The sequence below is a fragment of the Actinophytocola sp. genome, assembly GCF_035762905.1.
Lineage (GTDB): Bacteria > Actinomycetota > Actinomycetes > Mycobacteriales > Pseudonocardiaceae > DASYTH01.
This window is the reverse complement of the sequence record NZ_DASUCC010000051.1, coordinates 1-57,671: the sequence shown is the minus strand read 5'-3', so window position 1 is coordinate 57,671 and position 57,671 is coordinate 1. Positions and strand designations below refer to the sequence as shown.

General features: G+C 70.6%; 46 protein-coding genes and 2 pseudogenes (1 of these 48 running past the window's edge). 32 read left to right on the top strand and 16 right to left on the bottom strand.

Annotation, left to right across the window (positions count from 1 at the left end; genetic code table 11):
- On the top strand, positions 1 to 1,686 hold the 3' portion of the coding sequence (locus VFV67_RS09905) for a xanthine dehydrogenase family protein molybdopterin-binding subunit (protein ID WP_326468969.1). The gene continues 501 nt to the left of window position 1, outside the view; only the last 1,686 of its 2,187 coding nucleotides appear in the window; its start codon lies beyond the left edge, outside the window; it ends in the stop codon at positions 1,684 to 1,686.
- Positions 1,683 to 2,846 carry a hypothetical protein gene (locus VFV67_RS09900; protein WP_326468968.1) on the top strand — a complete coding sequence of 388 codons (1,164 nt, stop codon included), beginning with the start codon at positions 1,683 to 1,685 and terminating at the stop codon, positions 2,844 to 2,846. The genes VFV67_RS09905 and VFV67_RS09900 overlap by 4 nt, the downstream gene beginning before the upstream one ends.
- Before the next feature lie 12 nt (positions 2,847 to 2,858).
- Here the strand turns inward: VFV67_RS09900 and VFV67_RS09895 are convergent, their stop codons facing one another.
- Positions 2,859 to 6,356: a hypothetical protein gene (locus VFV67_RS09895; protein ID WP_326468966.1), complete on the bottom strand. Its 3,498-nt coding sequence runs from the start codon at positions 6,354 to 6,356 to the stop codon at positions 2,859 to 2,861.
- Positions 6,357 to 6,580: 224 nt separating this feature from the next.
- Between VFV67_RS09895 and VFV67_RS09890 the strand changes: the two genes are divergently transcribed.
- The 5 genes from VFV67_RS09890 to VFV67_RS09870 are packed head-to-tail and all read left to right on the top strand — an operon-like array spanning position 6,581 to position 11,509.
- Entirely contained in the window at positions 6,581 to 7,846 is a 1,266-nt protein-coding gene (locus VFV67_RS09890) for a branched-chain amino acid ABC transporter substrate-binding protein (protein ID WP_326468965.1), read from the top strand.
- A 6-nt stretch (positions 7,847 to 7,852) separates the two neighbouring features.
- On the top strand, positions 7,853 to 8,920 hold the full coding sequence (locus VFV67_RS09885; RefSeq protein WP_326468963.1) for a branched-chain amino acid ABC transporter permease: 1,068 nt from the start codon (positions 7,853 to 7,855) through the stop codon (positions 8,918 to 8,920).
- Positions 8,921 to 8,923: 3 nt separating this feature from the next.
- Complete coding sequence (locus VFV67_RS09880; protein ID WP_326468961.1) at positions 8,924 to 10,033, top strand: branched-chain amino acid ABC transporter permease; 1,110 nt, start codon at positions 8,924 to 8,926, stop codon at positions 10,031 to 10,033.
- The gene (locus tag VFV67_RS09875; protein ID WP_326468959.1) at positions 10,026 to 10,799 is read left to right on the top strand and encodes an ABC transporter ATP-binding protein; all 774 of its coding nucleotides are present in this window, start codon (positions 10,026 to 10,028) and stop codon (positions 10,797 to 10,799) included. The genes VFV67_RS09880 and VFV67_RS09875 overlap by 8 nt, the downstream gene beginning before the upstream one ends.
- A complete protein-coding gene (locus tag VFV67_RS09870; RefSeq protein ID WP_326468958.1) occupies positions 10,796 to 11,509 on the top strand; it encodes an ABC transporter ATP-binding protein in 714 nt (237 codons plus the stop codon). Before VFV67_RS09875 ends, VFV67_RS09870 begins: the two co-directional genes overlap by 4 nt.
- 2 nt (positions 11,510 to 11,511) lie before the next feature.
- On the opposite strand, the gene VFV67_RS09865 is transcribed toward VFV67_RS09870, so the two are convergent.
- From VFV67_RS09865 to VFV67_RS09855, 3 genes are all read right to left on the bottom strand, one after another.
- Positions 11,512 to 12,192: an AMIN-like domain-containing (lipo)protein gene (locus VFV67_RS09865; RefSeq protein WP_326468956.1), complete on the bottom strand. Its 681-nt coding sequence runs from the start codon at positions 12,190 to 12,192 to the stop codon at positions 11,512 to 11,514.
- A 64-nt stretch (positions 12,193 to 12,256) separates the two neighbouring features.
- Positions 12,257 to 12,784 carry a MauE/DoxX family redox-associated membrane protein gene (locus VFV67_RS09860; RefSeq protein ID WP_326468954.1) on the bottom strand — a complete coding sequence of 176 codons (528 nt, stop codon included), beginning with the start codon at positions 12,782 to 12,784 and terminating at the stop codon, positions 12,257 to 12,259.
- 14 nt (positions 12,785 to 12,798) lie between these two features.
- A complete protein-coding gene (locus VFV67_RS09855; protein ID WP_326468952.1) occupies positions 12,799 to 13,239 on the bottom strand; it encodes a S26 family signal peptidase in 441 nt (146 codons plus the stop codon).
- A gap of 123 nt (positions 13,240 to 13,362) precedes the next feature.
- On the opposite strand from VFV67_RS09855, the gene VFV67_RS09850 reads away from it, so the two are divergent.
- From VFV67_RS09850 to VFV67_RS09840, 3 genes are all read left to right on the top strand, one after another.
- On the top strand, positions 13,363 to 13,557 hold the full coding sequence (locus tag VFV67_RS09850; protein ID WP_326468950.1) for a hypothetical protein: 195 nt from the start codon (positions 13,363 to 13,365) through the stop codon (positions 13,555 to 13,557).
- Between the two features lie 108 nt (positions 13,558 to 13,665).
- The gene (locus VFV67_RS09845; RefSeq protein WP_326468949.1) at positions 13,666 to 14,169 is read left to right on the top strand and encodes a hypothetical protein; all 504 of its coding nucleotides are present in this window, start codon (positions 13,666 to 13,668) and stop codon (positions 14,167 to 14,169) included.
- A 3-nt stretch (positions 14,170 to 14,172) separates the two neighbouring features.
- Complete coding sequence (locus VFV67_RS09840) at positions 14,173 to 16,005, top strand: ABC transporter ATP-binding protein (RefSeq protein WP_326468948.1); 1,833 nt, start codon at positions 14,173 to 14,175, stop codon at positions 16,003 to 16,005.
- Here VFV67_RS09840 and VFV67_RS09835 read toward each other — a convergent pair whose 3' ends face one another.
- The 3 genes from VFV67_RS09835 to VFV67_RS09825 all read right to left on the bottom strand — a co-directional run bounded on the left by VFV67_RS09835 (position 16,006) and on the right by VFV67_RS09825 (position 18,322).
- A complete protein-coding gene (locus VFV67_RS09835) occupies positions 16,006 to 16,197 on the bottom strand; it encodes a hypothetical protein (RefSeq protein WP_326468946.1) in 192 nt (63 codons plus the stop codon). It lies immediately after the preceding gene.
- 77 nt (positions 16,198 to 16,274) lie between these two features.
- Positions 16,275 to 17,477 carry a hypothetical protein gene (locus tag VFV67_RS09830; RefSeq protein ID WP_326468944.1) on the bottom strand — a complete coding sequence of 401 codons (1,203 nt, stop codon included), beginning with the start codon at positions 17,475 to 17,477 and terminating at the stop codon, positions 16,275 to 16,277.
- The gene (locus tag VFV67_RS09825; RefSeq protein WP_326468943.1) at positions 17,474 to 18,322 is read right to left on the bottom strand and encodes a hypothetical protein; all 849 of its coding nucleotides are present in this window, start codon (positions 18,320 to 18,322) and stop codon (positions 17,474 to 17,476) included. The genes VFV67_RS09830 and VFV67_RS09825 overlap by 4 nt, the downstream gene beginning before the upstream one ends.
- 143 nt (positions 18,323 to 18,465) lie before the next feature.
- Here VFV67_RS09825 and VFV67_RS09820 point away from each other — a divergent pair, with 143 nt between their 5' ends.
- The gene (locus tag VFV67_RS09820; RefSeq protein ID WP_326468941.1) at positions 18,466 to 19,530 is read left to right on the top strand and encodes an SEFIR domain-containing protein; all 1,065 of its coding nucleotides are present in this window, start codon (positions 18,466 to 18,468) and stop codon (positions 19,528 to 19,530) included.
- A gap of 23 nt (positions 19,531 to 19,553) precedes the next feature.
- Here VFV67_RS09820 and VFV67_RS09815 read toward each other — a convergent pair whose 3' ends face one another.
- Both VFV67_RS09815 and VFV67_RS09810 read right to left on the bottom strand, forming a co-directional pair.
- On the bottom strand, positions 19,554 to 20,111 hold the full coding sequence (locus VFV67_RS09815; protein ID WP_326469000.1) for a peptidoglycan-binding domain-containing protein: 558 nt from the start codon (positions 20,109 to 20,111) through the stop codon (positions 19,554 to 19,556).
- Positions 20,112 to 20,369: 258 nt separating this feature from the next.
- Positions 20,370 to 20,567: pseudogene (locus VFV67_RS09810) on the bottom strand (helix-turn-helix domain-containing protein); the annotation flags it as partial.
- A 226-nt stretch (positions 20,568 to 20,793) separates the two neighbouring features.
- Here VFV67_RS09810 and VFV67_RS09805 point away from each other — a divergent pair.
- The 7 genes from VFV67_RS09805 (at position 20,794) to VFV67_RS09775 (ending at position 27,880) form a co-directional block, all read left to right on the top strand.
- A complete protein-coding gene (locus VFV67_RS09805; protein WP_326468940.1) occupies positions 20,794 to 21,201 on the top strand; it encodes an SH3 domain-containing protein in 408 nt (135 codons plus the stop codon).
- A gap of 78 nt (positions 21,202 to 21,279) precedes the next feature.
- The gene (locus tag VFV67_RS09800; protein ID WP_326468939.1) at positions 21,280 to 21,447 is read left to right on the top strand and encodes a hypothetical protein; all 168 of its coding nucleotides are present in this window, start codon (positions 21,280 to 21,282) and stop codon (positions 21,445 to 21,447) included.
- A 177-nt stretch (positions 21,448 to 21,624) separates the two neighbouring features.
- Positions 21,625 to 22,626 carry a DUF418 domain-containing protein gene (locus VFV67_RS09795; protein WP_326468938.1) on the top strand — a complete coding sequence of 334 codons (1,002 nt, stop codon included), beginning with the start codon at positions 21,625 to 21,627 and terminating at the stop codon, positions 22,624 to 22,626.
- Positions 22,566 to 23,867, top strand: coding sequence for a sensor histidine kinase (locus VFV67_RS09790; protein ID WP_326468937.1), 1,302 nt, complete (start codon positions 22,566 to 22,568; stop codon positions 23,865 to 23,867). The genes VFV67_RS09795 and VFV67_RS09790 overlap by 61 nt, the downstream gene beginning before the upstream one ends.
- A complete protein-coding gene (locus tag VFV67_RS09785) occupies positions 23,864 to 24,535 on the top strand; it encodes a response regulator transcription factor (RefSeq protein WP_326468936.1) in 672 nt (223 codons plus the stop codon). Before VFV67_RS09790 ends, VFV67_RS09785 begins: the two co-directional genes overlap by 4 nt.
- A 274-nt stretch (positions 24,536 to 24,809) precedes the next feature.
- Positions 24,810 to 25,724: a PQQ-dependent sugar dehydrogenase gene (locus VFV67_RS09780; RefSeq protein WP_326468935.1), complete on the top strand. Its 915-nt coding sequence runs from the start codon at positions 24,810 to 24,812 to the stop codon at positions 25,722 to 25,724.
- Between the two features lie 59 nt (positions 25,725 to 25,783).
- The gene (locus VFV67_RS09775) at positions 25,784 to 27,880 is read left to right on the top strand and encodes an NPCBM/NEW2 domain-containing protein (RefSeq protein ID WP_326468933.1); all 2,097 of its coding nucleotides are present in this window, start codon (positions 25,784 to 25,786) and stop codon (positions 27,878 to 27,880) included.
- A gap of 172 nt (positions 27,881 to 28,052) precedes the next feature.
- On the opposite strand, the gene VFV67_RS09770 is transcribed toward VFV67_RS09775, so the two are convergent.
- A complete protein-coding gene (locus VFV67_RS09770) occupies positions 28,053 to 28,775 on the bottom strand; it encodes a hypothetical protein (RefSeq protein WP_326468931.1) in 723 nt (240 codons plus the stop codon).
- Between the two features lie 152 nt (positions 28,776 to 28,927).
- Between VFV67_RS09770 and VFV67_RS09765 the strand changes: the two genes are divergently transcribed.
- Both VFV67_RS09765 and VFV67_RS09760 read left to right on the top strand, forming a co-directional pair.
- Entirely contained in the window at positions 28,928 to 30,358 is a 1,431-nt protein-coding gene (locus tag VFV67_RS09765; protein WP_326468929.1) for a family 43 glycosylhydrolase, read from the top strand.
- A 33-nt stretch (positions 30,359 to 30,391) separates the two neighbouring features.
- Entirely contained in the window at positions 30,392 to 31,996 is a 1,605-nt protein-coding gene (locus tag VFV67_RS09760) for an amidohydrolase (RefSeq protein ID WP_326468927.1), read from the top strand.
- Between the two features lie 2 nt (positions 31,997 to 31,998).
- Here the strand turns inward: VFV67_RS09760 and VFV67_RS09755 are convergent, their stop codons facing one another.
- A complete protein-coding gene (locus VFV67_RS09755) occupies positions 31,999 to 32,982 on the bottom strand; it encodes a hypothetical protein (RefSeq protein ID WP_326468925.1) in 984 nt (327 codons plus the stop codon).
- A gap of 293 nt (positions 32,983 to 33,275) precedes the next feature.
- Here VFV67_RS09755 and VFV67_RS09750 point away from each other — a divergent pair, with 293 nt between their 5' ends.
- On the top strand, positions 33,276 to 34,430 hold the full coding sequence (locus VFV67_RS09750; protein ID WP_326468923.1) for a sensor histidine kinase: 1,155 nt from the start codon (positions 33,276 to 33,278) through the stop codon (positions 34,428 to 34,430).
- 18 nt (positions 34,431 to 34,448) lie between these two features.
- Here the strand turns inward: VFV67_RS09750 and VFV67_RS09745 are convergent, their stop codons facing one another.
- The 3 genes from VFV67_RS09745 to VFV67_RS09735 all read right to left on the bottom strand — a co-directional run bounded on the left by VFV67_RS09745 (position 34,449) and on the right by VFV67_RS09735 (position 37,119).
- Positions 34,449 to 35,054 carry a response regulator transcription factor gene (locus tag VFV67_RS09745; protein ID WP_326468921.1) on the bottom strand — a complete coding sequence of 202 codons (606 nt, stop codon included), beginning with the start codon at positions 35,052 to 35,054 and terminating at the stop codon, positions 34,449 to 34,451.
- 150 nt (positions 35,055 to 35,204) lie between these two features.
- On the bottom strand, positions 35,205 to 36,659 hold the full coding sequence (locus VFV67_RS09740) for a SagB family peptide dehydrogenase (RefSeq protein WP_326468919.1): 1,455 nt from the start codon (positions 36,657 to 36,659) through the stop codon (positions 35,205 to 35,207).
- Positions 36,660 to 36,672: 13 nt separating this feature from the next.
- On the bottom strand, positions 36,673 to 37,119 hold the full coding sequence (locus VFV67_RS09735; RefSeq protein ID WP_326468917.1) for a hypothetical protein: 447 nt from the start codon (positions 37,117 to 37,119) through the stop codon (positions 36,673 to 36,675).
- A gap of 365 nt (positions 37,120 to 37,484) precedes the next feature.
- On the opposite strand from VFV67_RS09735, the gene VFV67_RS09730 reads away from it, so the two are divergent.
- The 4 genes from VFV67_RS09730 to scoE all read left to right on the top strand — a co-directional run bounded on the left by VFV67_RS09730 (position 37,485) and on the right by scoE (position 43,449).
- Positions 37,485 to 37,679 carry a hypothetical protein gene (locus VFV67_RS09730; protein ID WP_326468916.1) on the top strand — a complete coding sequence of 65 codons (195 nt, stop codon included), beginning with the start codon at positions 37,485 to 37,487 and terminating at the stop codon, positions 37,677 to 37,679.
- Positions 37,679 to 39,961, top strand: coding sequence for a TOMM precursor leader peptide-binding protein (locus tag VFV67_RS09725; RefSeq protein ID WP_326468915.1), 2,283 nt, complete (start codon positions 37,679 to 37,681; stop codon positions 39,959 to 39,961). Before VFV67_RS09730 ends, VFV67_RS09725 begins: the two co-directional genes overlap by 1 nt.
- 122 nt (positions 39,962 to 40,083) lie before the next feature.
- Positions 40,084 to 42,447, top strand: coding sequence for a sensor histidine kinase (locus VFV67_RS09720; protein WP_326468914.1), 2,364 nt, complete (start codon positions 40,084 to 40,086; stop codon positions 42,445 to 42,447).
- A gap of 141 nt (positions 42,448 to 42,588) precedes the next feature.
- Positions 42,589 to 43,449 carry a (3R)-3-[(carboxymethyl)amino]fatty acid oxygenase/decarboxylase gene (scoE, locus tag VFV67_RS09715; protein ID WP_422652948.1) on the top strand — a complete coding sequence of 287 codons (861 nt, stop codon included), beginning with the start codon at positions 42,589 to 42,591 and terminating at the stop codon, positions 43,447 to 43,449.
- Between the two features lie 67 nt (positions 43,450 to 43,516).
- On the opposite strand, the gene VFV67_RS09710 is transcribed toward scoE, so the two are convergent.
- Positions 43,517 to 44,503, bottom strand: coding sequence for a hypothetical protein (locus VFV67_RS09710; RefSeq protein WP_326468911.1), 987 nt, complete (start codon positions 44,501 to 44,503; stop codon positions 43,517 to 43,519).
- 297 nt (positions 44,504 to 44,800) lie between these two features.
- On the opposite strand from VFV67_RS09710, the gene VFV67_RS09705 reads away from it, so the two are divergent.
- The 3 genes from VFV67_RS09705 (at position 44,801) to VFV67_RS09695 (ending at position 47,859) form a co-directional block, all read left to right on the top strand.
- The gene (locus VFV67_RS09705) at positions 44,801 to 46,030 is read left to right on the top strand and encodes a cytochrome P450 (protein ID WP_326468910.1); all 1,230 of its coding nucleotides are present in this window, start codon (positions 44,801 to 44,803) and stop codon (positions 46,028 to 46,030) included.
- A 128-nt stretch (positions 46,031 to 46,158) separates the two neighbouring features.
- Positions 46,159 to 47,154 carry an AfsR/SARP family transcriptional regulator gene (locus tag VFV67_RS09700; protein WP_326468909.1) on the top strand — a complete coding sequence of 332 codons (996 nt, stop codon included), beginning with the start codon at positions 46,159 to 46,161 and terminating at the stop codon, positions 47,152 to 47,154.
- A 15-nt stretch (positions 47,155 to 47,169) separates the two neighbouring features.
- Positions 47,170 to 47,859, top strand: coding sequence for a hypothetical protein (locus VFV67_RS09695; RefSeq protein WP_326468908.1), 690 nt, complete (start codon positions 47,170 to 47,172; stop codon positions 47,857 to 47,859).
- Positions 47,860 to 47,958: 99 nt separating this feature from the next.
- Here VFV67_RS09695 and VFV67_RS09690 read toward each other — a convergent pair whose 3' ends face one another.
- Positions 47,959 to 48,636 carry a response regulator transcription factor gene (locus tag VFV67_RS09690; RefSeq protein ID WP_326468906.1) on the bottom strand — a complete coding sequence of 226 codons (678 nt, stop codon included), beginning with the start codon at positions 48,634 to 48,636 and terminating at the stop codon, positions 47,959 to 47,961.
- Between the two features lie 419 nt (positions 48,637 to 49,055).
- Here VFV67_RS09690 and VFV67_RS09685 point away from each other — a divergent pair, with 419 nt between their 5' ends.
- The 4 genes and pseudogenes from VFV67_RS09685 to VFV67_RS09670 all read left to right on the top strand — a co-directional run.
- A complete protein-coding gene (locus tag VFV67_RS09685; protein ID WP_326468905.1) occupies positions 49,056 to 49,637 on the top strand; it encodes an FcoT family thioesterase in 582 nt (193 codons plus the stop codon).
- A complete protein-coding gene (locus VFV67_RS09680) occupies positions 49,637 to 51,208 on the top strand; it encodes a fatty acid--CoA ligase (RefSeq protein ID WP_326468904.1) in 1,572 nt (523 codons plus the stop codon). Before VFV67_RS09685 ends, VFV67_RS09680 begins: the two co-directional genes overlap by 1 nt.
- A 46-nt stretch (positions 51,209 to 51,254) precedes the next feature.
- Complete coding sequence (locus VFV67_RS09675) at positions 51,255 to 52,658, top strand: acyl-CoA carboxylase subunit beta (protein ID WP_326468998.1); 1,404 nt, start codon at positions 51,255 to 51,257, stop codon at positions 52,656 to 52,658.
- Positions 52,659 to 52,919: 261 nt separating this feature from the next.
- Positions 52,920 to 57,671: pseudogene (locus VFV67_RS09670) on the top strand (beta-ketoacyl synthase N-terminal-like domain-containing protein); the annotation flags it as partial.

Below are 57,671 nucleotides of genomic sequence, written 5' to 3'. Positions count from 1 at the left end.
GTGGTGGTCCGGGGCGAGTACACGGTCGGCATGCAGGACCCGGCCTTCCTCGGCCCGGAGGCGGGCCTGGCGCTGCCCACCGAAGCCGGCGGGGTGGAGCTGCGGGTGGCCACCCAGTGGTTGCACCTCGACCAGGAGCAACTGGCCGCGTCGCTCGGGTTGCCCGCCGACCGGGTGGTGGTCAAACCCGCCGGGGTCGGTGGCGCGTTCGGCGGCCGCGAGGACCTTTCCGTGCATGTGCCGGCCTGCCTGCTCGCGCTGCGGCTGCGCCGGCCGGTGCTGATGTGGTACCCGCGCGCCGAGTCCTTCCTCGCGCACGTGCACCGTCATCCCGCCGTGCTGCGCTACGAGCACGGGTGCACGGCGAGCGGACGGCTGGTCTACGTCCGCGCCGAGATCGTGCTGGACGGCGGTGCCTACGCGTCCAGTTCGCCCGCGATCGCCGGCAACGCGGCCACCCACGCCGCCGGTCCGTACGACGTTCCGCACGCCTGGATCGACGCCTCGGTCGCCTACACCAACAATCCGCCGGCCGGCGCGATGCGCGGGTTCGGCACCGTGCAGCCCTGTTTCGCCTATGAGAGCCAGATGGACCGGCTGGCCGTCGCCACCGGTCTCGACCCGGTCGAGATCCGGGTCCGCAACGCCCTGCGCACCGGTGCGAGCCTGCCGACCGGACAGGTCCTGACCGGGCCGGCCCCGGTCGCCGAGTTGCTCGGCCGGCTCAAGGCGCTCCCGGCGCCCGCGGATCCGCCGGCGGACTCCGGCGCGGTCCTGGCCCGCGGGATCGGCTACGCGGCCGGTCTGAAGAACATCGCCTTCTCCGAGGGTTTCGACGACTACTCGACCGCGCGGGTGCGACTGCGGGTGGTGGACGGCCGGCCGGTGGCCGAGGTGACCTGCGCCGCGGTCGAGGTGGGTCAGGGTGTGCTCGGCGTCCAGCGGCAGATCGTGGTCTCCGAGCTGGGGGTGACCGACGTGCGGATCGAGCAGGCGGACACCCGGTTCGGCACGGCCGGACCGACGTCGGCCTCCCGGCAGACCTACGTCACCGGCGGCGCGGTCCGGGCGGCCTGCCGCGCGGTGCGCGACGCGGTGCGCGAGCTGGCCGGGTCGAACACCGCCCGGTGCGACGGCACGCTGGCCACCGTCCTCGGCGACCGCGTGATCGAGCGCACCGCCGAGTTCCACCACCCGCCCACGGTCCCGCTCGACCCCGTGCACGGGCAGGGCAACTCCGCGATGCAGTTCGGTTTCGCCGCACACCGCGCGGTGGTGGACGTCGACGTCGAACTCGGCCTGATCACCGTGGTGGAGTTGGCCACGGCCCAGGACGTCGGCCGGGCGATGAACCCGCTGGCGCTCGCCGGTCAGCTCCAGGGCGGTGCCGCGCAGGGCCTCGGGCTCGCGCTCACCGAGGAACTCGTGCTCGTTGACGGCACGGTGGCCAACCCGAGCTTCGCGACCTACCAGCTGCCCACCACGATGGACGTCCCGCGACTGCGGGCGGAGATCCTGGAGTTGCCGGACCCGGCCGCGCCGTACGGGTTGCGCGGCATCGGCGAGCTGCCGGCGATCTCGTCGACCGCGGCGATCGCGGCCGCGGTGCGCGCCGCCACCGGCCGCCCGGTGCGGCGCGTCCCGATCAGACCGGAGCACCTGGTCGACCCCGAGGACCACCCATGACCATCCCGTCGCCGTGTTTCGCCGATCCGCTCGGCGGTCTGTCCGATCAGGACTGGAACGAGCTTGCCGGGCCGAGGTTCTACTCCTCGGCGCTGTGGTCGCGGCTGTGCGCGCTCGCGCCGGGCGCCGTGCCGGGGGGACTGCACGTCGATCTGCCCGGTGGCGGCCGCGCGGCGGTGCCGGTCGCGGCGGTGCGCGACGAGCCGAACCCGCACTGCCGCTGGCAGGACCAGCTGGCCCGCCGGGGCCTGCCGGTGCCGCCGCCCCGGGGCATCCTGATCGGCCAGCGCCGGGGCTATCTCACCCATGTGCTCAGCACGCCGGGGGCGAGCCGGGCGCAGGCGGCGCGGGGCATTCTCGATGCGGTGCGCTCGATGCGCGAGCCGGAGCGGGTGAACGGCTCGGCGCCGGCCGCGCGCATCGCCATGTTCCTCACCACGCCGGACGTCCGGTTGCTGCGCGAGGCCGGTGTGGACACCATGCCGGTCGCCCTGTCCACCGATGCCTGGATCGAGATTCCGCCGGGCGGCTGGGAGTCCTGGTTGGACTCACTGGGATCCCGGCACCGGGCCCGCCGGGTTCGCAGTGAGGTACGCCGGTTCGCCCGGGCCGGCTACCGGGTCTGGCACCGGACGCTGCACGAGGCACACCGGGACGTGGCCAGGCTGATGGCCCGCACCGAGGCCCGCTACGGCCGCCACGTCGACGTCGACGCGCTGTCCCGATCCTTCCGGCGGCAGGGCGAGCTGGCCGGTGACCGGGCCGAGGTGTTGTTGTGCGGCAAGGAGGACGGGGCGGCGCTTGGCCTGTGCCTGTACTACCGGTGGCAGGACACCGTGTACCTCCGCGCGGTCGGCTTCGACTACGAGAACCTCAGCGGCGCGGCGGAGTACTTCAACCTGACCTACTACCTGCCCGCGCGGTTGCCGGGAATACGCTGGCTGCACGCCGGGATCGAGACTCCGGAGGCCAAGGCCGGCCGCGGCGCCACGCTGCGCCCGCTGTGGCTGCTCGATCTTTCCGAGCACAGTGTCCTCAGTGGACACGACCGGCAGGTTCGGCGGCACAACCACGCCTACCTGACCGGCCTGCGGAACTCCTCGCCCCTGGTGGCCGGCGCACTGGACGACGAACTCTGGCAGCCCTTCTGTGAGGAGTGACCGGGTCCCACTTCAGGTGCCCGTGCAACTCGCCGGGAGCGGATCCGGGGGGAAGCCGGTGCGCAGCGCGTGGCAGAGGCGGGCGGTGGCGGCCGGGGGGTGCACCGGCCAGGGGGTGATGGTGTGGTCCGCGCTGGCGGAGAGCAGCGTGCTGCCGTCGGCCGACCAGGCCAGGGCGTTGATCCGGCCGCGGTGGCCGGTCAGGCTTGCCCAGGGCTCGGCCGAGTTCGCCTCCCACACGGCGACCACGCGGTCTTCGCCACCCGCGGCCAGCAGCCGCCCGTCCCGGCTGAACGCGACCGCGCGGACCTGTCCGTTGAGCCCGCGCAGCCGCACCGGTTCGCCCGGGTCGGCGCCGTCCCAGATGGCCACCATGCCGTCGGCCCCGATCGCGGCCACCCGCCGGGCGTCCGGGCCGGCCGCGACGCCGAGCGCGGGCGTGCCGAAACCGGAGTACCGCGCGGAAACCGTCCAGCTGCCGGTGTCCCAGGCCGTCACGTCGAGATAGCCCGCCAGGAGGTGCCGGCCGTCCGGGCTGAATGCCAGGCTGAGCGCCTTGACCGGGAGCGCGATGCGCCGCACCGGCCGCACCGTCGTGACGTCCCAGACGGTGGTCTCGTTGTCGTCGGCGACGGCCAGCAGCCGCCCGTCCGTGCTCAGCGCGATGGCCAGATACCGCCCGGGCACGGTGGCGACCGGCTCGGCGGTGCGCTCGGTGTCCCACACCGCGACCGTTCCGGCGCTGCCGGCGGTGGCGAGCCGGGTTCCGTCGCGGCTGAGTACCTGCTGTGCCAACGGTTCCGGCCGTGGTGAGGCGACCGACTCGCCGCGCGGGTTCCAGCGGCGCAGCAGCCGGTCGGTCCCGGTGGAGACCGGCCGACCCTGACGGCGGTCCACCGCGACGTCCGCCACCGGGCCGGTGTGGCCGAGCAATGGCAGCCAGTCCCGTTGCCAGGCAAGGATCGCGGAGTCGGTGGCGGCCAGGAGGGTGCGCCCGTCCGGACTCGCCGCAAGGCCGTGCACGGTGTTCGGGACGCCGGCCGAGAGCGTGCCGAGGGGTTGCTCGTCCTCGATGTCCCACAACACCAGCTCGGTGTCCCGGCCGACCGCGACCACGGTGGGCCGGCCGGGGACGAACGCGAGCTGCGACCCGGTGGTCGTGAACGTACGCACCGGCTGGAACGTCGTGGTGTCCCACAGCACGACGGTCGCGCCGTCGGCGGCCGCCAGAAGCCGGCTGTCCGGCGAGAACACCGCCCCGGGCAGGGCGCCATGGACCGGGGTCAACCGCCCGGCCGCTCGCCCGGCCGGCACGTTCCACAGCACCAGTGAGCCATCGCGCTCGCTGGCGACCAGCAATCGCCCGTCCGGGCTGAACCGAAGCGACGCCGGTGTCCAGTCGGTGCCGGGCAGGGTGCCGCGTTCGGTGCCGCCGGTCGGCTCCCACAGCCGGAGCCGGCCGTCCTCGCCGCTGGTGGCGAGCAGGTCGCCGGCCGGGCTGAGCGCGACCGCGGTGGCGCCGGGCGGGTGCGGGACGAGCCGCGCCGTTGGGGTTCTCGTGCCCACGTCCCAGACCACCACCCGGCCGGCGGCCGAGCCGATGGCCAGTAGCTTTCCGTTGCCGCTGAACGAAATCCCGGGTTGGCCGGGCACGGATCCCTTGGCGTCCGCGGGGCTGTCCGGCAGCGAGCCGCGCGCGGCGAGGGTCCGAGGATCCCAGAGCAGCAGACCGCGCTCCGGGTCGCGGGCCACCAGCAGGTCGCCCTGCGGGCTGACCGCGAGCTCGGTCAGCCGACCGAACGGGATGGCGAGCTGGGCGTGGTAGTTGGGCCGGCCGGCCAAGGTGAGCAGGGCGCTGCGGGCCTCGGCCGACGGGTAGGCGTGCATGGCGTCGATGGCGTACCTGGCGGCCTCGGCGACGTCGCCGGTGGCCGCCGTCTGCGCCTGCGCGGCGAGCTGCCTGGACAGTGCGAGCCGGCTCTTGTCGCTGGCATGGCTCTGTTCACGGACCGCGATGGCCACCCCGGCGACCGCGCAGATGAGCAGAACCGTCGTGGCGACGGCCAAACCGCGCGCCCGCCGGACCCGTTGCCGGTGCAGCGCGGACTCCCGGTCGTCGGCCTCGATGCTGTGCCGGACGAACGCGCGCTCCGCCGGGGTCAGCTCGCCGCGCCCGGTGCCGTGCGACATCCAGGTCCGCGCCCGGGCCAGCCGGATGCCCCGGAGCAACGCGCCGGAATCACGCCCGACCCGCTCCCATTCCTCGGTGGCGTCGGTCAGCTCGCGCAGGAACCGCAGCCGGTCCCGGTCTTGCTCGAGCCAGCCGCGCAGCCGCGGCCAGCCGGTGACCAGCGCCGAGTGGCTCAGCCGCACCGTGTCGCCGGTCACGGTGATCAGGCGGGCGGCGGCCAACCGATCGACCACGGCCGGCGGGATGTCCGCCAGCTCGTGGCACCCGGCCACCCGCCCGGCGTCCTCGGTGCCATCGCCCGGCGTGATCAGGCGTTGCAGCAGGCACCGCGCGGTCGCCGCGGCGTCCGGGTCGAGCCGAACGTAGAGATCCTCGGCAGCGCTGGCCAGAATGCCGGAGATTCCGCCCGCGGCACGGTAACCGGCCACGGTCAGCGACCGCCCACGGCGGCGCCGCCAGGTCTCCCGCAGTACCCGGGAGAGCAGCGCCAGCCCGCCCGGCTGATCGGTCAGTTCGCCGATCAGCGTGGCGGTGAGCGCCCGCTCGACGATCAGACCCTCGGCGGTGGCCGGCTTCACGATCATCTCGCGCAGCTCGCCCGGGCCGGGTGGCTCGATGTCCAGGCGCGGCCCGTCGATCAGCTCGGCGAGGTCCGGGTGATCGGCCCAGTCGGAGCGGACCGCCAACACGACCCGCAGCCCGCTGTCCGGCCGCCGCGCGTACCGCAGGAAGGCGAGGAACTCCGCGCGGTCCGTGTCCCGCAGGCCGAAGACCTCCTCGAGCCGGTCCACGAGCAGGGTTCCGCACCAGCCGACCGGGCAGTGCCCACCGGGCGTGAGCTCCCGGACCGGCCCGGATAGTCGCGGTCGGAGACCGGCCCGCAGCAGCGATGTCCGGCCCGACCCCGACGGACCGGCCAGCACGACGAACGGATGCCGACCGGTCATCGCCAGGAGTTCGGCGACCAGCCGGTCCCGCCCGAAGAACCGGCCGGCGTCCGCCGTCCCGAACGGCTCCGCACCGGGAAACGGCGGGTCCGCACGTTCCTCGGCCTCCGCGCACGGCGGTTGGTCGGCCAACTCGCGCGCGGCCCGGTGCCAGCGGCGCGTCCATTCCTCGGGGTCGCCGCCGCAGGCCCGGACGTAGGCGAGCGCGACCGGCAGCGAGGGCAGCCGCTCCCCGGCGGCCGCCTGGGAGAGCGCGGGCGCCGAATACGCCACCCGCCCGGCCATCGCGCGATACGTCGGGGCTCCCCGATCGCGCCGCAACCGGCGCAGCTCCCAGGCGAAGCGCTGTACCGGCCCGGTGCTCGGATCCACCGGACTTTCCCGACGACCCAACGGATTCCCCTCTCCGGCGGCGGTGCCGTCCCGACGGTAGAAGGCGCGGACGGAGACCGGCAAGCCCAGATTTGATAAGCGTCGCGTGCGACGGTTGCTTATCAACCCGACCGCCATTGAGGTCGAAGCGCGGACAGTTCCGACCGCTGCCGTGGTTTCTGGGGGTAGCCATGACATCGACCTATCAATGCAGGAGATCGACCATGCGTAGGCGTTTGATCGCGCTCGTTCCCGCGCTGGCCACGGCACTGGCAATGAGCGGCTGTGCCGACGGAACCGGTGGGGGCGGGTCAGAAGTCGGCGCGCCCCTCGTCGTCGGCATCGATCTCCCGTTGCAGGGCGCGTCGAAGGACGCGTCGGAGGCGACCGTCAACGCGATGCGGCTCTACCTCGAGCAGCGGGGTGGAAAGGCCGGCAACCACACCATCGAGCTGAAGGTGTACGACGACTCGACCGCGGCCAAGGGCTCCTGGGACGACGCGACCTGCGCCAAGAACGCGCAGGACCACGTGGCCAACATCCGCGAGGTCGCCGTGATGGGCACCTACAACTCGGGTTGCGCCAAGATCGAGGTCCCGGTGCTGAACCAGGATCCGAATGGCCCGATGCTGATGATCTCGCACGCCAACACCAACCCGGGCCTGACCAAGCCGTGGGATCCCGGCGAACCGGACAAGTTCTATCCCACCGGCCAGCGCAACTTCGCCCGCGTGATCACCACCGACGACTACCAGGGCATCGCGGCCGCCCAGTTCACCGCGAGGGACCTGAAGGTCAAGCGCTGCGCGGTGCTCAACGACAACCAGACCTATGGCCAGGGTGTGGCCAAGGCGTTCGCGGACGAGGCACGCCGGCAGGGCATCGAGATCCTCGGCAACGAGGCATGGGACGCCAGGCAGCCCAACTACACGGCGCTGTTCACCAACATCAAGGGCCGCAACCCGGACTGCGTCTACGTCGCCGGCATCTTCGACAACAACGGTGGCCAGATCGTCAAGGACAAGGTCAAGATCCTGGGCGACAACGACACCGTCAAGCTGATCGGGCCGGACGGCTTCACCGGGTTCCCGGACCTGGACCGGCTCGACGAGTCCCAGGGCATGTACATGACCTTCGCCGGTCTCGCGGGCGAGCAGCTGCGGGCGGCCGGCGGGGTGGGTGGCCAGTTCCTGGACGCCTACAAGGCGAAGTACGGCGCCGATCCCGCGACCAACTACGCGCTCTACGGCGTACAGGCGCTGCAGGTGATCCTGGCCGCCATCGAGAAGTCCGACGGAACCCGCAAGGGCGTGCGGGACCAGGTCCTCGCCGGCGAGGGCATCACGATCCCGGCGTCCACCTCGATGCTCGGCAAGGACGTGAAGATCGACCAGCAGACCGGCGACGTCAACGTCCGGGACATCTCGGTGCTGATCATGAAGAACCACCAGGAGACGTTCCACAAGGCCTGGCCGGTCACGGTTGCCTGACCGCAGATGACCGACACCGTTGTCCGACCCGACTCCCGACCGGTCGCCGTCGCGGTCCGGCCGGGAGTGCGGCTGCGGCGGCTCGCGATGCGGGTTGCGCTGGCGCTCATCCTGACGATGGGCGCGGTGTGGCTGGTGGTCAACCTCGTGTACGCACCGGCGCAGTTCTTCAACTCGGCCATCCTCGGCCTGTCCAACGGTTCGCTCTACGCCTTGATCGCGTTGGGTTACACGCTGGTCTACGGGATCATCGAGCTGATCAACTTCGCGCACGGCGACCTGTTCATGATCGGCACGCTGTGCTCGGGGCTGCTGCTGACCACGGTGCTGCACCAGACCACCTCGAGCGTGGCGGCCTGGCTGCTGTTCCTGGTGACCCTGGTGGCCACCATGGCGTTCTGCGGCGGGGTGAACGTGGCCATCGAGTTCCTCGCCTACCGCAGGCTGCGCCGCGCGCCCCGGCTCGCTCCGCTGATCACCGCGGTGGGCATGAGCTTCGTGCTGCAGCAGGTCGGCTTGTGGTGGAACGGTTCCACCCAGAAGAGCTGGCCGAGCGTGCTGCCCCCGGGTGGGCTGCGGATCGGTGAGGTCACCATCGCCTACAGCTTCCTCATCGTGATCGCGCTGACCGTTCCGGTGCTCCTGGTGCTCACCTGGGTGGTGAAGAAGACCAAGCAGGGCAAGGCGATGCGGGCCACCGCGCAGAACCAGGACGCGGCAAGGCTGAAGGGCGTGAACGTCAACCGGACCATCTCGTTCACGTTCCTGATCGGCGGGGCACTGGCCGGTGCGGCCGGCGTGATGTACCAGCAGGTCATCGGCACCACCCGGTTCGACCTGGGCTTCCATCTCGGGTTGATCGCGTTCACAGCGGCGGTGATGGGCGGCATCGGCAACCTCACCGGCGCGGTGCTCGGCGGCATCCTGATCGGACTCATTCAGGGCTTGAACGACGGGCTTCCGTTCGGGTTGGGCCAGAAGTGGTCGCAGTCGGTGGTCTTCTCGATCCTGATCCTGCTCATGGTGTTCCGGCCGAGCGGCCTGCTTGGACGCTCGCACGCGGAGAAGGTGTAACCGGTGATCGCGCGACTGCGCTGGCCGCTCGGTTTCCTGATCGCGGCGGTGAGCATCTACCTCTTCTACGAGTACCTGCTGTCCACATTGGATTCCGGCACGCAGGCCTGGGTGAACCAATGGTTTCCGATGATCTCCATCAACGAGGCCCTGATCTGGGCGATGTGCGCGCTGGGCCTGAACATCGTGGTCGGTTACGCGGGCCTGCTGGACCTCGGCTTCGTCGCGTTCTGGGCGATCGGCGGCTACGCGGCGGGCTGGCTCATGTCGACGTTCTTCCAGCAGAACGTGCACTTCTTCGGATCGGTGCCCGCCGGTGTGCGCGGCATCCACCTCAACTTCACCGTGGTGCTGGTCGCCGGGGCGGCGCTGTGCGCGCTGTTCGGTGTGCTCATCGGTGCGCCCACGCTGCGGCTGCGCAGCGACTACCTGGCGCTGGTGACGCTGGGGTTCGGGGAGATCATCCCGCAGGTCTTCACCAACGGCGAGAACATCGGCGGGTTCAACCTGTCCAACGGCAGCAAGGGAATCGTGCCGATCGACCCGATCAAGATCGGCGGTGAGCCGCTCGGCCCGTTCGATCTCACGCAGAAGTTCGCCATCTTCGCCGCGCTCACCGCGCTGGTGCTGTTCATCTCGCTGCGGCTGCGCACCGGACGGCTCGGCCGGGCCTGGCTCGCCATCCGCGAGGACGAGTTGGCCGCGAGCGCGATGGGGGTGCCGCTGATGCGCACCAAGCTCGCCGCCTACGCGGTGGGGGCGCTGGCCGGCGGGCTCGGCGGGGTCGCGTTCGCCACCCATGTCAACGGGGTGCTGCCGGACCGGTTCAACTTCTCCATCTCGATCACGTTGCTGGCCATGGTGGTGCTCGGCGGGATGGGCAACGTCTGGGGTGTGCTGACCGGTGCGCTGGTCCTGGCCTGGTTCAACTCGACCGGCCTGGCGCGCGGCGGCGAGGCGTTCAACGAGACGTTCGGCACGCAGATCAACTTCCCGGCGAACAACTACCTGATCTTCGGAGTGGCCCTGGTGCTGATGATGCTGTTCAAACGGGAGGGTTTCCTGCCGGAGTCGCGCACCCGGCTGCTGCTCAAGGAAGTGCGCGATGGGTGAGCGGCTGCGCGCGGAGGGGATCACGGTCGCGTTCGGCGGGCTGGTCGCCCTGGACGCGGTCAGCCTGGACGTCCCGGCCGGGGCGATCGTGAGCCTGATCGGTCCGAACGGAGCCGGCAAGACCACCCTGTTCAATGCGCTGACCGGGCTGCACCCGATCTCCACCGGGCGGATCTCGGTGGGGGAGCGCAACATCACCGGCCTGCGCCCGCACCGGATCGCCCGGTTCGGGGTGGCCCGCACGTTCCAGAACATCCGGCTGTTCGGGTTGATGACCGCCGAGGAGAACGTCAAGGTCGCGATGCACCCGTACCTGCACTGCGGTGCCGCGCGCACCGTGCTCGGCACTCCCCGGCAGCGCCGCGAGGAGCGGCACGCCCGGGAGCATGCCTTGGAGCTGCTGGAGTTCTTCGGCCTGAGCGCGGTCGCCGGCGAGTATGCGCGCAACCTCTCCTACGGCGACCAGCGCCGGCTGGAGGCGGCCCGGGCACTGGCCCTGCGCCCCTCGGTGCTGCTCCTGGACGAACCGACCGCCGGCATGAACCCGCGCGAGTCCGCCGAGTTCACCGCCATCGTCCGGCGGATCCGGGACGAGAAGGAGGTGTCCGTGCTGATCATCGAACACGACATGAGCGTGGTCATGCGGGTGTCCGAGCGGATCACCGTGCTGGACCGCGGCAGCACGATCGCCGAGGGCAGCCCGGCGGACATCCGGTCCGACCCGCACGTCATCGAGGCCTATCTCGGCCGGGCGGCGCGCCGGTGACCGCCCTGCTCGAGCTCGCCGACCTGCACGTCCGGCATGGCACCATCGCCGCGGTCAAAGGCCTTTCGCTGCATGTGAATCCGGGCGAGATCGTCACGCTGATCGGCTCCAACGGCGCCGGGAAGTCCACCACCCTGCGCACCATCTCCGGCCTGCACCGCCCGCACCGCGGCACGATCTCCTTTCAGGGCAAGCGAATCGACAACCTGCCGACACACGAGGTGGTGCGGCTGGGAATCGCCCACGCACCAGAGGGGCGGCAGGTCTTCGCGCGGATGAGCGTGCGGGAGAACCTTGAGCTGGGTGGCTTCGTCCGGGACGACGCCGAGGGCCTCGCGGCCGACCAGGAGTCCGTCCTCGAGCTGTTCCCTCGGCTGCGCGAGCGGCTCGATCAGAAGGCGGGCACCATGTCCGGCGGCGAACAGCAGATGCTCGCGGTGGCCGGCGCACTGATGGCCCGGCCGACGTTGCTGCTGCTCGACGAGCCGTCCATGGGCCTGGCGCCGGTGCTGGTCGAGCTGATCTTCGACACCATCGTCCGGATCCGCGAGCAGGGCACCACCGTGCTGCTGGTCGAGCAGAACGCCTACGCCGCACTGGCCGTCGCGGACCGCGGCTACGTGCTCGAGTCCGGCGTGCTCCGGCTCTCCGACGACGCCGCGAACCTGGCCGCCGACCCGGCGATCAGCCAGGCGTACCTGGGCGGCTGAGGTCAGGGGTGGGCGATGTCGAGGATCAGGCGGCGAATCCGGTTGGTGTCATCGAGTTGAGTGGTGACCTGGAACGGCAGTTGACCGGCGACGCCGACGGCGATCATGCACTGTCCCTCGAAGAAGCCGGCGAACCGCACCGCCCGCAGGCTCTGCCACCCGGCGAGTTGGCTCTCGGTGTAGAAGTAGTCGCCGGTCCTGGCCAGTGGGGTGCCCTGCTGCTGACCGGCATCGTCGAAGCCTTGCGGCGGGGCGCGCACGACGACCTGCAGCGCCGCCGTGCCGGGCACCGGGACCGGCTCTCCCGACCCGTCCGCGGCGACCACCGGCACGTAGCCGATGTGGTAGCCGACCTCGGTCGCGCCCGCGATGTCGAACACCACCCGGTCGTAGCACCCGTGCCGGCCCGCGCGTACCTCGAAGAGCGCGTCGGTGGTCTGCTGGCCGCCCTCCCGCAGCCCGGTGCCCCAGCCGGCCGTTTCCGCGCACCCCGGGGGTTCGCCGGGTGCCGGCGGCACGGTGCTGGGGGAGGGTAGGCCGGATCCGGTCGCCGTCCCACTTGTCGTCCCGCTTGTCGTTCCGGTCGTCGACGCCGGCCCGGCCGCCGGGTCGGGCGGCCCGCTGGTGCAGCCCACCGCGCAGGCCGCCAGCCCGACGAGTACCAGCATCACGCTTTTCCGCATCGCCACTCCCGCTCTCCCGTTGGAACGGAAGACGCGGAGGCCGCCGTCAGGTTGCCCGGCCGGGTCAGTGGACCGGCCGGACCAGTTCGGCGATGTCGTCGAAGCCGGCGATGAGACCGCCTGCGGCGAGCCCGGCCACCGCCGCGGCCAGCGCACCGGCCAGGTCCACTTCGCCGGGTACGCCGGCCGCGACCAGTCCAACCGCGGCGCCGGCGAGCAGCAGTCCATTTCGGACCAGGTGTCGCGGTCCAAGCGGGACGCTGGACGCGCCGAAACACCGGCACGGCGCCCGGTTTCCGGCACGCAGGCTGCGGGCGATCGCCACCGTGAAGATCGCCAGCAGTCCGCCGGCGATCGCGAACCCGGCGACGGCCGCCCACCGCAGCGGAACGATCAGCAGCACGACGGTGAGCGCCTCAAGAGCCAGGGTGGCCCGCGCGGCCGGCCCGACGGCGCCCGGTACCAGCACCGCCATGCGCCGCAGTGAACCCTCGAATGCCGCGAAGGCGGCCCTACTGGAAATCTTCCCGACAACGGCGACCAGGAACACCGTGCCGATCAGGAAACGAGCGGCCACGTCCAGGTAGTGCACGGCGGGAAACGCTATCAGGCCACCGTGAGCCGGGCCACGACATGGCCGATGACGTTGTCCAGCGGTATCGGTCCGAAGGCCCGCGAGTCGTAACTGCGGTCGTTGTCACCGCGTACGTAGACCCGGCCGGCGGCGATGATCGTGCCGGCGGCCGGACCGGTTCCCGGCGGCGGATCGTAGTCGTCCGGGATCGGGTCGCCTGCCACCGCGACCACCCGCTTGATCAGGTAGGAATGTGGACCGGGCCGCGCATCGGGCCGCCGGCACACGACGATGTCGCCGCGCCGGACGGCGGGTCGGATCCGGCGGCGGAGGGTGAGCACCGCTTCGCCCGGCCGGAATGTCGGCAGCATGCTTGTGCCGTCCACCCGGATCACCAGCAGCGCCACCCTGGCGATGCCGACCGCCGCCCCGGCACTTGCCAAGGCCAGCAACGCTTTTGTCGATTCGTGCACGAGTACCAGGCTAGCGTGAAGCAGTGTCTTCCTGGGACCGCTTAACGATCAAGACTTGACCGCCGTGAAATCCGGCTGACACGATTGGCCCACTGGAGGGCTCACTGGAGGGAAGGACAGTCCATGCTTCGATCTGTCGGCCGGGTTGGCAGCGCCATCTTGGAGAAGCTGCTGCCGCAGGCGCAGGCGCGGGCCTGCACCGATGGCTGGTGCGAGACCAGCTCGAAGGGCAAGCGGTGCTGCAAGCTGTGCACCGGCGGAACCAAGGTATGTACCGCGTGGACGTACGGCTGCCCGAACGGGTGTGCCAACTACTGATACTGCGTCACTCGGCACCGGGTCGGGCCGCGGGCCCGGCCCGGTGCCGCGTCTGGAGGGAGACAGATCATCGTCGCGCTGTGGATAGCACTTGTTCTCGTTGCCCTGGTGGCGTTCGGCACGTTCGGCCTGATGCTGGTGCTGGCCCGCCGGCTGCGCGCGGTCACCGAGCGGGTCAACCTGTTCCTGCCCGCCTCCGACGGCGGGCTGCCGCACCCGGGCACGCCGGTGCCCGAGTTCAGCGCGGTCTCGGTGGACGGCACGGCGGTCAGTCACACCGAGCTGGCCGTTCCGGAACGGATCTTCGCGATGCTGACCACCGACTGCGCTTCGTGTCACGACCAGGTTCCTGGGCTGCGTGACCTCGAGGCGCCGGTCCGGCCCCTTGTCGTGGTCATCGGCCCGCCGGAGAAGCGGGCCGGGATGGTCGCCGCGCTCGCCGAACGGGCGCTCCTCGTCGAGGAACCCGACCACGGCCCGATCACCACGGCGTTCGACATCCAGGAGTTTCCCGCGGTGCTGCTGGTTCGCGACGGCGTGGTCCAGCACGCTGGGCACGGGTTGGCCGGAGTGCTGGAGTCGGCGAGGACACCGGCGCGAGCGCACGGCTGAGGCGTGGTCGGCCTCGAGCGCGCGGGCCCGGCCACGGTGCTGCGCTGGGCCGTGGCGGCGGCTCGGCTGGGCGCCTCGGCGTCGCCCCGCCAACTCGGCGCGGTGCTCGCGCTGACGGTCGTCGACGGCTGCCTGCCGGTGGCCGGCGCGTGGGCCACCGGCGTGCTGCTCGACGAGCTGACCGCCGGTGCCGCCGCGTCGGTGCGCACCGTGGTGGTCTGCGCCGGGACGCTCGTGTTGGCCGGTGTGCTGGTCAAGGCGGTCGGCGCGGCCCTGATCTACCTGCGCGGAGCCATGCACCGCAACATCCGGGTCACGGTGCGAATCCGGTTGTTCCGCAGTGTCAACGGGTATCCGGGTCTGGCGCAGTTCGAGGATCCGGACACGCTGGACCGGATCCGGTTGGCCGAGCAGGCCGGCGACACCGCACCCGAGGAAGCCATCGATGCCGGGGTGCACCTGGTCGCGGCCGCGGTCACCGGCGCCGGCTTCGCCGCGACCATCCTGGTGCTCTGCCCCTGGCTGCTCGCCGTGGTGGTGGTCGTCGCGGTCCCGGCCGCATTGCTGCAACTGCGCCTGGCCAGGCTGCGCGCCACCATGATCACCGACGTCTCGGTGTTCCAGCGCCGGCAGATCTTCTTCCGGTTGCTGGCCACCGACGTGCGGGCCGCCAAGGAGGTGCGGCTGTTCGGTCTCGGTGACTTCATCACCGGCCGGATGCTGCGCGATCTCCGCTCGGCCAACGCCGCCGAGGCCAGGGTGGACCGGATCGCCGCCTGGCTGGAGTTGGTCGTCGGGCTGCTCGGCGCCGTGGTGACCCTGGTCGGCGTGTCGGCCGCCGCGTATCTCGCCATCCACGGCCGGCTCAGCGTCGGGGACGTCACGATCCTGCTCGCCGCACTGGTGGCCCTGCACGCGGCGTTCGGCGGCGCGACCGACCAGACCGCCAACGGCTACCGCGCCCTGTTGCTGTTCAGTCATTATCTCGCGATCGCCGACCGTCCCATCCCGACGGTCGGCGGTCTGGTCCCGGCGCCGCTGCGCGAGGGGATCGTGTTCGAGGACGTGTGGTTCCGCTACGGCGCCGACCTTCCGTGGGTGCTGCGCGGGGTGAGCTGCCGGCTGCCCGCCGGGTCGGCGGTGGGACTGGTCGGGCTCAACGGCGCGGGCAAGACCACCATGGTCAAGTTGCTGTGCCGGATGTACGAGCCGCAGCGGGGCCGGATCCTGTGGGACGGCGCCGATATCCGGGAGCTCGACCCGGCCGGGCTGCGCACCCGGATCAGCGCGGTGTTCCAGGACTTCATGTCCTACGACTTCACCGCGGCGGACAACATCGGCATCGGCCGGCTCGGCGATCTCGGGAACCTGGAACGGATCCGCGAGTCGGCGCGGCTGGCCGAGGCCGACGCGGCGATCTCGGCGCTGCCCCGTGGCTATGCCACGCTGCTGAGCCGGATCTTCCCCACCGACGAGGACGGCGACCGCGCCGCGTCGCTGTCCGGCGGTCAGTGGCAGCGCATCGCCATCGCCCGCGCGTTTCTCCGCGACGACGCGGACCTGCTCATCCTCGACGAGCCCAGCTCCGGTCTGGATGCCGAGGTGGAGCACGCACTGCACCAGAAGCTGGCCACCCTGCGCCGGGGCCGGCTCAGCCTGCTCATCTCCCACCGCCTCAACACCCTGCGGGACGCCGACACCATCCTGGTGCTCGACGCGGGCACGCTGGTGGAAACCGGAACCCATGACCAGCTGATGCTCGCCGGTGGCCGCTACGCTGGGCTGTTCCTGCTCCAGTCCCAGGGTTACGAACGGGACCGGGCCCCTACCCAGTAGTCACTGGCGCCGGAACACGGTGCGCAACCAGCGGCGGAACGAACCGCGCGGATCCATGCCACCGTTCCCGGCCTGTCCGGTCGGCACGGATTCGTCGGGCGCGTCCGGCCCCGGCTCGTCCGCGACGGTCGGGCGGGTGTGCTCTTCGGCGAAGTCCGGGTCAGCCTGGTCATCGGCTCGGCGCTTACCCATCCGTTTGCTCCCTTCGTGCAGACCGGTACCGACGGGAGTACCCGCCCGGCCGGCGTACGAACACCACCTGATCGGGTTCAAACCGGGGCGTTGGGCGCCGCGAACAACGCCGGTCCGGAGCCACGGTGGGGCAGCCGGAAGGCCGCGGCCGCTTCGTCGAGGTCGACCACGGCACTCAGCGCCCGTTCCAGCTCACCGACCGCCTCCGGCGGGTTGCCCTGGTCGTAGGCGGACAGCGGGGCGAAGTTGAGCGCCGTGAAGTTGTGCCACGCGATGGGCTTGTCCGCCGGTTCCGGCCGGACGACGACGGGTGCGGCCGCGACGAAGGCGTGAGTCCCGGTCGCGGGCGAGATCGTGCTGGCGACGAGTTCGGGCAGGATCCCGGGGAGCGGGCGCTCGGCCGCGACGGAAATGCGGATGACGAACGCCCGGTCGGTGTAGCGCCGCACGGCATCCGAGATCAGCGGCAGCGCCGCGGCGGCGAACGCGTCCGGCGGCCGGGGCACCGTCCACACCGCGGTGGGCGATGGACCCGGTTGGGCGAGCCGGGCGAGGTCGGCGGCCATGGCGGCAAGGCGCGACCGCAGCCCGGGGCCGATCGGATAGGGAACGAGGCCGACCGACAGCGCGGTGTGGAACGGCAGTCCCGCCAGTTCGGACCACAACGCGGTCCAGGGCTGATGCTGGTAGGTCAGCGGGGTGACCGTGGCGAGCCACGGGTGGGGCGCGTCGTCCCGGTCGGTTCGATGTGTGGTCAGCCGCTTGCGGATCTCGGCGATTCCGTTGGTATGCGGTCGGAACGGTTCGAGGATGGCGTGGGTTTCGGCTTCGTCGGTGACCGGAGTCGCGATGACGTGGCCGGGCATCGTGCCGAGCTGGGAGCGCAGGGCGACGACCTGGCGTTCGGCGGTTTCCTCATTGTGCGCTTCGGCGCGCACGATGAGGAAAGCGCCGAGCCGGGCGTCGCCGGGCCGGGTGAGGTAGCGCATCTCCATGGCGGCGCCGGCCGCGGCGAGGGGCGCCCAGCACGATCGCAGCCACGGCGAGTCGTCCGGCACGGGCCGCCGGTCGCCGTGGAAGTGCACGCCGCCGAAGATCTGACCGGCCTGCACGACGTTGTCGGCCGATCCGGAGTGTTCGTTGTGGACGGTGGTCGCCGGAACCGGCTGCGGTGCGCCGGAGTCACCGCCGGGGGACGCCGCGGCCGGCACGATCCGACTGGCGGCCCAGGCCCACCAGCTGTCGGCGCCCCGCGCGGTGACCGCGCCCGTTCTACTCACGGCTGGGTCGGCGGCCGCTGGGCGCCAGGCTGTGGCGCGCCGCCGTACGGCAGACCCTCGATCGGTGGCATACCGTTCGGAAAACCGTATGCCGTGGGCACCGTGACGTTCGAGACGGCGGTGTGCAGGGCCTCGCGGCACACCGCGTGTACCGCCTCCCGCATCGCCTTGAGCCGCTCCAGGTTGAGGATTCGGTGGATCGGATCGTCGCGGCCACCCCCGGAGCGGCCGGTGGTGTGCTGGAGCAGAACGCTTCCGGACCGGACCCGCCACATGCTCCAGCCCAGGTACAGACTCGTGCCGTAGCTGAACACCGAGACGTAGACGTAGTGATAGCCGTCGACCAGAACCAACCGGTTGCCCGTTACCGAGTAGGCGGACCGGGTTCGCTTTTCAAAATAGTTCTGGATCGGCAGGCGGCGTTCCCGCAACCGTCCCGCTATGTGGCTGTAAACGGAGTCCGCGGCAGCCGCCCGGCCCGCCAGCAATGTGCTCCACTCACTGATCGGCTCCTGTTTCTCGCTGTTGAGAAACGTGATCCAGCTGACCACGAACGCAATGATCCCGCCGACGAGTCCGGCTATCAGCAGCCCATCGTTGTCGTCGGCCCGGGACGACCGGGACGAGCCACCGAACCCGAGCCCGCCGGTGAAGACCCAGATGACCAGGAACAGCAGGAAGATGCCGACGGCCAACCGGATCGACCTGCGCCACACCGCCCGGATCAGGTCCGCGCTGACCGAGTCGTCGAGCAGCAGATCCGTCGGTGTGTGCCGGAGCGTCTTCTCGAGGTAGGTCGCGTCTCCGGCACCGTCCGCCGCAGGCGGCTCGGACACCTTGGACATTGTTCGGACTCCTCCCAATGGGTCCGCCTGCGATCGCTTGGCGGCCGAAGATAGCAGGCCCAGCTTGACAAATGGACCGCCGGGCGGGCTGTCAACTATCTGTCCAGTAAGGCGATTGGGTGGGTCGCGTACGCTTGGGCGGCATGACCGCGCCCAAGGTGTTCGTCTCGTATGCGCACGATTCCCTCGCGCACCAGAACGATGTGTTGGCGTTCGCCCATTTTCTGCGCGGCCAGGGCGTGGACGCGGTGCTCGACCTGTGGTCGGCCGACGCCCGGCACGACTGGTATGCCTGGGCGCTGCGCGAGATGACCTCCGCGGCGTATGTCATCGTCGTGGCGTCGCCGGCCTATCGGGCGGTCGGTGACGGCAGCGCGCCGGGTGATCGGCATCCCGGCATCCAGTCCGAGGCGACCCTGCTGCGCGATCTGCTGCACGGCGACCGGCCAACGTGGACGGCCAAGGTGCTTCCGGTTCTGTTGCCCGGTCACGGCATCGAGGAGATTCCGCGGTTCCTGTCGCCCTACACCGCGACCCGGTTCACGGTCACGGCGTGCACCACGACCGGTGCGGAGGACCTGCTGCGGGTGATCCATCGCAGTCCCGGTCATGTTCGGCCACCGGTACTTCCGGCCCCGGATCTCCCGCCCCGGCCGGTGCCGGCGGCCGTCGTGTGGTGCGCGGCGATGCCGGGCGACGTCGGCCAACCCCCCGGCTCCGTCGAGGTGCACCTGGTGCCGTCCGAGCCACTGCAGCCACAATCGGCGCGGGACATGCAACGGGCCCTGTCGGCCAGGTCGCCCCGGGCCGCCCGGCTGGACCCGGCCGGCTCGATGGCCTGGATCACGACGAACGGAACCGGCGTGGCGGTCCTGGATACCGGACAGCGAAGCGCCTGGTTCACCCCCGCCGGTCCGGACCGGAACCAGCTCGCGGCCACGCTGGCGGAACGTCTCGCGCTGCTCGTCGCGATCGACCTGGACCGTCCCGCGGCCTGGACACCGGCCGCCGGGTTCGGGGCGGCCCGTCACGTCCTGCCACAGCTGGCGAACGCGGACCTGCACCCGGTCGAACTCGCCGAGCGGCTCGCCGACCAACTGCTGGCCGACGAGCCCGCGACCCCGAGCCGGGTCACCAACGTGATCACCGGAAACGTCAGCGGTCGGGTGGTCCAGGCCGGCGACATCCATGGGGGAGTGCACTTCTGACCGCGCGTCGACCATCGACGCCGCTACCCGCCCGGCGGCGGCGTGCTGCTCCGATACGGTTGGTCGCAGTGCTCCCAGTCGCGGAAGTCCTGGTGTCGGCTCCACGCCCGGCGCGCCGCCTGGATGTTCCACTCGGGGTCATAGGCCTGCAACTGCGTGCCGCCCAGTTCCCGGAGCAGCTTGTCGGAGAGCTGGAAGACCCCCCAGTTGCGGGTGCCGTTGGTGTTGGTCAGCACGTGCAACGGGTCGAGGAAGGACTGGCAGCGGGCGATGCCGACGGCCCGGTCCGGCTCCTCGGGAAAGACCTCCCGGACCCGTCGCTCGACCTGTTCCGGAGACCACGTGGCCATGGAGATCCGCTGATCGTAGAGAGCCCGCTTCGTCGCCTCGTCGACCACGCCCCTCGGTTGAAGGCCGGCCAGCACCTGGAACGCGGTGACCCGGCGAAGCGTCGCCGGACCGAAGTCGCCGTCGATCTCCAGCTTGGCTCCGGCCTGTGACAGCAGAACCTGGACCTCCCGCACGCATTCGTCGTGCTGGCCCATGCTCACGACCGGCGGGCAGGCGGACGACAGCAGCATCGGCCCCGAAACCGTGCGCGACCCGTCCGTTCGGCCTGCGCTGATGACCCAGGTCGTCACGGCGCCGGCCGCCACGATGAGTGCCGCACCGACCAACGCCATCCGACGCCGGAATGTCCTGGAACGAGCCGGTTCCGCCGGAGGTACATCGGCGACCGCCTGCTCACCGGGCAGTTCGTCCGGGCTTTCGTCGGGTTCCGGCTCGCCCCGCCGAACGGCATCCGCCAGCACCCACAGTCGGTGCAGCGTGTGCAGCTCCTCCTGGGTTGCCCCGCACTCTCTGGCGAACCGCTGGATGGCACCGTAATCGGACGGAATCTTGGTACCGGCGCAATAACGATGCAGGCTCGAACTGCTCACCCCGGTTCGCTTGGCCAGTGACTGATAGCTGCGCTCCGTGCGGTTTTTGAACATCCGCAAGAACGCGGCGAGTCGCTGCGCCTCAATGGATTGCACCCTGTCCCCCTCACACCGGAGCTATCCGGTCGACCGAACATCCCACGCCTGTCCCACCAGGTCGGGTGTACCTACACCGCACGACATCTAGGCGCGTCCCACCATCCCAGAGTACCGCAAACCCTTGCCTGTCAATGCTTAGTAGTTGAAATCATCTGGGGTGTTCGGCCATGCGGCCGGCACCGGAATTCGATCTTTCAGTGAAACTGCAAGGGGGAGATCCATTATGAGAAAAGCGATGGTGGGCACGATGCTCACGGCGGTCGCCGCGACGGGCCTGGTGTTGGCCGGGCCGGCGAGCGCGGCGCCGAAGCCCGGGCCGGGTTCCGTCGGCCCGATGCACGCACCCTGTAACACCGCGGGCCCCAACCTCGAGAACCGGGTAGAGGCGGATGCTCCGGCCAGCGGCGCCGCGAACCAGCGCAGCGGGTCGTCCACCGGGTGTGGTGCGCCGGGCGCGCTGCAGCCAACCGACGACGCCCTCTACTTCTGCTGGACCTCGGGCAACGACGGCTTCACCTGGACCTACCTGCGGAACCAGCGGACCGGTGTGCGCGGCTGGGTGCGGGACGACCTGCTGGATGTCAACGTGGACGGCTTCACGCGCGGCAGCATCCGGTGGTGTGGCTTCTGACAAACCAGGGGGTAGGGATGGCGGCCGCCGACGCGCGGCCGCCATCCCTTGTCGCGATCACCTGCCGGTCAGAGGTCGATGGGGGTGGTGTACTTCCAGCGTCAGGACCGGCCGGGGACGGTTCCGCTCGACACCGTGCTCGGCGTGCTCCGTGCCTACGCCGACGCGCTCGGCGAGTCCGCGCTGACCCAGGGCCGAACCGACTTCCGCACCCACGAACACCGCGAGCCGCTCAGTCCTTGGTGACACCCCGTTCCCGGCCAGCCTGGTTGCGGAGATCGGGCGGGCGACGCGGCAGGATTGAGCGGGTTGCGGATCGGTCGCGCGGGGGAGATGGGTGGGGGCGGTTAGGTCTGGGGTATGAGGTCGATTCCGGCGCGTGGGGGGAGGTGTCGGTGCGCGTGCTCGGGCCACGATGGTGTGATGACGGCGTTGACGAAGGAAGCGGGGGGCGCGGCCCCGACGACTCGGCGCATTTCCGCGTTGGACGCGCTGCGCGGGTTCGCGTTGTGCGGGATCATTTTTATCAACATTCCGCAGACGATGGGCATGATGACCGACCTGTCCCGGGCACCGGATGGGGTCCGGCTGTTCGTGCTCGGCCGGTTCTATCCGATTTTCTACCTGCTTTTCGGGTTGGGGTTCGGGTTGTTCCTGCGCTCGGCGGCGCGGCGCACCGACCGGCCCCGGGTGCCGTTGGTGCGGCGGCTGGTCGCGCTGGGTGTGGTCGGGGCGCTGCACCACCTGCTGCAGCCGGGTGAGGTGCTGCTCCCGTTCGCGATCACCGGGCTGGTGGTGTTGCTGCCGTTGAGCTACGCGCCGGCGCGGGTGAACCTGTGGGTCGGGGCGGCGCTGACCGTGCTCGGGGTGCTGCTCGGGGTCGGCGGGTTCGGTGTCCTGCCCGGCCTGTTCGTGTTGGGGTTCGCGTTGGCGCAGAACGAGTTCGCCGAGAAACTCGACCGGCTCACCGGGGCGTTGTGGGTGTTCCTGGTCGCCTGCGCGGTGCTGGCGGTCGGCTGCTATCTGATCATCGTCGGGTTCGGGGCCGGTGAGCTGGTGGGGCGCCGGCTCGGGCTGGTGTTCTCGATGTCGATGGCCGGTGCCTATGCGGCGGCGTTCCTGCTGCTGCTGCGGGGTCCGGTGGGGCCCGCGCTGGACGCGGTGTTCGCCCCGATGGGCCGGCTGGCGTTGACCAACTACCTGACCGCAACGGTGCTGTTCGTGACGCTGGGATCGGCACTGGGCCTGCGCGGATCCGCCGAGTGGGGTACGGCGGCGCTGCTGGGCGTCGGCATTCTGGCCGTGCAGGCGGTCTGGAGCCCGGTGTGGCTGCGCCGGTTCGGCTATGGTCCGCTGGAGTGGGCATGGCGGACCGTCACCTACCGGCGGCGGATCCCGCTCCGGCGAGAGGCGAGCACGAGATGACCTGGTGGCGGCGGTCGCTGGCCCGGCTGGGCGGGCACACCCCGACCGGCCGGGACACGGTCGTCGCCGTCACACTCGCGGTGCTCGGGCTGGGCCGGATCCCGCTGGCGTTGCTGCTGAACGACGGCCGGCTCCCGTCGTCCGGCGCCGTCGTCGCCCTCGCGACCCTCGTGTCCACAGTGGACTTCGCGACGATCGCGGTGCGGCGCCGGGCACCCAGGGCCGCGCTGGCCGTCGCGGTGCTCGCCGTGCTGGCCGCCACCGCGCTGCCCGCGGCCTACCCGCTCACCGGAATCGGGACGCTGGTGTGCGCCTACACCGTGGCCACCATGCTGCCCCGGCGGCCGGCGATCAGCACGCTGGCCGCCGCAGCGGCCGGACACGCCGCGGGCGGGATCGTCTCGGTCGCGCTCGGCGGGCGGGTGGACCTGGTGGCCACGTTCTGGGCCACCGACGGCGGTCCGGTCAATCTGGTGCTCGCCTCGGTCGGCACGGTCGCCATCCCCGGGCTGATCGGGCTCTACGTGCGAACCAACCGCGCCTACGCCGCCGAGCTCGCCGCCCGGGTCACCCGGCTGGAGGCCGAACGGGAGCTGCGGGAGTCCGCCGCCGCGGCCGAGGAACGCGCCCGCATCGCGCGTGAGCTGCACGACGTCGCCGCGCACGACCTGTCGGCCATCGTGGTGCAGGCCGGCGCCGCCGACCGGTTGCTCGACCGCGATCCCGACCAGGCCCGCGAGGCGCTGCGGTCCATCCGCGCGCAGGGCCGGCACACCCTGGCCGCCATGCGGGAGCTGGTCGGCGTGCTCCGCACCCGGCCGGAGGACGAGGTGCCCGCCCCGCAACCGTCACTGTCCATGGTGGACGATCTGGTGGCAACGGCGCGGGACACCGGAATGGCGGTCACCGTGCACGCCACCGGAACCCCGGCCGCGCTGTCCCCGGCCACCGACGTGGCCGCCTACCGGCTCGTGCAGGAGGCACTCAGCAACGCCCGTCAGCACGCTCCCGGGGCGCGGGTCGACGTCCGGGTGGACTACCGGGCCGCGGACCTCACCCTGACCGTCCACAACGGACCCGCCGGCCGCCGGCCACCGGTCGCCGCCGACGGCGGGTACGGGTTGCTCGGCATGCGCGAGCGAATCCGGTACTGCGGCGGCGACCTGTGCGTCGGGCCGACCGGATCGGGCGGCTGGCGGGTCGTCGCCCGGCTGCCGCTGGCCCACCGGGAGCCGGCGTGACGATCCGGGTGGTGGTCGCCGACGACCAGGCCGTCGTGCGGGCCGGGTTCCGCACCATCCTCGAGTCCGAAGTGGACATCGAGGTGGTCGGTGAGGCGGCCGACGGCGCGGCCGCGGTGGCGGTGGCCCGCCGGCACCGGCCCGACCTGGTGCTGATGGACGTGCGGATGCCGGGTACCGACGGCATCGCCGCCACCCGGCAGCTGGCCGGAACCGCCGTGCCGGAGCCGATCCCGGTGCTCGTGGTCACCACCTTCGACCTGGACGAGTACGTGTTCGCCGCGCTGCGCGCCGGGGCGAGCGGGTTCCTGCTCAAGGACACCGAACCCGACGAGTTGGTCACCGCGGTCCGGGTGGTCGCCGCCGGCGACGGCCTGGTCGCGCCCGCCGTCACCCGCCGGCTGATCGCCGAGTTCGCCCGGGTGTCCGCCGCGCCCGAGCCGTCGTCCGGCGCCGACCCACTTGCCGAGCTCACCGAACGGGAACGGGAGATCCTGCTGCTCATCGCCCGCGGCCTGTCCAACGCCGAGATCGCCAGGACGCTGGTGGTGAGCGCCTCGACGGTCAAGACCCACGTCGGCAACCTGCTCGCCAAGCTCGGCTGCCGGGACCGCGTCCAGGCCGTCGTCCTCGCCTACGAGACCGGAGCAGTCCAACCGGGACGCTGACCTGGCACCCCGCGCTCGACCACCATTTCTACCTAGGTCCATTGCGCTCTGTGTGCCGGCCTGGTGACGATGGGTGGGCAAACCCACACCTGGGGAACATCCAGAGAGGGATCGACGTGCGTAAAACACCGTTCGCACTCGCCACCGTCCTGCTCTCCACCCTTGCCCTCGCCGCACCGGCATCGGGCACGGGCGCACCGGACCCGGTCGGCACCCAGGCCGTCCCGCCGACGCCACGGGTGGCCAGCACCGTGGCCACCGGCCTCGCCGTGCCGTGGGGTTGGCGTTCCTGCCGGACGGCTCGGCGCTGGTGTCGGAGCGCAATACCGCGCGGATCAAGCGGATCGCCGGCGGCACGGTGACCATCATCGGCACGGTGCCCGGGGTCGCGCCGGGTGGCGAGGGCGGCCTGCTCGGCATCGCGGTGGCCCCCACGTTCGCCTCCGACCGGCTGGTCTACGCCTACTTCACCGGGGCCAACGACAACCGCGTGGTGCGGATGCCGTTCAACACCACGCTGGGCACCCCGCAGGTGATCGTCTCGGGCATCCCGCGGGCGAACATCCACGACGGCGGCCGGATGGCCTTCGGCCCGGACGGCATGCTCTACATCGCCACGGGCGACGCCAACATCCGTACCAACGCGCAGAGCATGACCTCGCTCGGCGGCAAGATCCTGCGGGTCACCCCGACCGGTGCGGCCGCTCCGGGCAACCCGGTGGCCGGCAACCGGGTCTACAGCCGGGGCCACCGCAACGTCCAGGGCCTGGCCTTCGACAGCGCCGGCCGGCTGTGGGCCGGCGAGTTCGGCCAGAACACCTGGGACGAGCTCAACCAGATCCGGGCCGGCGGCAACTACGGCTGGCCGACCGTCGAGGGGCGGACCACCGACACCCGGTTCGTCAACCCGGTCGCGCAGTGGACGCCGGCCCAGGCCTCGCCGTCCGGAATCGCGTTCACCCGCAACACGGTGTGGTTGGCCGCGCTGCGCGGCCAGCGGCTCTGGGGCGTGCCGGTACTCAACGGCGGACCGGACGGCAACCCGGTCGGCTTCCTCAACGCCCAGTTCGGCCGGTTCCGCACGGTGGCCACCGCTCCCGACGGATCCCTGTGGCTGATCACCAACAACACCGACGGCCGCGGCACTCCCCGCACCGGCGACGACCGCATCCTGCGCCTGGTGTTCTGACCGCGCGGCACGGGTGACCCGGCCCGCCTGCCGGGTCACCCACGCCGGTGCGTCAACGGATGCGGTGGCAGGTTCGGGAAAGCAGCCGCAGGTCGACGGCGTCGGCCATGGCGGCCTGGGCCGGCTGGGGGGTCGACTACCTCAAGTACGACAACTGCAACAACCAGTCCGACGGCTCGCAGCAGGACTTCATCCGGCGCTACACCGCCATGCGCCGGGCCCCGGACCACACCGGCCGGCCGATCGTGTACTCGATCACCGAGTGGGGCCAGTCCCGGCCGTGGGAGTGGGCCACCGGCGTCGGGCACCTGTGGCGCACCACCGGCGACATCGGCGACAACTGGCCAAGCCTGCGCTCGATCATCGCGTTCAACGCGCCGCTGTACCCGTTCGCCGGACCGGGGCACTGGAACGACCCGGACATGATGGAGATCGGCAACGGCGGGATGACCGACATCGAGTACCGCACCCACATGAGCATGTGGGCGATGATGGCCGCCCCGCTGCTGATCGGAACCGACCTGCGCACCGCATCCCCGCAGACCCTGGCCATCCTGGGCAACCGGGAGATCATCGCCGTCGACCAGGACCCGTTGGGCCGGCAGGGAACCATCGTCTCCGACGCGGACGGACTGATGGTCCTTGACAAGCCGCTGGCCAACGGCGACCGGGCGATCGCGCTGTACAACGCCACCGACGCGCTGGCCACGGTCAGCGTCCCGGCCGGCCGGACCGGGCTGCGACCCGCCCGCGGCTACCAACTGCGGGACCTGTGGACCGGATCGGTCACGCAGGCGAAGACCACGATCTCCGCCGCCGTCCCGGCGCACGGCACCGTGGTCTACCGGGTCCGGCCGGTGCGCGACCCCGCCGCGGTGGCGCCGTCGGTCCCGGTCGGAGCCGGTCTCGGCACCCTGGTTCCCGGTCCGGCGGGCGGCACCCTGACCACCACGGTGACCAACCGGGGCGCCGGTGAGATCGACGGCGTCCGGGTCCGGGTCCAGGTTCCCGAGGGGTGGACGGTCAGCGCGTCCGGTCCCACCAAGCGGCGCGACCTGGCCACTGACGCGACCCTGCGGACCACGTGGACGGTCACGGTGCCGGAGGGCACGGCCGCCGGCCGCTACCCGATCACCGTCACGGCCGGCTACACGTGGGGCCGCCGGCACCGGACCGGCACGTCCACCAGCGAGGTGATCAGCACGGTGGTGACCGCTCCCGCCGACGGCCGAAGGCATCTGGGCTCGGTGCTCGCGGTCGGCTCCACCAACGCGCGCGGACCGGTGGAGATCGACCAGAGCAACGGCGACAGCGCCGAAAGCGACGGGGCCCTGCTCACCATCGGCGGCCGGCTCTACACCCGCGGCATCGGCACCACCGCGCCGAGCGAGATCAGCTACTACCTCGGCGGCCGGTGTACCGGCCTGACCGCCGACGTCGGTGTCGACGACGAGGCGGCAACCACCATCCCGGCCACCTTCACCGTCTTCGCCGACGACACCGCCGTCGCCGCCAGCGGTCCGGTGCTCGCGGGTACGGCCCCGCGGACCCTGACCGCGGATCTGACCGGCGCCACCTGGCTTCGGCTGGTCACCACCGGCAGCGGTCCCGGCCCGGACGGCACCACGGTCAACGACCACACCGACTGGGCCGCACCGATCCTGACCTGCGGCATCCCCGACCCCGCCGACCCGGTCCTTCCGGTCGAGCGCACCGTGTTCTCCTTCGAGACCGGCACCGAGGAGTTCACCATCGTCAACCCCGGCGACGGCGGAACCGTCGCCCATTCCACCGCCTTCCACACCGAAGGCGACCACGGCCTCGAGGTGTTCCCGCCGACCCCCGGGAACTGGTTCGGCCGCCGGTACGACCCGCCGCTCGACCTGACCGGCACCTCGACCCTGAAGTTCGACCTCAGGTCCGGCCCGACCGTCGGCACCACCGCCGAGATCGCCGTCCAGGTCGGCCCCAACTTCACCTGGTGTCAGGGCAGCCGCTGGACCTGGACCAACCCCAACTCCACCCGCACCATCGCCCAGAAGTTCACCGACCTCGGCTGCCCGGCCGGCAGCACCGTCGACCCGGGCCAACTCCGCGCCGTCTGGCTCTTCCTCAACGGTGCCCAGGCCTTCATCGACAACGTCCGGGCCGAGTGAGCTGGTCCGCCTCCAGTCCGCCTCTGGTCTGCCTCTCCGGAATTTACTGCTGTCGTTGCGTTCCAGCGGAAGGTGCGGTTGGCGGGTTGAGTGTGGCTGGGTTGCGTCACGGTGCCCCTGAGGTATCTGTTGGTTGGGCCGAGACTTCGCCCGGTGATCCACTGTGATCGGCCTAGGTCTGTTCGGACCTTCGGGTCAGGGCCCTGGCGAGGCGCGCCTTGGCCTGGGCCCGGCTCGGACCGCCGGTGGTGGCGACCAGCTCGCGACCCACGGCGATGGCCTCCTCCACATCGGACGGGTTGGCGGTCAACTCGAACCGGCGAAGCAGGCTCTCGGCGAGAGCGGACTGGAATCCCGCCCGCCGCGGATCGTCCGGCCCGGCGACCGCCACGGCATAGCGGCTGCGCCCGATCGCCTCGTCCAGATCCGCCCGCTGACCGAACCGCTCGAACCGATGCACCAGCGCCACGGCGAGGCTGTGCAGATCGTCCGGCTGATCGGCCTCCTGCCGCAACAACGAGACCGCCCGCTCCAGGTGTTCCACCGGTCCGCCCCGCTCGTACTCACGCAACAGCGCGATGCCCGCCTCGCGCGGCGAGGCGAACCCCAACAGCGCCCGCGCCTCGGGCGGCACCAACCGCGCATCGACCGAATGCAGGATCCGGTAGAGATCCATCGCGAGCCGCAGATCGTCCGCACCATCCTCCGGCGGCAGTGCCTGATACCGACACAGATGCAACGCCGCGACCCGGCCGAGGCTGCCGGCGTCCGGATCACCCGACGCCGCAAGCTCGGTCACCAGGGCCAGCGCCCGCTCATCGAGCACTCCGGACGAGTCCCCGCTGCCGTGCCGAGCGATGCGGGCGTCAAGCTCGGCGAGCAGCAGGTCCTTCATAACGCTCTATCGTCGCACGACCGGCGGGCTGAACACCCGAGTGGAGTCGCCGGCTCGTTGACGTCGCTGTGATGGTGCGATTACTGTCGGCCTACAGCCCCTATTTCGAACCGAGTTCGGCATATCGAACAGTGCGCTGTGAGGAGGACCCGGTGCCACGGTTCAGGTCGCTCGTCGCCTCGGTTGCGGTGGTCCTTTCGGCCGGCTTGGTCGTGGCGGTGCCGGCGGCGGCGTCGCCCGCGGTGCAGTACACGAACTCTCTTGTGTCGCAACGGGCCGATCCGCACGTGCTGAAGCACACCGACGGGTTCTACTATCTGACCGCGACGGCCCCGGAGTACGACCGGATCGTGCTGCGCCGGGCCGGCACGCTGCAGGGGCTGTCCGGCGCCGCGGAGTCGGTGATCTGGCGGCGGCACATCAGCGGGGAGATGGGGGCGCACATCTGGGCGCCGGAGCTGCACCGGATCGACGGGCGGTGGTACATCTACTTCGCGGCCGGGCGGACCGACGACATCTGGCGGATTCGGATGTACGTGCTGGAGAACTCCAGCGCCAACCCGCTGACCGGGACCTGGGTGGAGCGTGGGCGGATCACCACCGCGTGGGACACGTTCTCCCTGGACGCGTCCACGTTCGTGCACAACGGAATCCGCTATCTGGTGTGGGCGCAGCAGGAGCCCGGGATCAACTCCAACACCAACGTCTACATCGCCAGGATGACCAACCCGTGGACCATCACCGGGGCCCCGGTTCGGCTCACGGTGCCGACCCTGGCCTGGGAGACGCGTGGGTTCCGGGTCAACGAGGGACCGGCGGTGATCGTGCGCAACGGCCGGGTGTTCCTCACCTACTCGGCCAGCGCGACGGACGCCAACTACTGCATCGGACTGCTCACCGCGTCGGCGTCGAGCAACCTGCTGTCCGCCTCGTCCTGGACCAAGACCCAGCAGCCGGTGTTCACCAGCAACGACGCCACCGGTCAGTACGGCCCCGGGCACAACTCGTTCACGGTGTCCGAGGACGGCCTGTCCGACATCCTGGTCTACCACGACCGCAACTACCGGGACATCAACGGCGACCCGCTCAACGACCCCAACCGCCGGACCAGGGTGCAGAAGCTGTACTGGAATGCCGACGGCACACCGAACTTCGGCATCCCGGTCGCCGACGGGCCCACCCCGCAGCGGTTGCGGCTGGCCGGCAGCACCGACCGGTTCGTGCGCCACTTCAGCTTCCGGGCCCGGATCGACGCGAACGTGACCACGCTGGCCGACTCCCAGTTCCGGATCGTGTCCGGGTTGTCCGGTGCCGGAACGATTTCCCTCGAATCGGCCAACTTCCCCGGTTATTTCCTGCGGCATCGCAACTTCGAGCTGTGGCTGGACCGCAACGACGGCTCGGCGCTGTTCCGCGGCGACGCCAGCTTCCTGCGCCGGGCCGGGCTCACCGACGCGACCGGGGTGTCCTTCGAGGCGGCCACCGCGGCCGGACGCTTCATCCGGCAGTCGAACTCGCTGCTGGTCGTCCAGCCGGTCGACACCGCAGCGGCCCGGGCCGACGCCACCTTCCAACTGGAGTGAGGACCGGCGCGGCGCTGTGGTGGAATCGGCGCTGTGAACGAGACTGACCTGGTCATCTTCACCGCTCGGTTGGTGCACGCGCAGGCCGGTGTCCCGGTGGCGGCGTTCGCGGTCGCCGGGGAGCGGATCGTGGCCGCCGGAACGCCGTCCGGGTTGCGCGCGGACTTCCCGCGGGCCCGGGTCGAGGATTTCGGCGCCGCGACGATCGTGCCCGGATTCAACGACGCGCACATCCACATCGGACTGACCGCCGAGGATCTGCTGCACCTCGATCTGTCGCACGCGGCCGTCGCAACGATCGACGTGCTGCTCGACCGGGTCGGTGCGCGCGCCGCGACGGCCACACCGGGGGAGTGGGTCCGCGGCTCCCGCTACGACGACACCAAGACCGGGGTGCTGACCCGCGAGGCGCTCGATGCCGTGGCCGGCGCGGTACCCGTGCTGGTCACGCAGGTTGCGGGCCATTGGGGGGTGGCCAACAGCGCCGCGTTGCGGGCCCTCGGGTACCACGAGGACAGCGTCCCGCCACCCGGCGGCGACCTCGGCCGGGACGCCGCCGGCCGGCTCGACGGCCGGCTGATCGAACGCGCGCTGCTCGACGTCGCCTACGCCGCGACCGGGACGGCCGGCTCGCCGATCACCCCGAGCACCCAGCAGCAGCGCATGACCGGCCTGCGCCGGGCCATCGAGCAGTGGCACGCGGCCGGGCTGACCTCCATCTGTGACGCGCTGGTCGGTCCGGAGGACGTCGCGCTGCTGCACCGGGCGCGGCGCTCGGGCGATCTGACGCTGCGCACCGGGATGCTGCTCGCGGTCGACCACTACCAGAAGGCCCGCGAACTCGGCGTCGGCAGCGGGTTCGGTGACGACCTGCTCCGCCTGGTCGGCGTGAAGTCCTTCGTCGACGGGGCGATCGGCGGACGCACCTGCCTGCTGTCCGAGCCGTTCACCGGCACCGACTACCACGGTCTGCAGATCACCGACACCGATGAGCTGCGCGAGTCGATCCGGCGGGTACACGCCGACGGCAACCGGATGGGCGTGCACGCCAACGGTGACACCGCGATCCGGCTGCTGCTCGACATCTACGCCGAGATCGCCGGGACCGATCCGAAGCCGGGGCTGCGGCACCGCATCGAGCACTGCACCGTCGTCGACGACGACATCCTGCGCCGGATGCGGGCGCTCGACCTGATCGCCGTGCCGTTCGCCGGCTACGTCGCCTACCACGGCGGTGCGCTGGAGTCGTGGTACGGCCCCGAACGGGTGCGGCGGATGTTCGCCCACCGGTCGTTTCTGGACGCGGGCGTGACCGTCGCCGGATCGTCCGACTACCCGTGCGGCCCGTACCAGCCGTTGCTTGGCATGCAAAGCATGGTCACCCGGCAGGGGATCGACGACGGCGTCCGGGTCGGCGAGAACCAGCGGATCAGCGCCGCGGAGGCACTGGCGATCTACACCACGGGATCGGCCGCGGCCAGTGGCGACGAGCACCGCAAGGGCCGGCTCGCCCCCGGCTTCCTCGCCGACTTCGTCGTACTCGACCAGGATCCGCTCACCATCGACCCCGCCGGGATCGCGTCCATCGGTGTCCGGCACACCTACGTCGGCGGCCGCCGCGTCTGGAGTGCCGGGTGAGCTCAGCTCTCGGTGGTGGGCAGCCGGCGCAGGAAGAACTCGTCGCTGCCCACCGGGGGTAGTTGGTCGAGCCGGCCGGACAGGACGTAGATCCCGCACCGTCCGCGCGCCATGGTGGTCGGTGCGGGCTCCGGCCATGCGCGGCTGGCGGTCAGCGCCGCCGTGGTCCAGTCGTCGGTCGAGCGCAGGGTGATGACCCGGTTGGCGGCGGTGTTGTCGATGGCGTGCAACGTGCCGCGCCCGTCGAGCAGCAGCCCGTCCGGCGCGCCGATCGGCTCGCCGATGACGACCTGAGTCAGGTCGGATCCGGCGAGCTTGTAGAGCGCGCGACCCGACGAGTGGGCGATCAGCAGGAAACCCTTGGGGTGACGCACGATGCCGTTCGCGCCGTTGCCGCGGACGACCGGGGTCAGGCGGTCGTCGCGGATCTCGACGCTGGGCGCGCCGCGTACCGGGACGCGGTAGACCGCGCCGGCGAAGGAGTCGGTCACGAACGCGGTGCCGTCCGGTGCGATCGTCACGTCGTTGCCGAAGTGCTCCCGCTCCGGGACGAGCGCGCCGAGGTCGTGATAGGCGATCCGGCGTCCGGTACGGAGGTCGAAGATGCCGAGCCCGGCGACCTTCCTGATCGTCTCCGGCGTGCTGTGCTCGCTGATCCCCACATCGCCGTTGACCACGAGCAGCCGGTCGCGCCGCGCGTCCACGGCCAGCCCCATCGTGGTGATCAACGTCGGGTCCTCGACCAGGGTGCGCACCGATCCGTTCGGCCGCACCACGGACACGGTGCCGTGGGTGACCGAGCCGACCAGGAACCGGTCCCGCTCCGGCCAGTAGGTCACGCCCTCCGGATGCAGCAGCGGTGCCGACCCCGCGATCAGCTCGGGACAGCCGGCGGCACCGGCCACCGCCGGTGCCGCCGGGGCCGACGGGGCGGCGATCAACCCGAAACCGACGGCTACGGCGACACCCAGCACAGCGGCTCTCATGCTCATACCTTCGACCTAACACCCGGCACCGCCGCCCGGTAACCGCCGAACGTTGGGCCGGATGAGGCAAACCCCGACCGCCACCGGAGCCACCGGGCACCGCCCGGGCGGGTGCCGGCACTCCCCGGACCCGGGTAACTCGAAATTTCGGGCTGGATCGGCGGAACAAAGCACGTGAGCTTGAGGTTAGACTGTGTCCGGCCAGAAATCACCGTGTAGAACTGCCCACGAGAACTCCTGTTTCCGGGGGCGACGGCTCGTGTCCGTGTGCGAATGGTCGTGGGGGTACTGGTGTGATCGCGCAGCGCCTCTGGGGGCCGATAAGATTCCGGCCCCAGCCGGCACGATTGGCGCGCGCCACCGTCGTCGCCATCTTCGGCGGGCTGGCGGCCATGGCTTTCGTCCGCATTCTCGATGAGCATGTCTCGAACGGGCTTTCCCTCACCGTCTCACTCGTCTCCCTCGTCGCCGTGTTGCTGCTGACGATTTTGTGGTTCAGCCGGCTTTCCGAGCGCCCACGGTCACTCATCGGTTACCCGGCGTTGGCCGCGTTGGTCGTCCTGGTCTACCTGCCCGTGCTCCTGTTGGCCGATCCCTGGCCGGTCATGCCGGGTTTCCTGGCCGGATCGCTGCTCCTGGCGCTGCCGCCCGCGGTGTCCCTGCCGGGGTTCGTGGCCGTGGTGGCGAGCATGGGTCTGCTCCAGACGCTCAACTCCGGCCAGTTCGGCCACCGGGCGGCGGACGTGGCGTACGTCTGTATATCGACAGCGGTTGTCGGCCTCGTTGTCTTCGGAATTTCCCGGCTCGCCCAACTGGTTACGGAGTTGCATGTCGCTCGAGTTGAAATCGCGCAGATCGTGGTTATGCAGGAACGCTTGCGGTTTGCCCGCGATGTGCATGATCTCCTTGGCTACAGTATTTCGGCGATTGCCCTCAAGAGTGAGCTGGCGCACCGCCTTGTGACGAAAGATCCCGATCGGGCCGGCGCGGAGATCACGGACATCCTGTCTATTTCGCGGCAGGCGCTCGCCGATGTGCGCACGCTCTCCAGCAATTATCGCGAGCTGTCGCTCGCCGATGAGTGCCGATCGGCCAAGTGGGTCCTTGCCTCGGCCGGCATCGAGGTCCGGATGTCGCTGTCCGAGCCTGCCCTGCCGGTGCCGGTGGGCACGGTGCTCGCCACGGTGCTCCGCGAGGGCGTGACGAACATCCTGCGGCACAGCAAGGCCGAGCGGTGCGAGATCACCGTCGCGCAGACCGGTGGCACGGCCTCGATCGAGATCGTCAACGACGGGGCCGGGACGCTTTCGCCCACGGCGGACCTGATCGGCGGCGAGGGGTTGCGGAACCTGGCGGCCCGGGCGGGCGAACTCGGCGGTGCGCTCACCGCCGGGCGGATCGGCGAGCAGAACTTCCGCCTGCGAGCCGACATTCCGCTGGACCAATAAGCCGGGCAGTTGGTTCGATCAGAGCCAGCCCGCAGCATTGGCGATTCGGATGGCGTCGACCCGATTCTTGGCGTTGAGCTTGTTGATGATCATCGTCAGGTAGTTGCGAACCGTGCCGGCGGACAGGAAGACCTTCGCGGCGATTTCCGACACTTCCAGGCCTTCGGCGGTCAGCCGGAGCACCTCGATCTCCCGCCCGGTCAGCGGGCAGTCGGCGGTGTCCAACGCCGCAAGGGCGAGATGGCTGTCCACCACCCGATGTCCGGCCGCGACCTGCCGGATCGCGTCGGCCAGTTCGGCCGGCGGCGCGTCCTTCAGGACGAACCCGCTTACCTTCGCCGCGAGGGCGCGGCGCAGGGTTCCCGGCCGGTCGATGCCGGTAAGGATCAGCGTCCGGGTGCCCGGCACCCGGTCGTGCAGCTCGGCGGCGGCGGTCAGCCCGTCCTTGCCGGGCAGGTCGATGTCGATGATCGCGACATGCGGCCGGTGCTTGGTCGCGGTCGGCAGGATGTCCGTCCCCGACGACACCTCGGCCACCACCTTGATGTCCGGCTCGAGGTTGAGCAGCGCCACCAGCGCGCCGCGCACCATGTGCATGTCCTCGGCAAGCATGACCTTGATCATGTCGCCTCTCCTCCCCAGCAGCACCTGATCCCGAGTTGGTGATGCCGTCATCCTCCATCACCACCGGGGGTCCTGGGACGCGATTGGTCCGGTCGGATGATCACGGAAAGGGGCGATTGGTCTAAGGCGTTGTGGCACAGGGCTGTTCGGTCACGCATGGCCGGCCGCCGGGTTCGACCGCAGGCCGATGGCGAACTCGCCGAGGCTGATCTCGGCCGGCCAGTCCAGGTGCAGGGCCTGGGTGGCGATGTCGCTGTCGCCGATGGCGAGGGCGCACGGGGCCAGGTCCAGGGCCGTTGCGACCAGGTAAAGGGATTGTTGCAGGACACCAACGTGTTTGAGTGCGGTCGAGTAGGCGATGCCGTCGTAGACCCAGGACAGCCGCGCGATCCGGGCGGTCATCGTGATCAGCATGGCCGGCCGGCGCAGCGTGCCGATCAGCACCGCGGCGTCGTCCAGCAGCTTGGCGAGGTCCGACTCGTCGGTGCTGGTCAGGGTCAGGGCATGGTCGAGCGGGTCGTAGTGGTAGATGCCGCGGGGCAGGCCGGTGCAGCGGTCCATGGCCAGGTACAGCTCGAGCTCGTAGAGGGAGCCGCTGCTCGGGTACGGGCGGTCGGAGACGGTGTAGGGCACCCCGCCGGGGGCGGGCATCCGCCGCAACGACCGGATCCGGGCCGTGCGGTAGAGCAGCGCGCTCACCTGTTCGGCCGACAGCGGCTGCTCGGCGAACTCGCGCACGGACTCGCGTCGCTCGATGGCCTCGGTCAGCGACACCTCCGCGGCCGCGTCCGACCCCGGTGCGGGCAGCGCGAACCGCCGGCCGCCGGGCACCGGCTTCACCGCGGGCGGCGGTGGGAAGGTGCCGACGTAGCGGTAGACCGCACCGATCGGTCCGTCCTGCCGGCCCATCCGGCTGTGCGAGTGGAAGAGCAGGTCATGGTGCGACCACTGGGCCAGTCCCGGGTCGCGGTCCTCGGCGAAGAACGGGTCCGCCCGTCCGTCCCGGGTGCCGGTCACGACCATCGACGCGGCGATCAGGTGGGACACCACCCCGGCGATCAGCGCGAGATCGGCGCCAAGGCTGGCGGCGAGGTCGGCCACCGTGATCGGAGCGCCGAGCGCGCCGACGACCCAGGCCGCGATCGGCCGGTGCAGCACGACCCGATAGCACGCGAGCGGGGACTCCAGCACCAGCGCGTCGCCGTGGCTGCGCATCGCGGCGAATCGGGACAGCCGGACCAGATCGGTCGGGCCGACGTCCGGCAGCGTGAACCGCGCCTGCGCGGCCACCGGCACGGCGGACAGCAGGACTCCGACCAGATCGTCGGTGCCGAGCGAGTACACCAGGCAGGCGCGCAACCGGTCCAGCAGCCCGGCCACGCCGGCGAGGTCGAGATCGGGGAGGTTGGCGATGGCGGTCGGACCCAGGCTCAGCCGGTCGAGCAGGGTGCGCTCGGCGGCGGTGGCATCGGCGATCGCGATCTCGCCCCACCGGGTGATGACGTTCAGGTTGCCCGTTGCCGGGTCGCCCTCCACGGTCACCTCGTCCCGAAGGGACCACAGCCGGATGATCGCGGGCGCACCAAGGGAAAGTGCGGTGCTCACGGTCGTGCTCCGGTCAGCGGGTCCTGGTGCGGCGGTGTTTCGTGGAGTACTCGGTGCGCCGCCGGAGCATGACGCCCACCATGCACAGCAGCATCAGCACATGCCCGGCGATGACCAGCACGTCACCGCTGATCGCCCCGGCCCAGAACGGGATGAACAGGATGACGAACGGGACGTACATCGCCGCGGCCATCTCCCCGATGGCCGCCCAGTCATGACCGCGATACCGCATCCACAGCGTCATGCCGATGGTCATGTTGGTCGCCATCACCAGCGTGGACAGATCCGGACGGTCGAACAGCTCCTCGACGCCGAGGCCGGCGAAGACCAGTTCCCACAGCGGTGCAAGGGCCACCATCCCGACGGTCATCGCCACGACCATCTCGAGGAAGTGGCGGATGAAGGTGCCGTTCGACGTGGTCGGGGGCGTCGTCGTCGCCTCGGTGCGGATCTCCGTCACGACTCATCTCCAATCGTCGAACGATCCGGCGCAATCGGGTGTGCGCAGCCGAATCCAGGACCGAGGTTAGTGGCCGGGCCGCGCAAGGCCGCCAGTGTTCCGTCATGCGTCGACCGTGTTAATTCCATGATCCGGTCATGGGATCCACACGGTGCCACCGGGCCGCTCCGGCCGGCGCCGCCCGTACCGCCGGCCGAGCGTGACCGGGTCACGGCACCGGGGTGCGCACCTCCTCCCTGGATCATGAGGAACACATGGTTTCCGGTGAGCCCGGCACTGGCTGTAACCGTGTTCCCGAGCGCAGGATTTCCAGGTCAGCAGTTGATTCGGCAGGTCGAGCTAGGGAGTCCATCATGTCGACGACTATGAGCCAGGATGTGCATTCCGTAACGGTGATCAGACTGTTAGCGGGGCTCGGGTTCGATGACGAGCGCAGCGCCGGTGAGCTGGATGTGGCGATCGATCGGTTCGATCAGTGGACCAACCCGCGGGCCGCGGTGGCGCTGTGCACCTGCTGCCGTTGGCTGGCAACCGAAAGCGCGCTCGAGCGAGCCGCGTGATGACCGCCGGGGCCGTGGCGTCGCCACTGGTCGGCTTCAAACGGCATCTGCGTGCCGAGGTGTCGGCCGGTGAAGGCTTGTACCTGTTCTCCGAACGCGGGGTGACGATGCTGAAGGGCTCGAACGTCGAGGCCCTTGCGGCGCTGATGGACGGCACCCGCGACATCGACACGCTGTTGGCCGCCATGCCCGGAGGCATGGCACCCGAGCAGGTCGCCGGCCTGATCAGGCTGCTCGCCGAAGCCGGCCTGGTCGCGCTACGGCCCCCGTCGGCGAACCCGGCCGACGAAGGCACGCTCGCCTACTGGGAGGCAAGCGGGATCGACTCGGCGACCGCCGTCGCGAGCACCGCCGGTCAGGCCGTGCGGGTGCTCGCCGTGGGGGACGTCGACCTCGACGCCGCGCTCGCGGCGGTGCGGGCCGCCGGGTTGACCGTGGCCGCCGAGCGCGGCCCGGCACCGGCGGCCGCGCTCTCGGTGGTGCTCTGCGACGATTACCTCAATCCCGAACTGGCCGAGATCGACGCCCTGCACCGGGCGGTCAACCGGAACTGGCTGCTGGCCAAGCCGGTCGGCGCCAAGGTGTGGCTGGGACCGGTGTTCCAACCGTTCGAGCCCGGCTGCTGGAACTGCCTCGCGGTGCGCCTCTGGGCGCATCGCAACGCCGAGGCGGTGGCGCAGAGCGCGCTCGGCCGGCACGGCCCGGCCGCACGTCCGGCCGCGTCCATCCCCGCGCTGCGGGCGATGGCCCTGAACATGATCGCGCTGGAAGCGACCAAGTGGTTGTCCGGCTACCGTCATGCGAGCCAGCGTTGCGTGTGGACCTTCGACAGCCTGGAAATGCGTGGCGAGCCGCACGAGCTGCGGCCCTACCCGCAGTGCACCGCCTGCGGCAACCCGACGCTGATGCGGGTGCAGGCCCGCCGGCCGGTCGTGCTCGGCTCACAGCGCAAGGCGTCCTACAGCGCCGGGCACCGGTCGCTGACCCCGGAGGCGGTGCTGGCCAGGTATCGCCATCTGATCAGCCCGGTGACCGGTGTGGTGAAAGAGATTCGGCGGCACGAGCACGGTCCGGACTTCTTCAACTCGTTCCGGTCCGGACCGAACGTGGCGGCCCGGGTGCACGATGTCAACTCCCTGCGCGCCACCATGCGGATGGAGAACGGTGGCAAGGGGGTCACCTCGGTGCACGCCGAGGCAAGTGCGCTGTGCGAGGCGATCGAGCGGCACTGCGGCAGCTTCCAGGGTGACGAGGAGCGGATCCGCGGCAGCCTGCGCTCGCTCGGCGAGTGGGCAATCCATCCCAACTCGTGCATGTTGTACGACGAACGGCAGTACCGGGACCGGGCGGAGTGGAACGCCAAGCACGGACCGTTCCAGTACGTCTGCCACCCGTTCGACGAGGCCGCGGTGCTGGACTGGACACCGGTCTGGTCGCTGAGCGAGCGGCGCCAGCGGCTGCTGCCGACGAACCTGCTCTACTTCGGCGCACCCGAGGAGCCGGGACCGCATTACCTGCATGCCGACTCCAACGGCAACGCGGCCGGCAGCAGTCTCGAGGACGCCGTGCTGCAGGGTCTCCTCGAGCTGATCGAGCGGGATGCGGTGGCGTTGTGGTGGTACAACCGGATCCGGGTGCCGGGGGTCGACCTCGACTCGTTCGGCGACCCGTGGATCGACGAGCTTCGTGAGGTGTATGCCGGGCTGGGCCGCGATGTTTGGGTGCTGGACCTGACCTCGGACTTCGACGTCCCGGTGATGGCGGCGCTGTCGAGCCGGACGGCCGGGGACCCCCAGGAGATCATGCTCGGCTTCGGGGCACATCTCGATCCGCGCCTCGCGTTGCGCCGGGCATTGACCGAGCTGAACCAGTTGATGCCGGTCCTGCTGGCGGCCAAGTCTGACGGGCGGTACCGGTGCGACGATCCGGACATGTCGGGCTGGTGGCAGCACGCGAACCTGACCAACCAGCCCTACCTGGTGCCCGATCCGGCCCAGCGCCCGCTGGGCCCGCGGGACTACCGGTATGTGCAACGGGCGGACCTGCTCGACGACCTCACCGCGCTGCAGGCGAAAGTGGAGTCGCTCGGCATGGAACTGCTTGTGCTCGACCAGACCCGCCCGGACATCGGACTTCCGGTCGTCAAGGTGCTGGTACCCGGGATGCGGCACTTCTGGGCGCGGCTGGGCCCCGGCCGGCTGACCGACGTTCCGGTGCGGCTGGGCCGCCTGCCCGAAGCCACACCGTACGCCGAGCTGAATCCGGTCCCGCTGTTTCTCTGACGGTGACCCCACATGATCACCGACTGTGGCATGATTCCCAGCTGAGCCGACAGGACTTGGCGGTCGGCCCACGCCCGAAGCGTGCGGACCCGCAGCGGGATGGGAAACCCAAGGGGGCCAACATGTCCTTGGCCGGCGGACGGCTGGACCTGACCTCGGTCTCCGGCGGCTCCGCGGCCGGCGACTCGGACGACCGGGAAGCGCTGCTCGCACCCACGCTGGCCAAGTCGATCGTCGCGGTGGTGTTCGGCGGCTTCGCCGTGGTGGCACTGCTTTTCGTGCTGGAGTCAGGCAAGTCGGCTGTCGAGGTCGTGCTGGCGGCCGGCTACCTGGCCGGTCTGTTGAGCCTGCAGCTGTTCTACTTCGGCCGGTCCAGTACGAACCTGCACGCCCCCGCGGCGTATGCCATGCTCGCGGCGCAGGCCGGTCTGGTCTACCTGCCGCTGGCCCAGTTCGGCCAGTCCTGGGTGAGCCAGCCCGCGTTCCTCGCCGGCAGTGTGCTGCTGGTGCTTCCGTTGCCGCTCGCCTGGCCCGCGTTCGTCGCCATCGTCGCGGGCGCGGCGGTCGCACAGGCCGCCATCGACGACTCGACGCTCGGCGTCGTCTACATCGCGGTGAACGCCGCGACGGCCGGCCTGTTCGTCTACGGCCTGACCCGGTTGGCCCGGCTGGTCACCGCGCTGCACGAGGCGCGCGACGAGCTGGCCAAGACCGCGGTGGCGCACCAGCGGTTGCGGTTCACCCGGGAACTGCACAACGTGCTCGGGCTGAAGCTGTCGGCGATCGTGCCGAAGGGAGAGCTCGCGCTCCGGCTGGTGCGCCAGAATCCGGAGCGGGCAACGCAGGAGCTCGCGGAGATTCTGGTGCTCGCCCGGCAGGCGTTGGCCGATGTCCGGTCGATTGCCCGCGTGTACCGGGAGGTGTCCCTGGACCAGCAGACCAGGAACCTCGCCTCGATGCTCGCCGCGTCCAACGTGGAACTGCGGATCGAGCTCGATCACCGCCAGCTGCCGGCGCACCTGCGGAGTACGGTGTCCGCCGTCCTGCGCGAGGGCGTGGCCAACGTGTTGCGGCACCGCGACGTCTCGCGCTGCGAGATCACCCTGCGCCAGCGGGGCGACTCGGTTCGGCTCGACATCGTCGATGACGGGGTCGCCTCGGCGCTGGCGAAGGCCGGGTTCGACGACCTCTCGGCGACGGTGTCGAAGATGGCCGGTGAGCTGACCGCCGGTGCCGATCCCGACGGTCGGTTCCGGTTGCACGTGGCCATCCCGATGACCGCGCCGTCGCCGCCGGACCGTCCGCGCGGCACGGTGGCCGGCCCCGCCGGGGACTTCGCCGAGTCCAGGGAGTCCATCACGTCCGTCGCGGCCAGACTGGCCGGTGGGCTCGTCGTGGCGGTCTTCTTCGGACTCTTCCTCCAGGCGGTGCTGCGCCTGGTGGCGGTGACCGGAGAGTTCGGTCAGATCGCCCTTGGCACCGGGTATCTGCTCGCGACGCTCGGGCTGCAGCTGGGCTACTTCAGCCGGCCGGGCAACCGGCCGCACCCGCCCGCGGCGTACCTGATGCTGCTCCTGCAGGGCCTGCTGGTGTACCTGCCGATGCTGCAGTTCCAGGAGGCGTGGACCGGGTTGCCCGGGTTCCTGGCCGGCAGCGCGTTGCTGGTGCTGCGACCGGTCGCCGGGTGGACCGTGTTCGCCGCGGTCGTGGCCACCGTGGCCTGGGCCCAGGTCGGGTTCGGTGCCATCCTTCCCCGGGACATCGGCTTCAACATCGCGCTCACCGTCAGCAACGGACTGATCGTCTACGGCCTGACCTGGATGGCCCGCTCGGTGCGCCAGTTGCGCGCCGTTCGGCTCGACCTCGCCGAGGTCGCGGTGGCCCAGACCCGCCTGCGGTTCGCCCGGGACCTGCACGACCTGCTCGGGCTGAGCCTTTCGGCGATCACGCTGAAATGCGAGCTGGCGCACCGGTTCATCGTGCCGGATCCGACCAGGGCCCGGACCGAGCTGACCGATGTGCTGGCGATCTGCCGGCACGCCCTTGCCGACGTCCGGTCGGTGGCCAGCGGCCACCCGGAGCTGTCGCTCGACGAGGAGTGCCGGACGGCCGGTTCGCTGCTGACCGCGGCCGGGATGGACGTGCGGATGGACCTCGAATACGGCGACCTGCCCGCCGACACCGGCACCGTGCTGGCCACCGTGCTCCGCGAGGGGGTCACCAACGTGTTGCGGCACAGCAAGGGTGAGCACTGCGAGATCACCATCCGCAGGGCGGGCGACGAGGTGGACCTGCACGTGGTCAACGACGGGGTCACCGAGCCGTCGGAGCGCGATCACCGGGGCAGCGGCATCCGCAACCTGTCCGAGCGGGTCGCCGCGCTCGGCGGAACGCTGACCGCGGAGTTCGAGGGCCGCGACCGGTTCGCGCTGCGCGCCCAGGTTCCGGTCGCACCGGCCACATCGGACCCGGCCGGACGCCCGTGACAATTGTCGCAGCACGTCGGTAATGCGTCGGGAATTGCTTGACAACCGGCGGGTTTCCGGCCGGTAACGGCGCACCCGGATGTCCGAATATTATGAGAACCTGTGCGGTAGACCGACTTGGTTCAGTTGAAAGGCACACCCATGAGGATTACCCCGCAGGAAGGAAAGTTAGGCGTGGTCGTCGAAGGTTTCGACGCCAACGCCGCGTCCGTCGACGACATCGAGACCCTGAAGGAGGCCGTCTATGTCAACAAGATCGCCGTCCTGAAGCACCAGGAGCTGAACCCGCGGCAGTTTCTCGCGCTGGGCCAACGGATGGGAACCGTCGAGCCGTACTACGAGCCCGTCTACCACCACCCCGAGGTCCGGGAGGTCTTCGTCTCCTCCAACGTGAAGGAGAACGGAAAGCAGGTCGGCGTGCCGAAGACCGGCAAGTTCTGGCACTCCGACTACCAGTTCATGCCCCGGCCGTACGACCTCACGCTGATCTACCCGCAGGTGGTGCCGTCGAAGAACCGCGGCACGTACTTCATCAACCTGGCCACCGCGTACCGGACGCTGAGCGAGGAGCTCAAGCTGGCGGCCAAGGAGACCACGGCAACGCACAGCGTCCGGCGATACTTCAAGATCCGGCCGACCGACGTCTACCGGCCGATCTCGGAGATCATCGACGAGGTCGACGCGAAGACCCCACCGGTGACCAGCCCCACGACCGTGACGCATCCGGTCACCGGCGAGACCCTGCTGTACATCAGCGAGGGATTCACGGTGTCCATTCAGGACGTCGACGGCTTCCCCCGGCCGGAACTGCTGCGCGCCCTGCTCGAGGCCACCGGTCAGCTCGACCAGACCTTCCAGCACGAGAACATCCACCTGCAGTCCTTCGAGAAGGGCGACATGCTGGTGTGGGACAACCGCAGCATGGTCCACCGGGCCCTGCACACCACGACACCCGAACCGGCCGTGTCCTACCGGGTCACCGTCTACGACGACGCACACTGACGGCTCGTCACCACCGGCGGGGCCGCGCGGCGGGCGCGGTCCCGCCGTTCGTTGCCCGGGTCGGGCCTCAGCCGCCGTGGTGGTGTTGGCCGGGTGAATGCTCTTCCGCACTGCCGGCATCACCAGCTTCGGAACCGTCGCCGCCGGACAGGCCGCGGGCCCTTGCCGTGTCGAACTGCTCGGGGGTCAGGCCGTTCGGGGGTGGGTTCGGGCCGTTGACCTCGATGGTGAACTCGGCGGTGCGGACCACGCCCTGGTGCTGGAAGTCGAGGTACAGGCGATACCCGCCCGCGGTGGGCACGGTCACCGAGAACCCGATGTCCGGACCGGCCGGGTGCGGTGCGTCGGCGGGATGGACGTGCAGGTAGGCCAGATCGCCGTCGCGCAGGGCGACCAGGTGCCCGTAGGCGGCGAGGTAGGGCTCGAGATCGGTGACCGGCTTTCCGTTCTTCATCACCCGCAGGGTGAGCCGGCTGCTCCGGCCGGGAACCGCGGTGCCGGCGAGGTCCACGGTGTAGTCGTCCACGGCCGCGGTACCCGACGCCGGTGGCAGCGGGACCGGTCGGTAGTCCCCGGGTACGGAGATGTCGGCGCCGAGCGTGGTCGGCTGGCTGTTCCAGCCCGCGACGAAGTCGGCGAAGATCCGGTACTCGCCGGCCGCCGGGAGGGTCAGCGGTACCCGCCAGGTGCCGTCCGCGCCCAACGTGGGATGCACGTGCTGGAACCGCGACAGGTCGCGGCGCGCGAGGATCAGGTGCAGCAGCTTGCCGTGCCGCGGGTTGAACCGCAGCAGCGGCGTGCCGTCCGGTTCCAGGATCTGGAAGGCGAACGTGTGCTGGGTGCCGGCCGGCAGGATGTCCGCAAGTACCCGTAGGGTCAGGCCGTCCTGCGAGATCAGTAGGCCGCCGGGGAACTCCGCCGGGGCGGAGTTCCCCGATGCCGCGGCGGCGACCGGTCCGGCCGGGTCGGCGCCGAGCACCTGGCCGGCCAGGTAACCGCCGCCGAGCACGACGACGGCGAGCGCGCCGGCTCCGAGCTTGATCGATGTCTTCATCGCAAACCGTCCCAGGTGGACGACAAGGGCTGGCGACCGGAGGGAGCAGGGTTTCGAGAACGGTCCGTGCGTGCCCCCTCACATTTGGTGCCGAAACCATGTGTAACCGATCCGGGCAATAAAAGGAAGTTCCGCCTGCGCGGACTGACCGGGCACTTACCCGGTCATTACCCGACCGCCTGGGCATACCAGAAATCGCGTGCCACACTCCTTGCGGAGGCTTTCTGGAAATGGCGCACCGGCGTGTCAAACGGAGAGGCGATGATGACAGGTACCTGCCCTGTGCACTCGAATCCGATGCCGATTGACGAGGACTACTGGCACGATCCGCACCCGTTGCACACCCGGCTGGCGGAGCAGGGTCCGATCCACCGGATGTGCCTGCCGGACCAGATCCCGGTGTGGCTGGTCACCGGGTACGAGGAGGTGCGCGCCGGGCTCAGGGATCAGCGCCTGGCCCGCAACCGCAAGTACGCCGGCCCGGACTACACCTGTACCACCTACCCGGAAGGGCAGGACTACACCAGGCTGATCACGGAGGATCCGCCGGAGCACACGGCGACCCGACGTCTGATCAACTTCGCCTTCACGCCGCGCCGCATCGAGCAGATCCAGCCGAAGATCCACGAGATCACGGCCGAACTGCTCGACGGGGTCGAGCGGGCGGCCGCCGCGAACGCCGGTGTGGTCGACCTGATGCCGTCGTACTTCGCGCCGCTGCCGATCTCGGTGATCAGCGGGATCCTCGGTCTGCCGGCCGAGCACCTCGACCGGGTACTTGCCGTGACCAACGCCGAGTTCGCGCTGGCCGAAGGCCGCTTCGACGGTCCGGTCGACACCGATCCGTTCGGTGCCGCCGCGGCGACGGCCCTCGGCGAGCTCGGTCAGATCATCATCGAGTTGGTCCAGGACCGCCGGACCGACCCGACCGAGGACCTGATCTCGCACTGGGCGACCGCGACCGACGAACGGGGCGACCTGCTTCCGGTCACCGACATCATGGGCATGGTGCTGATCCTGTATCTCGGCGGCTACGACACCACCGCCGGCATGCTGGTCTCCTCCACGCTCGACCTGCTCGAGCATCCGGAGCAGCTCGTCCGGCTGCGCGCCGACCCCGACCTGTTCCCGGCGGCCGTCGAGGAACTGTTGCGCCGCAACAGTTCGGTGTTGCGCGGCTTTCGCCGGTTCGCGACAGAGGACCTGGCCATCGGCGGGCAGCCGATCGCCGCGGGCGACACGGTGCTGCTGAGCATCAGCGCGGCCAACCGGGACCGGGCGATGTTCGCCGACGCCCAGGTGTTCGACCTGGAACGGCCGGGCAACGATCTCCACATCGCCTTCGGTTACGGGCCGCACCACTGCCCGGGCCACCGGCTGGCCACCGTGGAGGTCCAGATCGCCCTCCAGGCACTTTTCCAACGATTCCCGGACATCGAGATCACCGTGCCACGGGAGCAGATTCCGTGGCGCAGATCCTCGTTCTGCCGGGCCTCCTACGGATTGCCGGCCAGGGTTCGGAAATGACCGGCCCGGCCAAGAATCCTCATTGGTCTTCGTGACGTTCTCACTGTTCGGCGGACGGCCCAGGGAATAGCGTGGTAGGAGTGCATAGACCAGACGTATCGTGATTGGCGTGATAGCGAGGCCCTACAATGACTCTGCAATTGAGCGAGCTGGGCTTGATGTCGCCGGAGGAGAAGCGCAACCTCCTCGCGTTGCTCATCGAGGATGCCCTGTTGACCCCGCCGGCCACGCCGGAGCCGACCCGGCCGCGGAGTCAGCCCAAGCGCCAGGAGTCGACGCCCGGCCTGCGCTTCGAGCTGCTGGGCCCATTGGCCGTGCGGTACGGCAACGTCGAGTTCGCGCCGAGCGCGCCGAAGTTGCGCGCGATGATCGCGACCCTGCTGTTCAACGCGAACAGATCGGTCGCGGCCTCGGCGCTGGTCCGAGAGCTCTGGGAGAACGAGCCGCCGCGCACCTCGCACGCGACCGTGCAGACCTACGTTTTCAAGCTGCGCAAGCTGTTTCGCGACGTCCTGGGGGTCACCACGGAGTACGTGAACAACGAGCTGCTGCTGACCCACTCCGGGGGATACACCCTGCTGGTGGCGGACGGCCAGTTGGACATCGAGGAGTTCGAGCGGCTGGTCATCGCCGGCAGCGCCGAGTTACGCGCGGGTGAGTACGACAAGGCCGCGCACAACCTGCGCCGGTCGCTCGCCCTGTGGCGCGGCCCGGTCAGCCCCGAGCTGCAGTGGGGCATGCAGCTGCGGGCCCACTCGGCCCGGTTGGAGGAGCGCAGGTTCTACGCGCAGATGATGCGGATCGAGGCCGACCTGTGCCTCGGCCTGCACCGGGAGATGATCAGCGAGCTGGCCTCGGTCGTGGTCGAGCATCCGCTGCACGAGCCCGCCCACGCGATGTTCATGGCCGCGCTGTACCGGTCCGGCCGGACCTCGGCGGCCCTCGACGTGTTCCGCCGCTTCCGCAGGCAGATGTTGCAGGAGCTCGGAATGGAGCCATCGGCGCGGATCCAGTCGCTGCACCTGGCGCTGTTGCGCAACGACGTGCTGCTGGACAACCGCGGGCTCACCTCGGAGATGCTGCTCGATCGGCTCGGCACGGCGGTGCACGGCCGCGCGGCCTGAAATGAGGGTGATCACATGACGACGAGCGAGCACCGGGTTCGGATCCGCCGCGTGGTGCACCCCGACGTGCCCGGTCCGATCGGCCCGCGGCCAACGCCGCGCGAGCGGCTGGCGTACTCGATCCGGATCCGGCGCATCGAGTACCTTCCGGTCGAACTGGCCGGTTGCGCGGTCGCGGCGCTGCTGTCCGTGCGGTCGGGCAGCGAGCCGTGGAGCGCCACCGCCGGTGTGGTCGCCGTTCTCGCGGCCCTGTGCTGTATGCACGTCGTCAGCATGGCCAACGCCCTTGCCGGCCGGGACATCGACGCGAGCCCACTGTCCGACGCGGTGTACGAGCTCGGCCCGCGCGCCGTGCGCCGGCAGATCGGGGCCACCGGTGTGGTGCTGGCCGGGCTGGCCGGCTGCCTCGCGGCGGGCACCGGGCACTGGGACATCCTGGCGTTGGTCGCCGTCACGCTGTACCTGGGCACGCGGTACGCCACCGGGCCGCTGCGCCTGCGGGGTGCGGGCGGGTGGCAGATCCCGGCGCTGTTCCTGATCCGGTTCTGGCTGCCGATGGTGCTGATCGTTCGGGCCCAGCCGGGCGAGCCGGACTGGACGGTCCTGCTCGCGATCGCCGGCTTCGCCGGGTGCCAGGTCGGCATCATGCTGGTGGGGATCGCACGGAACCGGAAGCCGGCGCGCGGTGCGGGAGCTGCCGGTTGATGCCGCGTTGCCGCGGCTGGTCGCCCCGCGGCTGACCGCCGTCGGCCGGACCGCCGTGGTGGCGGTGCCGCTCCGCTGGTGAGGTACTGCGCCTGCGGGTCAGAGCCAACCGTTCGCCCTGGCGATGCGGCACGCGTCCGCCCGGTTGGCGGCACCGAGCTTGCGCACGGCCGCGGCGAGGTAGTTGCGGACCGTACCGATGGACAGGTTGGTGCGCTGGGCGATGACGGCGACCGGGGTGTCGTACTCGGCCAGGCGCAGCACTTCGAGCTGTCGCGGGGTGAGCGGGCAGTCCGGCGCGGTGAGGGCGTCCGCGGCCATGACCGGGTCGACGTAGCGGCCCCCGTCGCGCACCCGCCGGATCACGTCGACCAGCTTCGCACCTGGCCCGACCTTCGGGAGGAATCCCTTGACACCGGCGGCCAGCGCGCGCTTGAGGTAGCCCGGTCCGCCGTGCTCGGTCACGATCACGACCCCGCAGGCCGGCAGCAACCTCGCCAGCTCGGCGGTGAACGCGAGACCGTCCAGCTCGGGCAGCGCGAGGTCGACCACCGCGACGTCGGGATGCCAGGCCAGCGCCGCGTCCACCGCGGCCCGGCCGTCGGCGACCTGGGCCACCACCTCGAGATCGTCCTCGATGTCCAGTCGCGCCGCGATCGCCGTCCGGGTCAGCTCATTCTCGTCGGCGACCAGCACCCGGACCACGGTGCCGTCCGGACGAGGGGTGTCCAGCCGCCGTCGCCTGCCCGCGGCTTCACGGTGAACTCGACCGGGCATGCGCGCTCCTCCCGGGCACTCGCCGAGGCCATCCCAACGAAGTGCGCATCAAGAACTCCTCAGCAGGCTGCCGGAAAGAGCTGGGGTTTGGATCGCCATTCGCTCAAGGATAAATCCTGCGACCGCGTGGAGTTCAGGGGCTAGTGCAGCGGCCATTGCGACGCGTGCGTTTTCACCGGACGATCGTGACGAGTGCACTGTTTCACCCGCCGCCGAGGGGCTACGGTTCGAGTTGCGACGTGACCCGCCGTCGCCCTCCGGCCCGACCCCTGACCGCTCGCCGGCCGGATCGTTCCCGACTGCCTTGCCGGTTACCGGCCGATTACCCGCCGGGCCATACGATTCCCTTATGCGCAAGCCTGTTGAGCACGCACGGGCGTGATGTCGCCAGTGGACGGGCCCGGTTTGGAGGCAGGGTGATGGCCGAGTCGGTAGGGGTCGGGGTGCGGCGCACCAATGTGACGGTACTGCCGACACTGTTTCCCGACGACCCGCAGTTGCGGATGGACGTGCTCCGGCCGTACAAGGTTCACAGCCGATACCTGAAGTCCGCGACCGTGTCCGTCCAGAATGGACTGCCGGTCGGCAGGGGTGAGTTCAGCATCCCCAACTCGTGCTACATCGACGACACCGGGCATTTCAACTCGGTCGAGTTCAACATCTGCTACAACCAGCTCGTCTACTACCTGCTGGCGAAGTCCATCAAGGAGCGGGCGGTACCCGCGCTGGCCGCCTGGACCCTGGACGACTTCTGGGAGCGGCAGCTTCCGGACATCCTCATCGCGCGGTTCCGCAGCCTGTTCCGGGCGCCGATCGAATCGTCGTCGTTCAGCGGCGAGGTCTCGATCGCCACCATCACCGAGAGCGACGTGCGCCGGCCGGTGCTGCTCACCGAAACCACGTGCCGATTCTGGGACCGGCAGGACGGCAGCGCCGAGGGCGAGGTCCTGCTGGCCCTGCTCAACCCGCCCGGAATGGCCCCGACGAAGGAGATAGCCTGATGACCCGGCCCAACCCGTTGCGCACGCTGGCCGACATCGTTCGGGTGCAGGGCAGCGCCCGCGCCGACCACGCGGCGATCCTGTGCGAGGGCCGCCGCGTCGACTACGCCGCCCTGCACCGGGTGAGCAAGCAGGCCGCGCACGGCATCCTGGCCGCCGGTCTGCGGCCGGGTGACCGGTTGGCGTACCTGGGCAAGGAATCCGAACACTACTACGAGTTGCTGTTCGCGGCGGCCAGGAGCGGCACGGTGCTGGTCCCGATCAACTGGCGGCTCACCGCGGGCGAGGTCGAGCACATCCTGCGCGACTCGGGTACCTCGCTGCTGTTCGTCGACTCGGTGACCACGGCGGTGGCCGAGAAGGTCGCCCCGGACCTGCCCGGCCTCCAGATCGTGCCGCTGGACCGGCCGGGCGCGCCGGGGGCCGGCTTCACCGAGTGGGTGTCGGCGTACCCGGACTCCGAACTGCTCATCCGGGCCAGGCCGGACGACCCGATCGTGCAGATGTACACCAGCGGCACGACCGGCCTACCCAAGGGCGTGGTGCTGGCGCACCGCAGTTTCTTCGCGGTGCCGAACGCCATGGCGAGCGAGGGCCTTGACTGGATCGACTTCCGGGAAAGCGACCGCAGCCTGATCGGCATGCCCGGCTTCCACGTCGGTGGCCTGTGGTGGGCGGTGCAGGGCTTCGCCCACGGGGCGACCAACATCGCGATGCGGGAGTTCACCCCGTCCGGCGCGGTCGAGCTGATCAGGGACCTTGGCGTGACCACCGCCTGCATGGTGCCGGCGATGTTGCGGTTCGTGCTGGCCGAGCCCGGGGTGACCAAGGCCGACTTCAGCACCCTGCGCAAGATCATCTACGGTGGCGCCCCGATCGCGGAATCGTTGCTCGCCCAGTGCATCGAGGGATTCGGTTGCGATTTCGCGCAGATCTACGGGCTGACCGAGACGGGCAACACGGTGCTGTGCCTGCCGCCGGCCGATCACGTTCCCGGCACCCGGCGGATGCGGGCCGCGGGCCGGGCGTACCCCGGCTTCGGTCTGGCCATTCTGGACGATTCGGGGAACCGGCTGCCGGCGGGGGAGATCGGTGAGGTCTGCGTGCGCACCCCGGCCGCCATGGTGGAGTACTGGAACCTGCCGGAGGCGACGGCGAAGACGCTGATCGACGGGTGGGTGCACACCGGGGACGCCGGCTACCTGGACGAGGACGGCTACCTGTTCATCCAGGACCGGATCAAGGACATGATCATCGTCGCCGGTGAGAACGTGTACCCGGCCGAGATCGAGAACGCGATCACCAAACACCCCGACGTGGCCGAGGCCGCCGTGGTCGGCGTTCCGGACGAGCGCTGGGGCGAGGCAGTGCACGCGTTCGTGGTGCCGGTGGCCGGACGGCAGCCGCAGGCCCGGGATCTGGCCGAGTTCCTGCAGGACCGGCTCGCCGACTTCAAGGCTCCGCTCGCCTATGAGTTCATCGACGCGGTGCCGCGCAATCCCAGCGGCAAGATCCTCCGGCGCGAGCTGCGCGACCGGTTCTGGCGCGACCAGGAGCGCGCCGTCAGCTGAACCGCCGGCACCCGATCTGCGAGGATGGTCCACAGTGAGCACTACCATGCCGGATCCGCGCCTTCCGTTGGCCCGCCTGTCCCGGTTGCTCGACCCGGAGTCGCTGACCGAACTGCATGACCGCGACGAGGTCGCGACGACCGTGGTGCGGGGCTGGGTCGACGGCGAGAAGGTGATCGCGTTCTGTACCGACGCGACCCGCAAGGGTGGCGCGCTCGGCATCGAGGAGTGCGTGCGCATCGCCGACGCCATCGACCTTGCCGCCAGCGAGCACAGCCCGGTGATCGGGCTCTGGCACTCGGGCGGGGCGAAGCTCGCCGGCGGCGTCGAGTCGATGCACGGCATCGGCCAGATCTTCGCGGCCATGGTGCGGGCTTCCGGTCTGGTGCCGCAGATTTCGGTGGTGCTCGGTCCGGCGGCGGGCGGCGCGGCGTACGGCCCGGCCCTCACCGACATCGTGATCATGGCTCCGGACGCCCGGATCTTCATCACCGGTCCGGATGTCGTGCGCAGCGTCACCGGCGAGGAGATCGACATGGTGGGCCTCGGGGGTACCGAGGCGCACGGCCGCAAGTCCGGCGTGACGCACGTGGTGGCCGATTCGGAGGACGGCGCGTTCGGGGTGACCCGGCGACTGGTCGAGCTGCTCGCCCGGCCGGGCACGTTCCGGCCGGCAAGGGCCGGTGCGCCGCGGGATCTGCTTGCGCTGCTGCCCGACTCACCGCGGCGGGCCTACGACGTGCGGCCGCTGATCCGCCGGATTCTCGACGCGGCGCCCGGCGACCCGTTCACCGAGCTGCAGCCGAACTGGGCGCCCAACGTGGTGGTCGGGCTCGGCCGGTTGGGTGGCGGGACCATCGGGGTGGTGGCCAGCAACCCGCTGCGCAAGGGCGGCTGCCTCGACTCGCTCGCCGCCGAGAAGGCGGCCCGGTTCGTGCGGATGTGTGACGGGCTCGGCGTTCCGCTGCTCGTCCTCGTGGACGTCCCCGGATACCTCCCGGGTGTCGCGCAGGAGTGGGGCGGCGTCGTGCGGCGCGGTGCCAAGCTGCTGTACGCCTTCGCCGAGGCGACCGTGCCTCGGGTCACGCTGGTCACCAGGAAGTCATACGGCGGCGCCTACATCGCCATGAACTCCCGTTCGCTCGGCGCCACCGCGGTGTATGCCTGGCCGGACGCCGAGGTCGCCGTGATGGGAGCGGAGTCGGCCGTCCGCGTCCTGCACCGCAAGCAGCTTGCCGCGTCCGAACCGGACGAGCATCCGGCACTGATCACCCGCCTGGTCGAGGAGCACAAGCAGACCGCGGGCGGTCTCGACCGCGGCATCGAGCTCGGCGTGATCGACGCGGTGATCGATCCGGCGGACACCAGGCAACGGCTGATCGCCGCGTTCGCGGCGGCGTCGGCGAGCAGCGGGCCCGAGCGCGGCCGGCACGGCAACATTCCCTTGTAACGGTCTACAGCGGACCGTAACCACCCGAGCACCCCGGCCCCGGGGTGCTCGTTGCCGTGCAATGGCATGGCCCAGCAATTACTTTGCGGTGGGCCGGTGATGAAAAGACGCGATTCACCGTCCGTTATCTCCGGCGTATGTTGTCAGTAGATGGCAGTGCCCCGGGACGGGCGGTCGCAGTGCGTCCACGAACGTCCTTTTCACTTTCCCGTTGACTCGCCAGATCTTCGGCTGATGTTGCTAGAGCGGAGACACACAATGGCTACTTCCTCCGAGGAGCTCGTTGCCGCGTTGCGAGAGTCGCTCAAGGAGAACGAACGGCTGTGGCAACTGAACCAGCAGCTCGCGGCCGAGGCGAGCGAGCCCGTCGCCATTGTGGGGATGGGCTGCCGGTTGCCGGGCGGGGTGGGTTCTCCTGCGGAGCTGTGGCGCCTGGTGGATGGTGGCGTGGACGCGGTTTCAGGATTTCCGGCCGATCGGGGTTGGGATCTGGAGGGATTGTTCGATCCGGATCCCGATCGGGTGGGGAAGTCTTATGTGCGGCGCGGCGGATTTCTCGCGGATGCCGGTGGTTTCGACGCCGGGTTCTTCGGGATCTCGCCGCGTGAGGCGTTGGCGATGGATCCCCAGCAGCGGTTGTTGCTTGAGGTGTCCTGGGAGACGTTGGAGCATGCCGGGATCGACCCGAGGTCGTTGCGTGGCAGCCGGACCGGCGTGTTCGCCGGGGTGATGTATCACGACTACGCGAGCGGCATGGCGGCGGCGCCTGAGGAGTTGGAGGGCCTGCTGAGCACCGGGACCGCCGGCAGCGTGGCCTCCGGCCGGCTGGCCTACGTGCTGGGCGCCGAGGGACCCGCGGTCACCGTGGACACGGCGTGCTCCTCGTCGCTGGTGGCGGTGCACTTGGCGGTGCAGGCGGTGCGCCGGGGGGAGTGCTCGCTGGCGTTGGCCGGTGGGGTGACGGTGATGGCGACGCCGGACGTGTTCGTGGAGTTCTCCCGGCAGCGCGGGCTGTCGCCGGACGGCCGGTGCAAGTCCTTCGCGGCCGCGGCCGACGGTGCCGGTTGGGCCGAGGGCGTCGGCGTGCTGGCGTTGGAGCGATTGTCCGACGCACAACGGCTCGGCCACCGGATCCTGGCCGTGGTGCGGGGTTCGGCGGTGAACCAGGATGGTGCGTCCAACGGGTTGACCGCGCCGAACGGTCCGTCGCAGCAGCGGGTGATCCGGGCGGCGCTTGCCGACGCCGGACTGTCCACTGAGGACATCGACGTGGTGGAGGCGCACGGCACCGGGACGACGTTGGGGGATCCGATCGAGGCGCAGGCCATCCTGGCCACCTACGGGCAGGACCGGCCGGCCGGCCGGCCGCTGTGGCTGGGTTCGATCAAGTCCAACATCGGTCACACGCAGGCGGCGGCCGGCGTGGCCGGTGTGATCAAGATGGTGCAGGCGATGCGGCACGGGATGTTGCCGGCGACGTTGCATGTGGATGCCCCGACCCCGAAGGTGGACTGGTCGGCCGGCGCGGTGGAGTTGCTGACCCAGGCTCGGGACTGGTCCGAGTCGGACCGGCCGCGCCGGGCCGGGGTGTCCTCGTTCGGCGTCAGCGGAACCAACGCCCACCTGATCCTGGAAGAGGCACCGCCCGCGGCCGCCGGCACCACCGATCCCGACGCGGAACCGGCGGACCTGCCCGTGGTGCCCTGGGTGATCTCGGCCCGCTCGCCGCAGGCCTTGCGCGCCCAGGCGATCCGGCTCCAGGAGTTCGTCGACGCCAACCCGGACACCGACCCGATCGACGTCGGACTGTCCCTGGCCGCATCGCGGGCCCAACTGGAACACCGGGCAGTGATCACCGGGCGGGACCGCGCGGAATTGTTGGCGGCGTTGGCGGCGGTGGCCGAAGGTGAGCCGGCCGACGGTGCGCCGGAAGCCGGGGCCGGCGCCGGGAAGATCGCCTGGGTGTTTCCCGGCCAGGGCGGCCAATGGCTGGGGATGGCCGCGGGGTTGCCGGAGTCCTCGCCGGTGTTCGCCGGGCGACTCAGCGATTGTGCGGCGGAGTTGCAGCGGTGGGTGGACTGGCCGGTGTGGCCGGTGCTGCGCGGCGAGGTGGACGGCCCGTTGGTGGAGCGGGTGGACGTGGTGCAGCCGGCGCTGTGGGCGGTGATGGTGTCGCTGGCCGAGGTGTGGCGCTCCTACGGTGTGGTTCCGGCGGCCGTGGTGGGTCATTCCCAGGGCGAGATCGCCGCGGCCTGTGTCGCGGGCGGGTTGAGCATCGCCGACGGGGCGCGGGTGGTCGCGCTGCGCAGCAAGGCCATCGCGGCCCTGTCCGGACAGGGCGGAATGGTCTCGATCTCGGCGCCCGCCGGTCAGGTGCGGGAACTGCTCGGTGCCGGGCTCAGCGTGGCGGCGATCAACGGTCCGGCCACCGTGGTGGTCTCCGGCGGTGCGGCCGAGTTGGACCAGCTGCTCGACGAGTGTGCGCGGCGCGGTATCCGGGCCAAGCGGATCGAGGTGGACTATGCCTCGCACTCGGTCCAGATAGAGCGGATCCGCGACGAGATTCTGACCGGGCTGACGGAGATCGACCCGAAGCCGGCCCAGATTCCGTTCTACTCCACCGTCACCGGAACCGTGGTGGACGCCACCGAGTTGGATGCCGGGTACTGGTACCGCAACCTGCGCTCCACGGTGCGGTTCGCCGACACGGTGCGGACCATGCTGGACGAGGGGTACCGGCATTTCATCGAGGTGGGCCCGCATCCGGTGCTGGCCACCAGCATCCAGGACACCATCGAGCACGCCGGCGCCGACGCCTCGGTGGTCGGCACGCTGCGCCGCGACGACGGCGGTTTCGACCGGATGATCGCCTCGGTCGGCCAGGCCTGGTGCCACGGCGTGGCCGTGGACTGGCCCGGGATGTTCACCGGCGCCCGGCCGGTGGAGTTGCCCACCTACGCCTTCCAACACGAGCGGTACTGGCTGACCGGGCGCGGTGGGGTGGTCGACGCCACGGGTCTCGGGCAGACGGGGGTCGAGCATCCGTTGCTGGGTGCGGCGGTGGATCTGCCGGACACCGGCGGGGTGTTGCTGACCGGCCGCCTCGGTCTCGGTACCCAGCCATGGCTGGCCGATCACGCCGTCAACGGCACCGTGCTGGTGCCGGGTGCGGCGCTGGTCGAGTTGGCGGTGCAGGCCGGCGAGCGGGTCGGCTGTGACCTGCTCGAGGAGCTGACCCTCGCGGCGCCGGTGCTGCTGCCCGAGCGCGGTGGTCTGGACCTGCAGGTGGTGGTCGGCGGGGCGGGCGACGAGGGGCGCCGCCCGGTGAGCATCTACAGCCGCGACCAGGCCGCCGCCAGCGAGACCGCGTGGACCCGGCACGCCACCGGAACCCTGGCGCCCGCCGGGCAGTCCGCGGTGACCACCGACCTGGCCCAGTGGCCGCCGGCCGGTGCCGAGCCGGTCGCACTCGACAACGTCTACCCGGACCTGGCCGCGGCGGGATTCGGCTACGGCCCCACTTTCCAGGGACTGCGTCAGGTATGGCGGCGCGGCGCCGACATCTTCGCCGAGGCCGGCCTGCCCGAGGCGGTGGCCGGGGACGCCGGGCGGTTCGCGCTGCACCCGGCGCTGCTCGACGCGGCGTTGCACGCCCTGCTCGCCGCCGACCGGACCGACCTGCGGGTGCGGCTGCCGTTCAGCTGGACCGGAGTCTCCATCGCGGCCACCGGCGCGACCACCGTGCGGGTGCGGCTGCGCCCGGTCGGCGAGGACACCATCGCCGTGCACCTGGCGGACACCACCGGCGCGCCGGTGGCCACGATCGCCGGGCTGAATGTTCGGCCGCTCAGCGCGGACGCGCTCCGCACGACCACCGCCACGGCCCAGTCGTTGCTGAGTCTGCAGTGGACACCGATCACCCTCGACGAGGCCGCCGGCAGCCAGGAGAGCCCCGTCGTGCTCGGCGAGGACTCCTTCGGCCTGGACACCCGGTGCTATCCGGACCTGGCCGCGTTGATCACCGCCGGGGCCGGTGCCGACCTGGTGCTCTACCCGGTGCCAGGCACCGCAGGCACCGATCCGGTTCGGGCCGTCCACGACCTCAGCACGCGGGTGCTGCGGCTGATCCAGGCCTGGCTGGCCGCCGAGCCGCTGAGCACCGCACGGCTGGTCCTGATCACCCGGCAGGCCGTGGCCACCCGGCCGGACGACGACGCCGACCTCGCCCACGCCGCCGTCTGGGGCCTGGTCCGCACCGCGCAGAGCGAGCACCCGCACCGGTTCACCCTGGTCGACCTCGATGCGGAGCCGGCGGGCCTGCCCGCGGCGGCGCTTGGCGGAGAGCCGCAGGTCGCCGTCCGGGATGGCCAGCTGCTGGTGCCGCGCCTCACCCGCACCGGGTCCGACGGGGTACTGGTGCCACCGCCCGGCCAACCGGCCTGGCGGCTGGACGCCGAGAACAAGGGCACGCTGGACCGGATCGAGCTGGTCCCCGGCTCGCAGCTGCTCGAACCGTTGGCGGCGGGCGAGGTTCGGATCCAGGTCCGGGCCGCCGGACTCAACTTCCGGGATCCGTTGCTCGCCCTCGGCATGTTCTCGGACACCACGACGGGCGGCGAGGCGGCAGGCGTGGTGACCGAGGTAGGCCCCGGCGTCACCGACCTCGCACCCGGAGACCGCGTCTTCGGCATCGTCTACGAGCCGTTCGGTCCGGTCACCGTCGCGGATCACCGGGTGCTGCGCCGGATTCCGCGGGAGTGGACGTTCGAGCAGGCGGCGTCGGTGCCGGTCACGTTCCTGACCGCCTGGTACGGCCTGCACGAGTTGGCCGGGGTCGGTCCGGGGGATGTGGTGCTGGTGCACGCGGCCGCCGGTGGGGTGGGGATCGCGGCGGTGCGGTTGGCGAAACATCTGGGTGCGGAGGTGTTCGGTACGGCGAGTCCGGGTAAGTGGGATGCGTTGCGGGCGTTGGGGTTGGACGATGATCACATCGCCTCGTCGCGGACCGTGGAG

What these genes read in the sequence shown, in the direction of transcription:
- VFV67_RS09690 (WP_326468906.1), bottom strand. Translation starts at nt 48,636, where the DNA reads ATGCCCGGTCGAGTTCACCGTGAAGCCGCGGGCAGGCGACGGCGGCTG.
- VFV67_RS09815 (WP_326469000.1), bottom strand. Translation starts at nt 20,111, where the DNA reads ATGCTGCTGTCGTCCGCCTGCCCGCCGGTCGTGAGCATGGGCCAGCAC.
- VFV67_RS09675 (WP_326468998.1), top strand. Translation starts at nt 51,255, where the DNA reads ATGCCGGATCCGCGCCTTCCGTTGGCCCGCCTGTCCCGGTTGCTCGAC.
- VFV67_RS09725 (WP_326468915.1), top strand. Translation starts at nt 37,679, where the DNA reads ATGACCGCCGGGGCCGTGGCGTCGCCACTGGTCGGCTTCAAACGGCAT.
- VFV67_RS09790 (WP_326468937.1), top strand. Translation starts at nt 22,566, where the DNA reads ATGGCGGACCGTCACCTACCGGCGGCGGATCCCGCTCCGGCGAGAGGC.
- VFV67_RS09835 (WP_326468946.1), bottom strand. Translation starts at nt 16,197, where the DNA reads ATGGGTAAGCGCCGAGCCGATGACCAGGCTGACCCGGACTTCGCCGAA.
- VFV67_RS09800 (WP_326468939.1), top strand. Translation starts at nt 21,280, where the DNA reads ATGGGGGTGGTGTACTTCCAGCGTCAGGACCGGCCGGGGACGGTTCCG.
- VFV67_RS09890 (WP_326468965.1), top strand. Translation starts at nt 6,581, where the DNA reads ATGCGTAGGCGTTTGATCGCGCTCGTTCCCGCGCTGGCCACGGCACTG.
- VFV67_RS09745 (WP_326468921.1), bottom strand. Translation starts at nt 35,054, where the DNA reads ATGATCAAGGTCATGCTTGCCGAGGACATGCACATGGTGCGCGGCGCG.
- VFV67_RS09875 (WP_326468959.1), top strand. Translation starts at nt 10,026, where the DNA reads ATGGGTGAGCGGCTGCGCGCGGAGGGGATCACGGTCGCGTTCGGCGGG.
- VFV67_RS09865 (WP_326468956.1), bottom strand. Translation starts at nt 12,192, where the DNA reads ATGCGGAAAAGCGTGATGCTGGTACTCGTCGGGCTGGCGGCCTGCGCG.
- VFV67_RS09730 (WP_326468916.1), top strand. Translation starts at nt 37,485, where the DNA reads ATGAGCCAGGATGTGCATTCCGTAACGGTGATCAGACTGTTAGCGGGG.
- VFV67_RS09710 (WP_326468911.1), bottom strand. Translation starts at nt 44,503, where the DNA reads ATGAAGACATCGATCAAGCTCGGAGCCGGCGCGCTCGCCGTCGTCGTG.
- VFV67_RS09805 (WP_326468940.1), top strand. Translation starts at nt 20,794, where the DNA reads ATGAGAAAAGCGATGGTGGGCACGATGCTCACGGCGGTCGCCGCGACG.
- VFV67_RS09720 (WP_326468914.1), top strand. Translation starts at nt 40,084, where the DNA reads ATGTCCTTGGCCGGCGGACGGCTGGACCTGACCTCGGTCTCCGGCGGC.
- VFV67_RS09770 (WP_326468931.1), bottom strand. Translation starts at nt 28,775, where the DNA reads ATGAAGGACCTGCTGCTCGCCGAGCTTGACGCCCGCATCGCTCGGCAC.
- VFV67_RS09900 (WP_326468968.1), top strand. Translation starts at nt 1,683, where the DNA reads ATGACCATCCCGTCGCCGTGTTTCGCCGATCCGCTCGGCGGTCTGTCC.
- VFV67_RS09695 (WP_326468908.1), top strand. Translation starts at nt 47,170, where the DNA reads ATGACGACGAGCGAGCACCGGGTTCGGATCCGCCGCGTGGTGCACCCC.
- VFV67_RS09705 (WP_326468910.1), top strand. Translation starts at nt 44,801, where the DNA reads ATGCCGATTGACGAGGACTACTGGCACGATCCGCACCCGTTGCACACC.
- VFV67_RS09820 (WP_326468941.1), top strand. Translation starts at nt 18,466, where the DNA reads ATGACCGCGCCCAAGGTGTTCGTCTCGTATGCGCACGATTCCCTCGCG.
- VFV67_RS09680 (WP_326468904.1), top strand. Translation starts at nt 49,637, where the DNA reads ATGACCCGGCCCAACCCGTTGCGCACGCTGGCCGACATCGTTCGGGTG.
- VFV67_RS09795 (WP_326468938.1), top strand. Translation starts at nt 21,625, where the DNA reads ATGACGGCGTTGACGAAGGAAGCGGGGGGCGCGGCCCCGACGACTCGG.
- VFV67_RS09700 (WP_326468909.1), top strand. Translation starts at nt 46,159, where the DNA reads ATGACTCTGCAATTGAGCGAGCTGGGCTTGATGTCGCCGGAGGAGAAG.
- VFV67_RS09685 (WP_326468905.1), top strand. Translation starts at nt 49,056, where the DNA reads ATGGCCGAGTCGGTAGGGGTCGGGGTGCGGCGCACCAATGTGACGGTA.
- VFV67_RS09825 (WP_326468943.1), bottom strand. Translation starts at nt 18,322, where the DNA reads ATGTCCAAGGTGTCCGAGCCGCCTGCGGCGGACGGTGCCGGAGACGCG.
- scoE (WP_422652948.1), top strand. Translation starts at nt 42,589, where the DNA reads ATGAGGATTACCCCGCAGGAAGGAAAGTTAGGCGTGGTCGTCGAAGGT.
- VFV67_RS09775 (WP_326468933.1), top strand. Translation starts at nt 25,784, where the DNA reads ATGCGGTGGCAGGTTCGGGAAAGCAGCCGCAGGTCGACGGCGTCGGCC.
- VFV67_RS09885 (WP_326468963.1), top strand. Translation starts at nt 7,853, where the DNA reads ATGACCGACACCGTTGTCCGACCCGACTCCCGACCGGTCGCCGTCGCG.
- VFV67_RS09755 (WP_326468925.1), bottom strand. Translation starts at nt 32,982, where the DNA reads ATGAGAGCCGCTGTGCTGGGTGTCGCCGTAGCCGTCGGTTTCGGGTTG.
- VFV67_RS09850 (WP_326468950.1), top strand. Translation starts at nt 13,363, where the DNA reads ATGCTTCGATCTGTCGGCCGGGTTGGCAGCGCCATCTTGGAGAAGCTG.